Here is a 46488-nt window from a genome sequence, read left to right as displayed (position 1 = left end):
GAAGCGCTTGGATTGCTGCACCTCGCGCTCGTCCTTGCGGATGAAGCGGTTGGCGAACACATTCGCGAGCATGGCGCCTACGAGTCCATAGAAACCGATATCGTATTTGCCCGTCAGTTCAGGATCGAAAAGCTTGGCTGTTTTGTAAAAAGTGAAATAGATCACCAGACCCATCGTCACAGTCATCAATATCGAGTTCACCGCGCACAATGCCGATTGCAGAATGCGATTTTTGAACTGGAAAATCGCGTAGGCAGCCACACCGGCTGTGAGAATGGCCAGTGCAACAAGGTAGTATACCGGCTGAACATTAGATTGCACTTCGTTGATCTGGTGATGCAGCCTCAGGGCTGTCAGATCGGCACTTTGTCCTCCTGTTAATGCTACTTTCGACCAGATCGGGAAGGCTAGGAAAATGCCCATTCCGATGACGACCATAGCCAGGAAGATAGTTTGAATACGTTGTAACATGCTTTTTTAAGAATTATTCTTTTTCAAATGATGGGCAAATTTAGGTAAAGACGCCATTTGCCGGAAACCGCATCAGGAAATCACTTCACCATAAAGGTCAAATTCCTCGGCGGAAGTCACTTTCACCTGTGCAAAATCACCCAGACGAACATACTGGCTCGCTGGGACAAGCGCCTCATTATCAACTTCAGGCGAATCGTACTCGGTACGACCGATGAAATAGCCGCCTTCCTTCCGATCGAACAGCACTTTGAACGTCTTACCGATTTTTTCCTGATTAAGCTCCGCTGAAATGCCTTGCTGCAACTCCATAATGGCGTCGGCGCGCTCCTGTTTCACTTCCGGATCGATGTCGTCCTCCATCGTGAATGAATGCGTATTATCCTCGTGCGAGTACTGGAATGCGCCCAAACGGTCGAAACGCATTTTTTCGACGAACTCGTAAGTTTCATCGAACAGTTCTTCGGTTTCTCCCGGGTGACCGACGATCAGCGTCGTACGCAATGCGATATCAGGCACTTTGTCGCGGATCGAGTGGATCAATGTTTCCGTTTTTTCACGGGTAATGCCGCGGCGCATGAGTTTCAGCATTTCCGTCGAGCCCGATTGCAGCGGCATATCGAGGTATTTGGCGATGTTGCTGCGCTCGTTCATGACGTCCAGCACGTCCATTGGGAAACCCGCCGGATAAGCATATTGCAGACGGATCCAGTCGATGCCTTCCACATCGGAAAGGTTGCGAAGCAGGTCCGAAAGATTGCGTTTTTTGTAAATGTCCAGGCCATAGTAAGTCAGGTCCTGGGCAATGAGGATCAGCTCCTTGGTACCACGTTTCGCAAGCGATTTAGCTTCTTTTACCAGTTCGTCGATCGGCCTCGAAACGTGTCCCCCGCGCATGAGCGGGATTGCGCAGAACGAGCACGGGCGGTCGCAACCTTCGGCGATTTTCAGGTACGCGTAATGTGCAGGCGTGGTGAGCAGGCGCTCTCCTACAAGCTCGTGTTTGTAATCGGCTTTGAGGGTTTTGAGCAGGCGGGGCAACTCGTTGGTACCGAACCAGGCGTCCACTGTGGGTATTTCAACCGCCAGCTCATCCTTGTACCGATGCGACAGGCAGCCTGTAACATATACTTTATCTACCATACCAGCCGCTTTGGCATCGGCATAGCGCAAAATCGTGTTGATCGATTCCTCCTTCGCATTATCTATAAACCCGCAGGTATTGATCACGACAATCTGCGAATCATCCTTTTTCGACTCATGGTCCACCGCGAACCCGTTGCCTTTGAGCTGCGTGTACAGCACCTCCGAGTCGACCAGGTTTTTCGAACAACCCAGCGTCACGATATTGACTTTATTCTTAACTATTCCTTTGGTTTTCATTGAAATTGGCTGTCGGCTATCGGCTGTCAGCTATCGGCTTTAAATGTTTTGAAGCTGCGTTCACATCAAAGTGACTGATAATGAACGGCGAAATGGGGTGCAAAGTTCGTGAAAAAATGAATAGGAAATACTATCGGATGAAAGGAAAACGGCGATGTATGTATTCTGTCGGAAGGTTTTGAAAATATTGGTCTATCACCCAATACCCTTCCGTTTTGGGTGAAATAATGAACTCGTCACCCGTCCTGAGAAAATAATGCATGTAAGCGAGTGGAAATTTGATGCTATTGTTATGATAAATACGCACCTTTTCAATATCACCTTTCCCCAAACGGAGCACTTTATCTGTGAATGTGAGTTCCAACTCGTGATGCTCGGGAAATGTCTCTATAACAAGTCCTTCAACGTATTGCCAGTGATTGATATCGAGCGCCACAACCAAAAGGCCGAATCCCATGGCCACCAAACCAACCACCAGAAGCCAAAGCCTCACCAATAGCGGGTGGTCCTCGGTGTAAGAAATATGCATGAAAAGCGCCAATTTGAAGAAAAAGCTACCTACCAGAATGAAGTAATAAGTGAACAGACCTTCGAATTGCAAAAAATAGTTCCAGGGTGTAGTAATAAATGTCCGCGACACTTTCAGGGGTGAATTCCCTCCGATCGTGTCTTTCGTAAATCGCAGCATCCGCCAGATATACCATACAAATGGCGCGAAAACAATTAAAAAGACCAGCAGCGTATCCATAAAAAAGGTATCCTGGAATTAAACTCCAAGATACCTTCTTATATCAGACCTGAGCGGTTTAATCTACGAGCGGTTACCATCGCTGACCAGCGCCATTTATCCTATTTTCTTGAACAGCGAATCCACAAACTCTGCCCGGTCGAAGACCTGCAAATCGTCCATCTTCTCACCTACGCCGATGTATTTGACCGGAATTTTAAATTCATCCGAAATGCCGATCACGACGCCGCCTTTCGCGGTACCGTCGAGTTTGGTAATGGCTAGTGCGGTAATGTCCGTTACTTTGGTAAACTCGCGGGCCTGGATCACGGCATTTTGGCCGGTACTGCCGTCGAGGACGAGCAACACTTCGTGCGGTGCGTCAGGGATGATCTTCTGCATTACGCGCTTAATCTTCGAAAGCTCGTTCATCAGGTTCACTTTCGTATGCAGGCGGCCGGCGGTGTCGATGATGATCACGTCCGCTCCGGTTTCGGTACCTTTTTTCAATGCGTCGAACGCCACGGCCGACGGGTCGGTGTTCATCCCGTGGTCGATCACCGGCACATTTACGCGCTGGCCCCAGAGTTTCAGTTGATCTACGGCTGCGGCGCGGAAAGTATCCGCGGCGCCGAGTACCACTTTGTGGCCGCGTTGATGAAACTGGTGCGCCAGTTTGCCGATTGTCGTTGTTTTACCTACCCCGTTCACGCCTACAACCATAATCACATAAGGCTTGGGCAAATGCTCGGTTTCGAAGCTGTCGGTAATGTCGACCGATTTATTCTCGGTCAGCAATGCGGCAATTTCTTCGCGCAGGATGCTATCTAGCTCGGCTGTCGAGGCATATTTATCCCTGGCTACGCGTTCCTCGATGCGTTTGATCACCTTCACGGTCGTTTCAACGCCCACATCGGAGCTTACCAGTATGTCTTCCAGTTCATCGAGAACGTCCTCGTCGATGGTCGTTTTTCCCACGATGGCCCGTGAGAGCTTGCCAAAGAAGCTGTCCTTGCTTTTTTCGAGGCCCTTATCTAATGTTTCTTTTTTCTCCTTTGAAAAAAAGCCAAATAAACCCATAGTGCTGATTACATTGATGGCTCAAAAATAAAACAAAAAAGTCCCGGAAAGGGACTTTTTACAAATTCAACCCCTTCGACTTCGCTCAGGGTGACAAAAATATTGCGCTTGATGTCAGTCTGAGCGCAGTCGAAGACAGTCCGAGCGAACCGGGCGGTCGAAGACTAGTTTTTCAATGCGCCCTGTACACCGTCCAGGGGAACGATTTCTTCTTTGAAGGTATAAGCTCCTGTTTTAGGAGATTTTACGGCCTTGATCACTTTCGCGAATGCTTTACCGCCTTCTTTTTTCAGGGTAGCAACTACTTTCTTTGCCATGTCTGTATATCAGTTAGAAGTTATTTTGTTAATGATTAACTGTTCCGCGCTTACCCAGTTATTGTTCAGCTTCACGTGACAGTTAACGGGTAACAAGACGAACTTACTTAATTTCTTTGTGGACTGTGTAACGTCTCAGGAAAGAGTTGAATTTCTTCAATTCCATACGGCCTGGCGTATTCTTCCGATTTTTTGTGGTCACGTAACGTGACATGCCTGGAACACCGCTTTCTTTTTGTTCAGTGCATTCCAAAATGACCTGTACTCTATTACCTTTCTTAGCCATTGCTTTACATCGTTTTACAAATAGGAGTGCAAAAGTAAAGACATTTTGCATTAATCGCAACAATTACAGACAAATAAACAAGAAATTTTCCTGAATTTGCTAAAAGCCGCTTGCGGATAAGCGGTTGTCGGACAAGCGAATACAATTCGGCGTTTTCAAGAATTGTCCGAATTTATGTCCGGAGCATGACGGAAATCTAAGACAAACTTGCTTTCTTCGTGGTCGATTTGGTATCGCAACCTTAATCTGGCGAAAATTCTTAAAAATTAACACAATGACACTCAAAAAAAGCGCTTCTTTGGCCCTGATGGCCCTGGCAGTTTCTTTCTTCATCGGTTGTTCGTCTAAGGAAGACCGTGAAAAATATGATCAATGGTATGGCTCAGGAAGCAAATCGCGCGAAGAAGCGGCCCTGGTAAAACTGCAAAGCGACAGAAAGGCCGCAGCAGAGAAAGCAGAAGCCGAAGCAGCCGCAAAACCGGCAGAAACCGCGGCGAAACCGGCAGCCGGTGATTCCACAGCGGCAGCAGCTCCGGCAGCAGATGCCGCACCTAAACGCAAACCTGTTCCTGCCGAAGTTTCCGCATTGCTCAACAAACACACCTGCTTCGCTTGCCACCAGGCTTACGATAAGGTAATCGGCCCTGCATATTCGGAAGTGGCCAAGAAAAAATACACCGCCGACCAGATCGTAGAGCTGGTTCACAACCCCAAACCGGAACACTGGCCTGGCTACCCTCCGATGGCGCCGCTGGCACACGTTCCCAAAGCTGACATTATCGTTATCGCCAACTGGATCAACTCACTCTGATCCCTGGCAAAACCGGCTATATTCCATAAAATACGGGTCGTTCATGCTATGGACGGCCCGTATTTGTATCTTTGCGTAAGCATTAGTAATATAATATGAGTCAAACCGCAATTCACCCCGCTGACGTTACCGATGAACTTCTGGCCACTTACGAAACCGTAATCGGGCTCGAAGTACATTGCCAGCTTCTGACGGAATCCAAGCTGTTTACCCGCGATTTCAACATTTTCGGCACAGAACCCAACACCAATATCGGTCCACTGACGATCGCATTGCCTGGTACGCTGCCCAAAGTCAATAAAAAAGCCGTCGAATACGCCGTCCGCCTCGGCATTGCCTGCGGATGCTCGATCAGTAAAAGAACCATTTTCGACCGCAAAAATTACTTCTACCCCGATCTTCCGAAAGGTTACCAGATCTCGCAGGACAAAAAACCGATCTGCGAGCAAGGCGGTGTGCATATTTCCTTTAAGCACGACGGTAAATTCACCGAGAAAACGATCCGCTTCCACCATATCCATTTGGAGGAAGATGCAGGAAAATCGGTGCACGACGGTAGCCATGCCGAGACAATGCTCGATTACAACCGCGCCGGAACGCCGCTCGTGGAGATGGTATCGGAGCCGGATCTGCGCTCGGCCGAGGAAACAGGCGCATTTGTGACTGAGATCCGCCGCCTGGTACGCTACCTGGGCATCAGCGATGGCAACATGGAAGAAGGATCGCTGCGTGCGGATGTGAATGTGTCCCTGCGCAAGAAGGGTGCAGCGGAATATGGCACGAAAGTCGAGATCAAAAACATGAACTCGATCCGCAACATGATGCGGGCCATTGCCTATGAGGAACGTCGCCAGGCAGCCATGCTCGAAAACGGCGAGGTGATCCAGCAGGAAACACGGATGTTTGACGTGGAAACCGGGCAGACTTACGGAATGCGCGTAAAAGAAACAATGAACGATTACCGCTATTTCCCCGATCCCGACCTGAGCCCGGTGGTAATTTCGGACGAATGGCTGGAAAGCATTAAGTCTACCATGCCCGCATTGCCACACGAGCTACGTGAGAAATTTGTAAATCAATATGGCATCCCGGCCTACGATGCTGCGGTACTTACCGATACCCGTGAGTTAGCCGAGTACTTCGAGGCTGTTTGCTCCAAAACAACACATTTCAAAGCTGCATCGAACTGGCTGATGGGCCCTGTGAAATCGTACCTGAACGATCATCACGGCGACATTGCGCATTTCCCGATCAGCGCCGGAAATCTCGCAGATCTGATCGAGTTGAACGAATCGGGCGCTGTGAGCCACTCGGTAGCCGCGCAGAAGATTTTCCCGGTCATGCTGGAAGAACCCAATCGCGAGCCCTCGGAGATCGCGTCTTCAAATAACTGGCTGCAAAACAGCAATACAAACGAGCTTGAAACGTTGGTAGATGAGGTAATCGGCGCAATGCCTGACAAGGTTGCCGCTTATAGAAAAGGTAAAAAGGGATTGATGGGATTGTTCGTCGGCGAAGTAATGAAAAAATCGAACGGAGCTGCCGATCCCAAACTTGTGAACCAGCTGCTGGCGCAAAAGTTATAGATCACACATTCGATAATCAGTTAAAGAAGATTATGAAGGCATTTATCAAACAGAGTGCATTGGTTTTGGGCGGCGCGTTGCTGAGCTTCCAGGTCCTGGCGCAGATCGAACCAAAAGACTTTACCATCAATGGCAAGGTCAAAAACGGTTCTAAAGGCGAGAAAGTCATTCTGTCGCAATCCACCGCAGCCGGATCTTCTGTTAAACTCGATTCCGCATTGTTAGGTGCCGACGGCAGCTTTACGCTAAAAGGCGTGGATAAAGACCGCGGCAGCTTTTTTACCGTCAATATCGCTGACCGGCAGAAATTCCCCTTACTCGTGGAAGGCGGTGAAACCTTCAATATTATCGCCGACGGCACACAACGCGACGATAAAGGCAATGGCGGGAAGGTATCCATTACCGGCTCCAAGAATATGGAGTACTATGCCAAAGTCGATCAACTGATGCAGGCATTCTCTGCGAAAGTAACCGGCTGGAACGAAGCTTATGCCGCAGCGGAAGAAAAGAAAGACACTAAAAAAATCCAGGAAATACAACAGGCCTACCAGGCAGCAGAGAAGGAAAGGGTAACCACGCTGCGCCAGATGATCCCGGAAATGGGAACATCGCTGATCGCGCTTTTTTCGGCCAACAACTTCCTCACGCCTGAAAACGACCTCGATGTTCTGAAAAAGTTGGCCGATGATTATTCCAAAGTAGAACCCGTGCCTACACTGGCAAAAGGCTTTATTGGTTCTGTTAAAAGAATGGCTGGACTAGCTGTTGGAGAAATAGCTCCCGATTTCACCCTCAACAGCCCCGAGGGCAAACAGATCGCATTGTCGTCGTTGCGCGGCAAATATGTGTTGATCGACTTCTGGGCATCATGGTGCGGTCCCTGCCGGATGGAAAACCCGAACGTTGTGCGCATGTACGGCAAGTTCAAGGACAAAGGCTTCGATATTTTCGGTGTGTCGCTGGATGATAACGAAAAAGCCTGGAAAACGGCCATCGAACGCGATAAGCTGACCTGGCTGCACGGTTCTGAACTGAAGAAATGGAACTCCGGCGTGGCGCAGACTTATGGTGTGAACGCCATCCCGGCTACATTCCTGCTCGATAAAGAAGGAAAGATCATTGCAAAAAACCTCCGTGGTGCGGCGCTTGAAACCAAGCTGACCGAGCTGCTTGGAGCTCAGTAATACACTTTTTGGTTTATAAATAATAAAATCCGCAGAGTTGATCCTGCGGATTTTTTGCGTTTTTAGAAGCTCATAAGTTGAGAGTTCATGAGTTTAGAGCGTTTTTTACACTCATAAACTCTCAACTTATAGACTCACCTCGTAATGAAACAGCAGCGGGTCCGGGTACCTGAATTCGTATTGATAAGTTTTGGAAAATTTATCTCCTGAAATCACTTTAAATGGAGGCTGTACCTCCGGCTTCTTGAATGTAGGAGCTTCCCATCCGAATTGTGCGCAGGAATCGACGTACACCTCGCTGCGTGTCGGATGAAACGGGGCCGTGATATTGAACGTTTCGTTTTGAATGCCTTGCTCAATAATCGATTTGATAATGGCTGTGGCATCGTCGCGATGAATGTAATTTACGGGAATATCGCCGGTAGTCATTTCTTTTTGACCCTGCACATACTTTCCCGGAATGCGGTTGTAGCCAAGCAAGCCGCTTAGTCGCAAGATAGTAACCGTTTTTTCAGGCCTTAATGCGGCGATTGCATTCTCCGCGGCCACCATTTCCGGCTGGGCGGAATGCTCAGGCAATTGCACATCGGATTCTACTGCGGTTTGGCTAAGGTCGCGATAAACGCCGGTTGAGCTTACAAAAACCACGTCTTTTGCAGGCGACTGGCGGATTGCCTCGGCTACCATCCGCATTTGCGCGGAGTAGTTACCAGCCACATTCTGCGACATGCGCGGTGGAATCGAGATCACGATTAGGTCCGAGTCAAAAAACGACTCCGAAATGCTTACGTCCAAGCCCGCTTCCGGGTTCAATAGGAGAAGGTAACCGTCGATTCCGGCGGCGGCAAATTGGTCAAGTTTATGCTCCGATGTGGTACTGCCTTTTACCTGCGATGTAATACCGCTGCCCAGTAACCGTTTAGCTAATGGAAACCCGAGCCAGCCGCAGCCCAGGATGCTTATGCATTTTTTTCCTACTTTTGAAACTTGTTCCGACATATATTCTCTCCGCCAAATGGTTTATTTCAGGTCCTTATTATGCATTCTGTTCGTAGCTATCCTCCAATTTTCTTGTAAAACCGACCAGCGCAGGGAGGCCGATACCAGCAATATCCGGTTCGAACTGGTTTCCAAAAATCTCGACGAGGAGCTGTTCTCCTGCAAATCGGTGGAAGATGTACAAAAGTTCCTCGACAGCCATCCTCATCTTGCCAAAGGCTATTTTGTAGACGCGCCCACAGAGCCGGCTAAACTCGCCGCGCATTTGTTCACCATCCTGCAAAACCCCGATTTACGGGCATTTCGCGCACAGCTCGATTCAATCATCGGCGATCGCAAAACACGCATTCTGAACCCGCTTGCGGATGCATTCAAGCAAATTAAATACCATTATCCTCAATTCAGGATTCCCGAGGTCGATTTTATCGTTACCGGCTTCACCGGCAACGACCTGTATATTTCCGATTCGCTGATCGTGATCGGCCTTGATTATTTCGGCGGACCGGCCGCGCGTTACCGTCCCAACGTATATGACTACCAGCTCCGCCGTTACCAGCGCGAGTACATTGTCCCGTCGATCGTTTTTTTCGAATCCAATCAGTTCAATTTTATGAATGTCGGCGACCAGACGTTGCTATCCGACATGATTGGTTATGGTAAAGGTTATGAGTTTGTAAAGCAGATTATGCCACAAACCCCCGACAGCCTCATTATTGGTTATTCGGAGGAGGATTTGAGAAAAACCTACAACAGCCAGACGGACATTTGGGCGTACTTTATTTCCAGCAAACTGCTATACGAGAAAAGCGATCTGAAAAAGCGCAAGTTCATCGACGATCGCCCGTTTACCACCGAAATCGGTAACAAGGTGCCGGGTGCCATCGGCCGGTGGGTCGGCTGGCGGATCGTGAGCCGGTTTTTGACCGAAAATCCAGATACGAAGCTCACCGATTTGATGGCGATTGACAACGCCGGCCGAATTTTGCAGGAATCGGGATATAAGGGGCAAACAGACGAAGATGAGTAAGTTTTTTACTTACTTTTGCGTCAAACCATTGTTCAGATAGCATTTAATGCCTTTTACGCTCATCATTTTCCTCCTGCTCGTCCCCGGCTTTGTCGTGATCGGCGTCTATCTGGAACGGAAGGTTTCTGCCTTTATTCAGGACCGCCTGGGACCTATGGAAGTGGGGAAATGGGGGTTATTGCAGCTCTTCGCTGACTTGCTCAAACTGCTTCAAAAAGAGGATATTGTACCCAAAGCCGCCGACCGGAAGCTGTTTCTCATTGCCCCATTTGTCATATTCATATCTGTTTTTGCCGGATTTGCGGTGGTACCACTTGCACCGGAACTCGCGGGATCGGGCGCGGCCGTGGGGGTATTTTTCCTGCTCACGATTGTTTCTGTAGATGTAATCGGGCTGCTGATGGCTGGCTGGGGCTCCAACAACAAGTTTGCATTGTACGGTGCCATGCGTGCGGTAGCTCAAATCGTATCTTACGAAATTCCGCTCGGACTCTCTATCCTTTGCGTGATCATGCTTACCCAAACACTCGATTTACAGGTAATCAGCTATCAGCAAGGCATTTACACACCCGAAACGATTTACCTTTTCGGTATACGCGAACTCGGAATCGATGTAAGCGGTGTAGGCGGGTTTCTATCCTGGAACATCGTCCGCAACCCGTTCCTGCTGATCGCCTATGTGGTTTTTTTTATTGCCTCATTGGCCGAATGTAACCGCGCGCCGTTCGACTTGCCCGAAGGCGAATCGGAGCTTGTAGCAGGCTTTCACACCGAATATTCCGGAATGCGCTGGGCATTGTTTATGCTCTCCGAATATGGTATGATGCTGCTGGTGTCGCTGCTGGGGGCTATTCTTTTCCTGGGAAGCTGGAACACCCCGCTGCCGAATATCGGGCCCGTGAAGCTGGCCGACTGGACCAGCGGAGCGCCAGGGACGTTCTTTGGCTATGCTACCGGTATTTTCTGGCTGCTATCAAAAGCATTGTTCGGCATCCTCATTCAGATGTGGGCGCGCTGGACGCTCCCACGCCTGCGCGTGGACCAACTCATGTATCTAGGCTGGAAGGTACTCACGCCCGTGGGGCTGGTATTATTCTTTATCTCAGGGGTTTGGCGCCTGATCGGCGTCTGATCATTTGACGATCTCGGCGCCGTCCAGAATATAGTTCATCTGGTAAATATCATCGGCATTCAGTTTCAATGTGCCTGTGAAGGTAAGGCGCTCGTCGGTTTTGAACTTCTTTCCGTCCTTTTTCTTAAAATTCAAAGTCATTACCGTTTCCGGGCCGGCGCCGCCGCAGAAAAAGCACGCGCTGAATGGGAATGCAGATAATACGTACAAATTGGCCTCCAGATCAACCGGAAGGATGTAGCCTGTAATCGAAACCTGCTGGTTTTTCAGCTTCTGCACGCTCGGCCCGAATGTCGGATGCAGCATGTAAATCGACTCTTCGGCATACCATTTCTTTTTAAATGTTACATCCCGCAGGGTTTCCCACGTCAGTTTCACCGGTTCAACCACCGGTTTGAAGGCGAACAATGAGACAATGCAGAAAAACAATATGCTGATTTTGACAGATTTCATCAGTATTCCAATTTTGTATTACAATGACTTGTACCTGTTTACAAATTTACACACATTATTATTCCTCCGCCAATGTCCGCGAGATATTCAGCCGGTAAATGCCGAGCGACGGCAGTGCAGCCGCTATAACGCCTATCGCGAGCGCACCGAAAAACAGGTAAATTTCTTCCGGCAGCAATGCAAATTTGCCCAACGAGTAATGAAAATCCTGTTCAGCCGATTTGGAAAACATCCACAAACCAATACGGCTGGCAATGATGCCGACAAAAAATCCGATCACAGCCAGTGACAGTCCCTCAATCAACAACATTAAAAACAGCCTCGTGCGCGTTGCGCCCATGGAAAGCATGAGCGCCATTTCGTATTTCCTGTCTTTCAATGAATTATACAAAGAAATAAAAACACTGACGCCGGCTATGGAGATAATAATCCATGCCAGAGTGCGCAAAGTTTCAATACCAACACCCAAAAGCGAGAACAGCCGGTTAATCTCGATGCTGGGCAATGCGGCTTGCATGGACGTATTTTCATTGATCTGCCGGGGAATGGTCATCAACCCCATCGGATTACGAAACTGGATCAATGCGCTGGTTACGTCCTTCCCTTCCTCGTCCGGTTCGGGGTCCGCATGCGCCTGCCCGCCGGTGTGCTCAACTTCCGCGACCGTCGGTGTTTCTGCTCCTTCAGAATGCTCATGAATGTCCCATACACTCGAAAGGCGCGTGACGATTAGCTGATCTATCACTGTTCCGCTGGACTGGAATATACCTACTACCTTATATTTTTTGTCTTCATGCTTCTCCCCCTCCGAATCCAGGCCGTGCGATCCCGAAAACTGATCCCCGATTTTCAATTTTGAATCCCGCGCAACCTTGCTGCCGATCGTCACTTCCATGGATGCATTATATAAATGTCCTTCGGCGAGTTTTGCATTAAAGTGCTCAACATATTTCGGCGTCGTGCCTACAATGCGGAAACCCTGGTAATTGTCGCCCATCGAAAGCGGAATAACGGTTTTCACAAAAGGATTTTTACGCAATGCATTCACTTCGGCCAGCGGGATGTTGCCGGTAGGTGCGTCGATCTGGTAAATGCTCGAAAGGATCACCTGCAATGGGCTGCCTTTGGCGCCTACCACCATGTCGATGCCTTTCAGATTGCGCTTGAACTGCTCGTCGAGCTGTTTATTCAGGAGCAGAAGCAGAGAGATCATGCCAATGCCAAGGGTCAATAGCAATGCGCTCAAAAAGCTGTTGAGCTTTTTTTCCCTGAGATTGGCGATGCTGATCTTGAAGAGGTTCATTGGGATTGTTTACAGGAAAATCTGGTTAGAGAACTCGTCTTTAAGGCGTTGGTCGTGTGTAACCACCAACAAGCTGGCCCCAATTTGCGCGGACTGCTTTTTCAAAAGCTGGATCACCCGGTGACAGTTGTCGTCGTCAAGGTTGGATGTGGGCTCGTCGGCGAGGATGATATTGGGGTTATTCATCAACGACCGCGCAATGCTCACCCGCTGCTGCTCACCCTGGCTGAGCTGATTCGTTTTTTTGGACAAATGATCCGCAAAACCCAGCTGCTCGGCCAGATGCCGGGCCTTTTGCCGGTCTTCTCTCTGATTCGCCAGGTAATTGGACAGCAAAATGTTATCCAGCACCGAAAGCGAGCTCACGAAATGCGGCCGCTGATAGATAATACCGATGTTTTTAGCGCGGGTGACGGTGACTTCCTGAGGAGTCAGGTTTTTAACGGATTTACCCGCGATGACCACATCGCCCGATTCCGGCGTCAGCAGCAGCGCCAGCAAATGCAACAATGTAGTTTTTCCTTTCCCCGACTGACCAAGGATCAGGAGTGTTTCTTTGTCATTGCAATGAATATCGGGGAAGCTGAATTTTTTCTGAGCGGAATAAGAAAACCGTAGCTGGTTACTCGAAATCATTTTCTGTGGCGCTTTTTGAGTACACAATGATAAGGAAGATTTGCGGCGTTTCTAAAAAATCATATCCACACAAATAAAACATTGCTAAAATCGTTGAAATGGTGTTGCATCCTGAAGAAAACCAACAACTATTCTATTTTTGCAAAAAAATCGATTTGAAAATGCGTAGAAATTTCGACTTGAGAAGAGTATCCGGAGCGTTGGCTTTAACCCTGATCTTAGGGCTATTACTGTCTGGCAGAGACGTAAAAGCGCAGAACAGAGGGTTCTTCGTTCCCTATTCTACGGCAGGTTTTGGTATTGGCACTTCGAACTACTATGGCGATCTTGCGCCATATCGTCGCCCGCTGGCTTCTACCTTCAAAATGATCCGCTGGAGCGTCGGCGGAAACTACACACGCCACTTTACACCGCGGCTTGCGGCACGCGCAAGCTTCATTTACGCCAGAATAGCGGGTGACGATTACATCATGAACCGCGATTCTAAACACGTCACCAGCATTTTCTATGCACGGAACCTGCATTTCCGCAACGACCTGAAAGAATTTTCAATTCAGGGTATTTATAAGCTGACGCCGGATAACCGCAGCTACGATCGCCGCCCGCAACTGGGGTGGTACCTGTTCGCGGGTGTCGCGCTTACTGCGCACAATCCGAAGGCACTCGATTCACTCAATGGCGACTGGGTGAAATTGCAGCCGCTTGGAACCGAAGGCCAGGGTAATGAAGGATACGCCAAGCCTTATTCACTGGTTCAATTTGCGATTCCTCTCGGTATCGGCGTCCGCTATAAAATCAATTCCAAATTCGACATTTCGGCTGAGCTAGGTTACCGCAAAACGTTCACAGATTATCTGGACGATGCGCACGGCGCCTACGCCGACCCGGCGCTTTTCGCAGATAATCCGACAGCGGCATTAGTCGCAAACCGCACTACCGAGCAATTCGCCGCCCGCAAGGGGACAGACAGGACCAACGATATGAGAAAATTCATGGACGTCAATTATCCTGGTGTTTTAGGTAGTGGGGAAGATCCTTTTGCAAAATTACCCAGTACAGGATTCGGAGCTCCCGGTACAGAACGTGGGAATAGTCCAACTCAAAAGGATGCATATCTTTTTGGTATGATCACTGTCCATTACATGCTGCCTTCGCAGGTTAAATGTCCTCCACTGAGATAATAGCGTTACCCGTTGAAATACATTTTCAGACATTTGAATGAGCAGCCGCCCTTGCGGAGATACTTGCCGGCTATGATGCTGGCAGGTATTTGTTTTTTTCTGGCTGTCGCACAGGTACATGCACAACGGATCGAGCTCGGGGCAGGTATAGGAGGTTTCAACTACCGGGGAGATATCTCGCCTACTTTTAAGTTCCGCTTTTTCAAACCTGCCGGAAGCCTTTTCTTCCGCTTCAACCCGAACCAGGCGCTGTCGCTTCGCGCCGAAGTTGCCGGAGGACTCATTGGCGCCGATGACAAAAAAAGCGACGATCCGTTTCAACAGATCAGGAATATGTCCTTCCGCACCACGATAATCGAGGGCAGCGCCGTGGCAGAATACAACTTCCTTAATTTCCAGGATCGCCGGTTCGCCGTCAACTGGAGCCCGTACGTGTTCGGAGGGCTCGGTTTCAACAAGTTTAATCCCAATATCCAGACCGGCTCATACAAAACTTCCGGCCTGGTGCTGCCCTATGGTGTCGGAATCAAATACCAGATCCGTCGCCCGTGGAATATAGGACTGGAATACGGCACGCGGAAAACTTTCACGGATTACCTCGATAACCTCGGTGGCGTTCCTACCTCCACCGACAAATTCCAGCAGGGCGATCCTTCTGTAAAAGATACCTATTTTTATGTGCGCCTTTCTGTTAGCTATACCTTCTATAAAATCTTCTGTCCTTGATTTATGAAAAGAGTTCTACTGATTGTCTTTGCCTTGATCATCGTCGCATTCGCAGGCTTTTGGGGAGTCAGGAAATATACCAAGTCATTCAGCCCAGAGGCAGTGGCGGAAACCAGTCTGAATGGAATAAAGATCAAAGTTTCCTACGGACAACCCAGTAAAAAAGGTCGCCTGATTTTCGGCAGGGAGCAGGATAAAGCATTGCTGCCTTACGGCAAAGTATGGCGTACCGGTGCCAACGAAGCGACATTGATTGAACTCGAAAAAGATGTCTTAATGGGCGGAAAACCGATAAAGGCCGGCACTTATTCTCTTTTTTCAGTCCCCGGGCAAAGCACCTGGAAAATCATCCTGAACTCCGAAACCGGACAATGGGGAACCGATTACAACGATGGCAGGAATGTCATGAACGTGGAAGTCCCTATCCGGATTCGTCCATCGGTCCAAGAGGTATTCCAAATCTATTTTGAAGAAATCCCCAATGGTGCCAATATGGTCCTGAGCTGGGACCAGACGGAGGCACTTGTTCCCTTTACCCACCCTTAGTTCGATACGGCTTCGGCCAATTTTTTATGTTTGTTGATGCTATTGAAAAAATAGATCAGTTTACCCGTCCGGTTCACTTTATCATCCGTTATTACGCAGGGAGCGACATTGTTCCGGGTACTGCCACATTGTTTTTTGTAAATGAAGACGGTTTCGCGGTCACGTGCAGGCATGTAGCACGGCAAATTCTGCATGCCAACAGCATTTATGAAAACTACTTGAAATTCAAGGGCGAACTGCGGAAATTCGAGAAAGATCCCGGCCTCGGCACACAGCGCAGTTTGCTGGAAACGAAATACAAAATCGCGCCGGACAGCCCGATCCGCATACTTTTCAATTTTATCAATTGTGTATCGGCGTACAAAGGGCTCACCGTCCATCTGCACCCGACACAAGATCTGGCCATCATCCAATTCCGGAATTACGAATCGAAGCAATACCAGTCTCATGCCCAATTCCTGAAAGATTCCAGGATGGTGAAGCAGGGCCGCTATTTGTGCCGGCTGGGCTATCCGTTTCCCGAGTTCACCAATTACAGATACAATAAACACACGGGGGATATCGAATGGACAACTGAAGGAAAAATCAAGACTCCCAGTTTTCCAATCGACGGCATAATTACCCGCCATATCGGCGACAACAGTGAGGTTGTCGGCATAGAAATGAGCACACCGGGGCTTCGCGGCCAGAGTGGCGGACCGTTGTTTGACCAAAACGGCATTATTTATGGAATGCAGAGCTCCACACGCCACTTGCACCTCGGCTTCGACCAGGTCAACCGCGAGGTGACTATTGACGGGCACCGCAAGCGGGTATCCAATTACCCGTTCCTGAACGTCGGGCAATGCGTGCACGTGGACGTGATCAAACAGTTTTTAAAAGAAAAACACATCCGCTATTACGAAGCCGATCCAGCCTGACAGCTGCATCATTACAGGACAAGCATAAGCTCTTCCAGCCTTTTGATATTATAGGTAGGCGATTCATCGAATTCCAGACCCGCCGGATTGAGATACACCGTATCCATACCAACCTGTTTTGCCCCCAGAATATCCGCGATCCAGTTGTCGCCTACCATCAGGCTTTCGTTCGCCGTCGTTTGTGCGAGGTCCAATGCAAATTCGAAAATACGGCGATCGGGCTTTTTGGCGCTGGCTGTTTCGAAAGTGACTACGTGATTGAAAAAATGGCCGATTTCTGAACTGGCAATTTTTCTCGCCTGGATTTCATTGAATCCGTTTGTGATAATGTGCATTCCGTAGCCCGCCGCCGAAACGTAGTTCAACAAATCGAGCGCTCCTTCCAACAGATGCTTTTTGGTAGGCAGCGAACTAAGGTACAGCTCCCCGATTTCTGCATGCTCGGGCGGGCATTCCGCGCCGAGTTCCTCAAAAACCATTCTGAAACGATTCTCACGTATATAGCTATGGTGCAGCTGGCCCCGGTCAAATGCGTCCCACAATGCCGTATTAATTTTAAGAAAAGAGCATATAAATGCTTCCAGTGACGGGATCCCATAGCGGGTAAGCTGGTGATGATGAAAAATTTCTTCGAGGGATTCGGACGAATTTCTTTCAAAATCCCAAAGTGTGTGATCCAAATCGAAGAAGATATGCTTATATTTCATATCTGGTAAAAATTCAATTTTTATAAGAAAAGTGAAATTACGATGCCCGACCGAAAAATATAGGGTCCGGCATACGAAAATCGATCTAACTCGACACTAGCATCGTAAATTATTTATTAAATACTATTATTTATTCTAATATGTCTACGACCTGGTGACAACGAACGTGATGCATCTAAAACATGCACAACTTGTTAACATCTGTTAACGGGAAATAATTTTTCTGCAAAAAGCAACTCAAACATTTGCAAATTATTTTCCAAATCCATTTCTTTGATTCGTATAATTCGAAATGCCGAAAAGTCACATCTAATTTTTCACCAAACCAGAAAGGAGAAACAATATCGACGAACTGCTCTACGTTAACTAAATCGAATAGTAAAATGGAGAAAGTCCAAGTTAGCGACAGTGAGTTGGTAACATTGTATATCCGGGGCAATGAGAAGGCTTTCGAGAAGCTTGTTCAACGCCATAAGTCGAGAATATACACCACTATTTATCTGATTGTCAAGGATCAATATGTAGCCGAAGATTTATTACAGGATACATTTATTAAAGCTGTTGACACAATTAAAGGTGGGAGATATAACGACGAAGGTAAGTTCCTACCATGGATTATACGAATCGCACACAACCTCGCCATTGATTATTTCAGACGCGATAAACGCTACCCCAATGTAGTGTTCGAAGATGGGAGCAGTGTTTTCAACACGCTGGATTTTTCGGAAGATTCCGTTGAGTCGATCCAGATTCGTCAGGAAACACATGAGCAGCTGCGGGAGATGATCCAGCGGTTGCCCGACGTGCAGAAGCAAGTTCTGATCATGCGCCACTATGAGGACATGAGTTTTCAGGAAATTGCAGACGCCACGGGTGTGAGTATTAATACGGCATTGGGTAGAATGCGTTACGCGTTGATAAACCTGCGTAAGCAATTTAACCAACGTGCCCCACAGTATGACAAAAACCTTTACTTACGATGACGTTGTAAGGTATTTATATGCCGAAACAACTGAGAATGAAAATGAACAGATTGTTGAGGCGCTCGCTCTTGACGATAACTTGATGAACTTTTATCTTGATTCTCTGGAAATCCAGAATCAGATGAACAGGATCACTCGGACTCCTTCCGAGAACGTGATTTTAGAAGTTTTCAGATATTCGCGACAATTCTCTTCTAAAAGATCTGCTGCACTCCTGTACTAGGACGAGTCGGCAAATTTTTTGTTTCCAGCTACCGGTGCGGTAGCTGGAAATTGTCATTATTTTTAAGATTCAGAACGGAACCCCGTTAGTCGGCTCCTGTTCTCAGTAGATTTCTGTGTTGGAGTCTCTTCCTTCATAGGACCATGACCGTATTATGCAAAAAAAAGAACGTTATAAACACTTCCTGGATTATTTTACCCAGAACTTCCCGGAGCCCGAAACCGAACTGCATTATTCCAATCCGTATGAGCTGTTAGTGGCGGTGGTGCTGTCTGCGCAATGTACCGACAAACGTGTGAACATGGTCACACCGAAGCTTTTCGAACGTTTCCCTGATCCGGAGTCGCTGGCTGCTTCCGATTCGGAAGAAGTATTCACTTATATCAGGTCCATTTCTTACCCCAACAACAAAGCCAAACACCTGGTAGGCCTGGCAAGGATGCTGGTCGAGCAGTTTCACTCGGAGGTCCCTTCCGCTGTAGAGGAACTGCAAAAGCTGCCCGGTGTGGGCCGCAAAACGGCCAACGTGATTGCCTCGGTGATTTTCAGCATGCCGGCAATGGCGGTGGATACGCACGTTTTCAGGGTGTCGCGCCGGCTTGGGCTGGTACCGCTTACGGCAAAGACGCCACTGGCTGTCGAGAAGGAATTGGTGAGCCATATCCCTAAGCATTTGATTCACAAAGCGCATCACTGGTTGATTCTGCACGGGCGCTACGTGTGTACCGCGCGCAACCCGCAATGCTTTCAGTGCCCGCTATCGCCATTTTGCAAATACTTTGAGAAAAATGTCAAAATCGACGTTTTTCACTCATGATTACAACCAATTCCTACATACCAGGGTCTCCCTGAAAACTAAAACAATCCCATTAATTACTTAGAAAAGAAATGAAGCGTATTAATCTGGTGTGGTGTGTACTACTGACGATGGCGATCGGGGTCTCATCTTGTATGAAAGATGTATCGAGCAGGGACGAAGAGAAAATCGCCGAGAATGAGGCAGCTATTCAAGCCGCATTACAGGCCGACAGCCTGGGCTCAAAGGCGGTGAGGGACTCTACCGGACTTTATTATATTGTCAGAAAGTCTAATCCGGCTGGTCTGAAAGCGCAACCCGGCGATGCGGCAACGATCAAATACACCGGCTATTTGCTGAACGGAACGAAGGTGATTTCTTCTGTTGAAGATAACAAAACGGAATTTTCTTTCCCAGCTGGTGGAAATGTATACTGGGGCGGTATTGAAATCGGCATTTTCAAAATGAGGGTCGGCGAGAAAACTACGTTCTTTTTGCCCTATTACCTGGCTTCCGGCGCAGTTGACCGCGTTAATATTCCTGCATATTCCCCTATCCGACTGGAAGTTGAATTTATCAAAACCCGCACAGAACCTCAACAAATCGATGATTTCATTGCCAAAAAGGGTTACACAGTATCGGAAAGAAGTGCAGATAACCTGGTTATCGTAAGAGCCAATACCGTGACCGGCGATACGATCGGTGTAGGAAAATCCGTGAATGTCAAGTATGTAGGAAGACTTCTGGATGATACCAAGTTCGATGAACGCACGAGCAGCTTCATTACCGGTAGCCCCAACACCATCCCAGGATTTGACCGGGCTATCAGAAAGATGAGAAAGGGCGAAAAAGCAATTATTGTATTCCCTTCCTCACTTGCATATGGCAAAAATGGAAGCAACTCGATCCTTCCATATTCTCCGCTTCAGTTTGAGGTTGAGATTCAAAACTAAGTTTCGAAGCCATAGCAGGTGATCTTGGCTATAAGCTTCCTGTCGTCATCGCTAAGATTCGACCCGGACGGCAAGCAAAGCCCACGGTCAAACAACCTTTCCGAAACGCTACCTCCGAAACGGGGTAGCGTTTTGTATATTGCCTGACAATGCATCGGCTTCCACACCGACCGCGATTCGATGGCGTGTTCTGCAAGCACATTTTGAATGTAAAAAGGGCCTATCCCCCGGCCTTCAATGATCACTGTTGTCAACCAACGGTTTGATAGCATATCAGTAAAGCCATCCTGAAAGCTTATGCCAGACATTCCGCTCAGGGAAGTCTGGTAAAACTGAAAGTTGCCCCTCCGCCTTGCAACCCTTTCAGCTATAACTTCCAATTGCCCACGCCCAATCCCCGCGCATACATTGCTCATCCGATAGTTATAGCCAATTTCCGCATGCTCGTAATGCGTTACCGGCTCTCGTGCCTGCGTTGCCAGGAACCGGGCCTTTTCAATGTATTTGGCATTATCCGACAGCATTGCACCGCCGCCCGAAGTAGTAATGATTTTGTTTCCATTGAACGACAAAACCTCGATATCCCCAATAGTCCCCACCTTTCGGCCCTGATATTCAGAACCCAGTGCCTCCGCCGCATCCTCAATCAGCGGGATTTCATATTTTCTGCACAAATACAAAATCTCATCGAGCATCGCCGGCATACCGTACAAATGGACGACGATCACCGCCTTCGGTTTTTTGCCAATATTTAAATAGTGCACAATCGCATCTTCCAGCGCATTAGGGCACATATTCCAGGTAATCGGCTCGCTGTCGATGAAAACCGGCGTCGCGCCCACGTACATGATCGGATTTGCGGTGGCCACGAATGTCAATGACTGGCAGAGAACGATATCGCCCTTGCCAATGCCCAAAGTAAGCAATGCAAGGTGTATGGCTGCTGTACCCGACGACAGGGCCAGTGCATATCTACTGCCGGTGTATTGGCATAACTCCACTTCAAATGCATCGATATTCGGCCCGACAGGCGCGATCCAGTTACTTTCGAATGCCTCCTGAATGTATTTCAGCTCACGCCCGCTCATATGCGGCGGCGACAGGTGTATTTTGTAATGCATAGTATGTCTATATTAATGAATAATCTTCGCGGGGTTACCCGCCACCTTCGCATAATCGGGGACATCCCACAGCACCACGGAGCCCGCACCGACCACACATTCCTTGCCCACCTTCACGCCCGGCAATACCACACTCCCCGCACCTATCAGCGTGCATTCGCTTACTTGCACGCCTCCGCACAAGATAGCTCCCGGACCTACGTGTGCAAAGTTGCCAACAACGCATTCATGATCGACGATAGCGGCGGTATTGACAATCACGTGATCTCCTATACAAGAATCGACTTGTATAACCGCTCGATGCACTACCACGAGTCCTTCTCCCAGGCGTACCGAGCGATCGATTGTTGCTGTGGGGTGAATGGCTGTTCCAAAAGAATGCACGATCTTCCCGGCTATCTGCCGCCGTGTAAAGTTGTTACCGATGGCAATAATCAGCTGTTCATTCCGCATCAGCAATGGGCTGTAAGTTGCCGGAACGCACGGACCAGACCATTCCACATCTTGCCAATGGTCGTCGAACACGCCAATAACCCGTTCCCCGCGTGCCGAAAGTATACTTGCCACCACCTTCGCCTGCCCGCCTGCACCGTAGATCAGCATGTCGCATTACCTTTGAATGGTGTAGCGTCGCCCCCGGAATCGGAGACTTTTCGTGTGAGCAGCAGTCCTGCGAACGTTTCGAAGATAATTCTGATGTCCAGCGCCAGCGAAAGGTTATCCACATAATGCACATCAAATTCAAACTTCTCGTCCCAGGTCAGCCTGTTTTTACCGTTGATTTGCGCCAGGCCGGTCATACCAGGTTTCACTGTGTGCCGCAATCGCTGCTCTGCATTGTAAAGCGGCAAGTACTCCTGCAACAGAGGTCTTGGCCCCACAATGCTCATATCGCCCCAGAGTACGTTCCAGAACTGCGGTAACTCGTCGATCGACGCTTTTCGGAGCAATTTACCTAGCCCGGTAGCCGGTCTCCCATCGCCATGCATAGTCCTTAACTTCAGAATTGTGAATAACCGCGCATTCAGCCCCGGCCTGGCTTGCACAAAGAATGGGTTACCTCTAAAATGAACCCACAACACCGGCACCAACACAACAAAAAACGGCAACGAGGTAATCAACCCCATTGCCGCCAGTAAAATGTCTAAGACTCTTTTTCCTTTTGAACGATACATAAGATCATACGTTAAACAGCTCCGGATATTTATCTGGGGCCGCTTCGCGCATGATTTCGTAAACAGTTTCAAAAATGTCGTCCATATTAGGCTTCGAGAAATAATCGCCGTCCGAGCCATAAGGCGGGCGGTGGTCTTTCGCTGTGATGGTTACCGGTGCCGAATCGAGCCAGCGATAAGCGTGCTGCCTTTCCAAAACCTGCTGCATCATAAAGCCTGACGCACTCCCGGGCAAATCCTCGTCGGCGAAAATCACCCGGTTTGTTTTTTTAATGGACTCCACTATCCGGTTGTCGACATCGAATGGCAGCAAAGTCTGCACGTCAATGACTTCAACTTCAATTCCTGAACTCTGCAATTGAGAAGCGGCCTCCATTACTATACGACACATCGAGCCATAGGTAACAATAGTGAGGTCATTTCCTTCTCTTAAAATTTCAGGCTGGCCTAACGGAATATAATAGTCGCCCACATTATCAGGCAAAATTTCTTTCTGACGATAAGAATTCAGCGGTTCCACAATCAATGCAGGATCATCCCCTTTCATTAATGTATTGTAAAAACCTGCTGCCTGTGTAAAATTCCTCGGAACTATCACGTGCAAGCCACGCAAGCTGCTCAGCATCGTGCCCATTGGCGAACCAGAATGCCAGATGCCTTCCAGACGGTGTCCTCGTGTGCGGATAATCAGCGGGGCACGCTGACCGCCGGCTGTTCTGTATCGAAGTGAAGCAAGATCGTCCGTAAGCGTCGCCAACGCATAGTAGATATAATCAAAATACTGGATTTCAACGATCGGCCTCAGGCCGCGCATGGCCATGCCTATTCCCTGGCCAATGATTGTCGTCTCACGGATACCGGTGTCGGTAATGCGGACTTCGCCGTACTTTTCCTGCAAACCGGCAAACCCCTGATTGACGTCTCCGATAAAGCCAATGTCCTCGCCCAATGCCACCACACGCGGGTCTTTTTTGAACAGCGCGTCGAAATAGGTCCGTATCACCTCTCGCCCGTCGACTGTCGGGCTATTGTCCGAGAATGTAGGGCTCACCGGCTCAACGAGCATGGGCGAGTAGGGCGTTTCGCTGTATAAATGTGTATTGAAACGTTCTTTATTGGCTTTGAGATTATCCTTCAAAAACAGCTGCAATGCATATTTCTCCGGGTTCTCTTCCTTTCCAATAACCCTCAAAACCTTACGCACGGTCGCGATCATGTCCCTGCGCACGGGCAGGTAGGTCTTTTGCAATTCGAGAATGGCATTGTTTAATTCCGCCGCAAAGGAGCTTGCGGCCGCAACCGCCTGCAAAAGCTGAATGGTATCACTAAATTCCGCATCCAACTCTTTTCGATACGCCTGCCACGCCGCGTTGCGCTCGTGCAGAGCCTTTTCTTTAGCTTCCCGCTCAATCTCTTCCAGTTCGTCGTCTGTCGCGTAGCCGTTCTTCAATATCCAGTCGCGGAAACGCACATTGCAATCGTGCTCACGCTCCCAGGCGAGCCGTTGTTTTGATTTATACCGCTCATGCGAGCCGGAAGTGGAATGCCCTTGTGGCTGAGTGAGTTCGGTAACGTGTACCAGCACCGGCACGTGTTGCTCTCTGCTGATTTTCGATGCCTTCTGATAAGCCTCTACCAACGCAGGATAATCCCATCCATTCACCGTCAGTATTTCGATACCTTCGCCGTCCTCATTCCGCTGCAAGCCGGCCAATGCCTTTGATATACTACCCTTAGTAGTCTGATATTCTACCGGAACCGATATTCCATAACCATCGTCCCACACCGAAACAACGAGCGGAATCTGCAAAACACCGGCTGCGTTCATCGCCTCCCAAAACATTCCCTGGGAAGTAGAAGCATCACCGATCGTCGAGAAAACCACCTCATTTCCATTACGGGAAAACGTGGTCATATCGTGTAGCTCTGCATTCTCGCGGTATAATTTGGAAGCATATCCAAGGCCTACCGAGCGTGGGATCTGCCCGGCGGTGGAGGAAATATCGCAAACGGAATTGTGCAATTTGGTTTGATCGAGCCAGTCGCCATTCTCATCCACCCAGCGTGTTGAGAAGTGGCCGTTCATGGAGCGCCCGCCGGTATTCGGCTCGTGTTCTAGATCGGCATGGGCGTACATTTGGGCAAAAAATTGCTGCCAGGTAAGATTCCCGACAGCCGCTTCGATGGTCTGGTCCCGATAATATCCCGAGCGAAAATCTCCCGGCTGAAAAACTTTGGAAAGTGCAATTTGTGCCACTTCCTTCCCATCTCCAAAAATCCCGAATTTAGAACGGCCGCCCATTGTATCTTTCCTCCCCAGCAAACTTACCTGACGACTCTCGCACGCGAGGCGGTAATCGTCGATAATCTCTTCCTTTGTCAAAACACTGGAACCGGTCAAACTATCATTTTGAAGCATAAGCAAAAATCACGGGTTTTAATCCGTAAGTTAAATTACGTTTTTTTGAATGCAAGCCAAAATTAGGCAGGAAAATAATAACCGCGGCACGGGGACGCCTACTTTTGGGGCATTGTTAATATTGGTTAATGATTATTATATTTAGCTTTTTAAGCGTTAATCTTGTTTAACAGTAAGTTTTCCACCACTTAAAGTATAGTTACAACTATGAAAGTATTCTTTTCAGCGCTGGTTTTAATCCTCGGGCTGACCACCGTAAGTTTTGCACAGAAAGGTGTTTTGAAATTCAAAGAAGAGACACACAAATTCGGTAAAGTACCACAAGGCACTCCTGTTACGCACGAGTTTGTATTCACCAACACAGGTACCGATCCCGTGATCCTTTCCAACGTAACTGTTTCATGCGGATGTACTACACCCGTATGGTCGAAAGATCCTGTACTTCCCGGTAAAACCGGTTCGGTAAAAGCTACTTTTAACGCTGCCGCGGCAGGTCCTTTCAACAAGCCTGTAACCGTTTTCAGTAACACTGAAGGTGGTTCCATTACCCTTTACCTGAACGGGGAAGTGGTTCCGAAGGCAGCTAAGCCTGCGTCTAAATAAGTATTATCCGCAAGCATTGCAGTGGCCGTTCCAATGGGACGGCCATTTTTATTTCCACACCAATGACAGATTAATAAGCCGCTCGATCGTAGAACGACCGGCGGCGGGTCACTTTCAGATCTTGCAGAATAGCCGACTTCACTTTCAGGGTGAAGGTATAGTTGCTTGCACGGGCTGCGCTTCCTGCAAATGGCGTCCAGTTGAAGCTCATATCCCAGCAATGCAGATCACGCATAAGACCTATCTGCGTGATAGTTGGCTCGAACGCCACGAAGTCAAAACCGGTGCTAAGGGTTACTTTCAGGTTTTTGGATAAGCTCAGATCGCCCGTAGCCTGAATCGCCTGAATGATTGTCGCTTTCGACAAACCCGGTTTGGTAAGCCCGAAGTTATAGTTTAGGGAAACACTCCAAGGGATATTGAAATCTACATATAAATCGGGGTTTTGCGCAATAAACTCCTTTGCCTCCTCCTTGGCCGCAGCATTAGGATCGTTTGGATTGGCGGTGTTCTGCGGGTTTTTGGTGTTCGTGTTGGAAGAGCTGCTTTTAGGTGAGAAACTGGTTCCCAATGTAAACCCGAGGCTTTGCAAGTTCGCCAGGCCTTGACCGGAAGTAACTGCGTACTTATTAACCTTCGTCCCGATCTGATTACCCACAATATTAGGGTTCGCCACATAGGTGTACGGGTCCAGGTTCATATTGAAGTTCAAGTTCAGGTTCCGTCCGATCCGCGCGTTGGCATTGACGGTAATGTTCGACAAATTCAATGAATCGGCCAACAGGTTATAGCTACCTCCCAAACTCAGGTTATCCAGCAGCGAAACCTTCTCGAACTGCTGTGCTGCCGTATCACTCTTCGTTTTGAGCTTCATCTCAAACGAGTTATTCAAACTGAATGAAATGACGCTGGACGCACGCCCGTTACCTACACCTGAACCAACGCCGCGGAACTTGGACAAGGAAAGGTCCCGTACATTACCTTTCCTATCTTCTACCTGAATCCTTTCGTAGAACCCGAACGATTCCCCGGTAAAATCAGGTGTGTACGTAAATGATACCGACGGAATTACCGTATGGCGAATGGCTTCCAGGCGCTTCCCGCCAAAGAAGAACGTCCCGTAAAAACGCGTGTTCATTCCCGCTCCAAAGTTGTAGGAATACTCGGTACCGACCTTTCTCAATGTATCAATGCGGATCGAATCGCGGCCGGTTTTAGTGTACTTATACTGTTTAGTGAAAATTTCCCCCGATAGCGACATACTCGGCGTGATATTCACAAAACGCAATACCTTGAAGTTTGGCAGCGAGATCGGGAGACTGTACCGGCCTGTAAACTGGGCATCTTTGAGCATATCCGGCAAGTTGTCCAGGTTGAATGCGACAATTTTGGTTTTATTGAGACGGGTCGTGTCGATCTTCGCATCGGTTACTACAAAACCCAGGCTGCTGTAAGAGGTGTCGATGGCCGTCAGTGCATTGGCTAAGGCATAGTTTCCGTTAAAGTCCAGGCCTAAACGAAAACTTTCATACCAGCGTCCGCGCCCCCCTTTTAATGCGAATGGGGCGATCTGGTTCACCCCGAAACTGAAATCGGTAGAAACGTTGGTCTTGCCGCCTGTGCGTCGTCCGTTTTTCGTCGGATCGACCTGCCCAAAGTTCTGGTTCACACGTAACGAACCCGCCGCACGCATATACTGGCCAAAGGTGCGGTTGTATTGCACCGAGGAACTGGCCACGTTGGATGTATACTTATTTATATTGGCCTCTTGCTGCTGGTTATACGTATTACTGCTTACATTCACATTCGCAGAAAACTGTGAGTTCCCGCGAGGTTTTGGCGCATGTGACCATACAATACTGAAATCGTTTGTGACCCCGAGACCAAAAGACCTCTGGACCTCATCACTGGACTTGTTTCTGTTGTAACGCAGCGAAAGATTACCCGAATACTGGTAACGCTTGATATAGCTCGATGTAAGCCCGAGTCCCCAGCTGGTATTGGAGTAAATCTGGCCTGTAACAATCGCATTGACATATTCGCTGATCGCGAAGTAGTAACCGCCGTCGCGCAGGTAAAAACCGCGACCATTCGGTTCCTCCCCGTAGGTCGGAATGATTACCCCACTCGTTCCGTTCTCTTTCTTCTTCGGGAATGGAAAAAAGCCGAACGGCAAGCCTATCGGCAATGGTACATCGCTGATGACGAGGTTGAATGGCCCCGAAATGACCTGCTTCTTGTTCACCATCTTGATCTTGGGCGCATTGATGAAGTAGTGCGGGTGGGTGAGATTACAAGTAGTATAGATCGAATGCCTGATGTAAAAGTTGCCCTCCGTATCCTTTTTCACCTTCTCGCCCCGGATGTTTCCATCACCTTCCTGGGTTACAATTCCCTGGATCAGTGCCTTTTTGGATTTGAAATTGTAGCGTATCTCTTTGGTATTATACGTCTCCGGTCCATCCTGAAAGATCGGCTCGCCGGCCATTTTTTTTGCCGTAGAATCATAAGTCCCGATCGCGTAAACTTCGTTGGTAATCCAGTTAAGGCGGATGTAATTCGCTTTAAGATTAATGGTCCCGTAATTCACTTCCGCGTTTCCATACAAATGCACCTGCTTCAAAACAGCGTCCATGATCGTGGAATCTTCGGCTGTATATTCCACGGTGTTTTCGAGATCGTCGGGGTTTTTGAGGGTGTCCGCGGCCGTCGAATCGGTTGCTAACCCTTTGCCCGTCAAGGTACTATCGACCCCAACACCTCCTCTTGGGATGGACGCACCGGATTGACCGGCGCGGGACGTGTCCGCACCTGCTTGCTTTTGCACTGTAAGAAGGGAATCCGCTGATTGCTTTGCAGAAGCCGAACTTTTAAGCTTACCCTGATTTTTCCCGGAACCCTTGGAGCGTTGCTGCACACATGCCACAGTGCTGAACAGGAGAAACGCCGCAACTACCGACGATATAATAATCGCCTTTCTTTTCAGTTCTAACAATTAGCGTATTTTTGCATAACGAATTTCAAAATTAGCAGAGAAACCCCTTTCGCGTAAGGCCCCAACTAAAAAATAATGTTAAAACTTCTTAAATTAGTAATTGTAGCAAGTTTTCTGCTGGCGAGCGTCGCCTTTGTTTTTCAGCAAGAACCGGTTACTACGAAGTCGGGAAGCAAGGTTAATACAGTTGTAATCGACGCCGGGCACGGCGGCAAAGACCCCGGCACCAGGGGCAAATACACCAAGGAAAAAGATGTAGCATTGGCCGTAGCATTGGAGCTCGGCAAGAAGATCAAGGAAGAAACGCCGGACGTCAAAGTGCTCTACACACGCTCTACCGACGTATTCATCGAACTCGGCGAGCGTTCCGCATTCGCCAACCGCAACAATGCCGACCTTTTCATTTCCATCCATTGCAATGCCACACCCCGTTCCAGATCTGTGAGAGGTACTGAAACGTTCGTCATGGGTTTGCACAAAACCGAAGGTAACCTCGAAGTAGCGAAACGCGAGAACTCGGTAATCTTGCAGGAAACCAATTATAAGCAAAAATATAAAGGCTTCGACCCCGATTCGCCGCTCGCGCACATCATGCTCGCGAATTACCAGAGCGCATTCATTTCCAGCAGCTTGAAACTGGCTGATTTGATCGAAAAGAAATTCCAGTCGATCTCCGAGCGTGACAGCCGTGGGGTGAAACAGGCGGGTTTCCTCGTGCTTTGGCGTTGTGCCATGCCCAGCGTGCTGATCGAAACCGGCTTTCTCTCCTCCCCCGATGAAGAAGAATACCTGAGCTCAGAAGAAGGCCAGGAAGAAGTTGCCAAATGCATTCATTCGGCATTTATGGCGTACAAAAAAGATATGGACCGGTAGCTCAACGGTCACATATTGCTTTGATTTGTCAAAACAATTTTTGATACTTTGGTGTTAATACCGCTTAACCTGCCGCTGCTGTAAGCAGGACAAACCAATAGTCCATGAAAATATCAAGAGAAGCAAAAGTCGGAATTATGGCACTCTTCGCCATTATCATGCTGTATTTCGGCTTTCACATCCTCAAAGGCTCCGACGTTTTTTCCAGAACATATAAATACCACGTCGTTTACGACAATATCGATGGACTCACCGCATCCAATCCCGTTCTGCTCAATGGTTTGAATGTAGGTCGTGTGCAGGAGATCAAGTTGCTCCAAAACCGCGGGAACCAGCTGTTGGTGACGATCGACGTGCAAAAGGGCATTGTTGTACCCCAGGGAACCGGTGCGGTGCTGGCCGACGGGGGCCTTCTCGGCGGCAAGGTAATTCACCTCGCTATGGGTACCGGCGCCCCGATGAAAAACGGCGACACGCTTATTGCTAAAAAGGAATCGGGCATTTCCGCTGTTTTACAGGAAAAAGCATTGCCCCTCGTTTCCCACGCCGACTCACTCATCAAAAACCTCGATCTCGTTGTAGGCGGTTTCCAGGAAACAGGTTTGATCCTCAATCAGGTTTTGAAAAACTATAACCAGACAGGAACCAGCCTGCAAGGTCTTTTGGCCGAAAACCGGGCAAACCTGTTGGCTATGACCTCGAACCTGAACAAGCTCACGACATCGCTCGTCGAGACGGAAAAAGAATTGAAGCCATTGCTCGCCAAAACCGGCACGCTAGCCGATTCGCTGAATGCATTGCGATTGGGTGAAACCGTAACAAGTGCCCGTAAGACCATTGAAGAACTGCATACCCTGCTCGCGAGCGTTGAATCGGGCAAAGGAACGGCTGGTAAGCTCGTGAAGGATGAAACATTGTATAACAACCTGAATCGCACGATGATCAGCATGAACAAGCTGCTCACCAACTTCCGCGAGCATCCGAAACGGTATATCAATGTTTCGGTGTTTGGTAAAAAAGACAAAGGGCCGGCCGAATCGCCGCTGGACACTGCCACGACCATTAAATAGGGTTCCTCATTTTTAAATAAATATGAAAGTCGTTTGCTTACCGGTGAACGACTTTTTACATTTGAAATAAGCCCATTTCCATTACTCACACCATTCTTCATCATCATGACCAGCCAGGAAAGCCTACCACACCTCATCGAAATCCTGAACCAGAAATACGAGCAGGTAAAGCTCGGCGGAGGTAAGAAGAAAATTGAAGCACAGCATCAGAAAGGTAAACTAACGGCCAGGGAAAGGATCGACTACCTGATCGACGAAGGCTCTGATTTCCTCGAAATAGGCGCATTCGTCGGCGATGGCATGTATGAGGAAGAAGGTGGCTGCCCGGCGGGCGGCGTGGTGGTGGGCATTGGCTATGTTTCGGGCAGGCAATGTATGGTCGTTGCCAACGACGCCACGGTAAAAGCCGGTGCGTGGTTTCCGATCGCTGCGAAAAAGAACCTGCGTGCGCAGGAAATCGCGATGGAGAACCGACTGCCGGTCATTTACCTCGTCGATAGCGCGGGCGTGTACCTGCCCATGCAAGCGGAGGTGTTCGCGGACAAGGAGCATTTCGGCCGCATTTTCAGGAACAATGCGCAAATGTCGGCCATGGGCATTGTGCAGATTTCGGCCATCATGGGTGCCTGTGTCGCAGGCGGGGCTTATTTGCCGATCATGTCCGACGAAGCATTCATTGTGGAAGGCACCGGTTCAGTGTTTTTAGCGGGGCCTTACTTGGTCAAATCATCCATTGGCGAAGATATAGATGCGGAATCGCTGGGCGGTGCCGCCATGCATTGCGAAATCTCCGGCGTGACCGACAACAAGTTTCCCGACGATAAATCCTGCCTGGACGCTATCAAAAGGCATATTGATAAAATAGGTAAGCCCCAATCCGCCGGTTTCGACCGCAAAAGCCCGGAATTACCAACGCGCCAGCCTCAGGAAATATACAATCTTCTCCCCACCGACCGCCTGAAACCCTATGATGTACTACCCATTCTGGAATGCATTGTGGATAATTCCGAGCTCGATGAGTATAAACCCGATTACGGCAAAACCCTCATATGCGCCTACGCGCGCGTGGACGGGTGGGCAGTGGGTATCGTCGCCAACCAGCGCAAAATGGTGCGCTCCGGCAAGGGCGAAATGCAAATGGGCGGGGTGATCTACGCCGAAGCAGCTGACAAAGCAGCGCGTTTTATCATGAATTGCAACCAGAAAAAGATCCCGCTTGTTTTCTTCCACGATGTCACCGGTTTTATGGTCGGCAGCCGGGCGGAGCAAGGGGGGATTATTAAAGATGGCGCTAAAATGGTGAATGCGGTCGCGAACTCGGTGGTACCGAAGTTTACATTCATTATCGGGAACTCCTATGGTGCCGGTAACTATGCCATGTGCGGCAAAGCCTACGATCCTCGGCTGATATTTGCCTGGCCGACGGCCCAAATGGCCGTTATGAGCGGCGCTACCGCGGCACGGACTTTGCTGCAAGTACAAACAGCCACCTTGAAAGCCAAAGGCGAAACCATCACACCCGAGGCGGAGAAGGAATTGTTAAATCAGATTACCGACCGTTACAACCAGGAACTATCCCCGTACTACGCCGCCGCGCGCCTTTGGGTCGACGGCATTATCGATCCGGTCGAGACGCGGCGCATTATCTCGGCGGGCATTACCGCCGCCGACCAGGCACCCATTGAGAGGCCATTCAATGTAGGCGTCATACAGGTTTAATTTTGCATACTATCCAAACCAATCATTATGTCTGAAAAAATAGCGTTTCTCGGGCTCGGGAACCTCGGTACTCCTATCGCTGAAAGCCTGCTTGCAGCAGGTTATGAACTGGTCGTCTGGAACAGAACGGCCTCCAAAGCAGAACCGCTGACCAAACTTGGCGCGACAGTAGTTGAGGAAGCAATCGACGCCATTACACCCGGAGGGTTGGTATTTTCGGTATTAGCCGACGATGCGGCTGTGGAGGAACTGTTTTCCATGGAACTCGTCGAAAAGCTCGGAAAAGACGGTGTACACATCTCGATGAGCACTATTTCACCAGAAACCTCGCGCCAACTCGCGCAGGTACACGAGTGGTACGGCGCGCATTACGTGGGCGCGCCTATATTTGCCCGTCCGGAAGCCGTGCGTGCGAAGGTGGGGAACATCTGTCTTTCGGGTAATGCGGCCGCCAAGGAGCGCATTAAGCCGATTGTGCAGAGCTTTGTAAAAGGTGTTTTCGACTTTGGTGATGATCCCGGAGCGGCGAATGTGATCAAACTAGCGGGCAACTTCATGATCGCATGCAGCCTAGAAATGATGGGCGAAGCATTCACGATGGCCGAAAAGAATGGCATTTCAAGACAAGCCATTTACGAAATGCTGACGTCGACGCTATTCGCAGCGCCTATTTTCCAGAATTACGGCAAGCTCGTCGCGAGTAATACTTATGAGCCGGTCGCATTCCGCTTTCCACTCGGTTTGAAGGACATTAACCTGACGCTGCAAACGGCCTCGGACGTAAATGCACCGATGCCTTTCGCAGACATTATCAAAAACCGCTTCATTTCCGGCCTTGCCAAAGGCCGTGAAAACCTCGACTGGGGTGCATTGGCACTGGGCGCGTCCGACGACGCCGGACTTACAAAGCAGGGAGATTAATTTTACGCCAACGAAACGGCTCAGAATCATCCATATCGGACAATTTTGAGCCGTTTCGTTAGTGATATGATCGTGCCAACCTCCGGGTTGGCACCACCTATGTCGCCGATCTCTGATCGGCCATGCCATATCGTTATCGCCCTACCTGCTCGCTGTAACGCCGCGGGTCGTAACCTTTAGCAAACAGCGGATATTGGTCAAAAATGCGCCTTACAACGCTTCGGTAATGGTTATTGGAACCTTCCGTCCCTTTGAATATGCCCGAAGCATAACCCCTCCACACCACCTGGTCGCTCTCCGCATCAATGAGTGAAACGATCAATGTACCTTTGTCCAGTGCGTATTTGATCGGTTCGTAGCGGAATCCCTCGTTCTCCGTATCCACCCAGTTCTTAATCACCGGCTGCATATAGCCCTGGTAACGCAGGTTATCGTAGAAAATACCATAATTCACCAGCAGCGTGGGCTTTTCGGCAGTGAGCTTGTAGCCCCTTACCTGCATCTGACGACGGATCGCCTCATAAATTTCGGTGCAAAGATTATTGGTATCCCTCTCACATTCCAGAAACGTATAAGAAGAGTAATCTTTAAAATTGGTTTCGTAGCTGTAATCATGCTCCACAAACACTTTCCGGCCACTGGAACACCCTGCAATCACGACTACGAGCAGTAAAGCGGCATAAATAGAAATAGACCTCAGCATAAGCATTTAAATTTGTCAGGTTGTGAATTAAGATATATCAAGAATGTATTTTGAATACTCCTCTCACTTTACCAATAGCTTATGCCGAACCTGTAAATCTATCCCAAATAATAAGCTATTGATCTGCGCATTTCTGTTGCCGTTACTACGATGTCAAAGGCACATTGCCCGGCCCCTTTCAGCAATGAAAACCTGATTTCCTTTCCTCTATTCTTCTTATCCTGGCGCGTAAGCGTGATAATTTCTTCAATATCCTCCGGCGAAATCTTCACCTTGCCGTACGTCGCGAACAGGAACTCTTCAATGTCCGTCAGCGTCTGCTGGTCGATCATTTTCCGTTCGAACGACAGGTACGCTTCCATGATCATCCCCACCGCAATCGCTTCCCCGTGGAAAAGCCGCTCTTTCGGGCCTTTATTCAAAAAGCATGTCTCCACCGCGTGGCCGAGCGTATGCCCGAAATTCAGGATCTTCCGCAAACCTTTCTCCGTCGGATCCTGGTCCACTACCTGCTGCTTAATCTTCACCGAATGGGCGATCAGGTCCGGCCAGTTCTGCGCTTCAAAATCCTTCGCCCGGATTTCCTCCCATTTCGTACCATCGGCGATCAGGCAATGCTTGATAATCTCTGCAAATCCCGACCGTATCTCGCGTTCCGGCAAGGTCTTTAAAAATACCGGATCAATGAGCACGCTTTTCGGGATATTGAAAACACCCAAATGGTTTTTAAAACCCCGGAAGTCAATTCCTAATTTCCCTCCGACACTCGCATCCACCTGCGAAAGCAAGGTCGTCGGAACCTGGATAAAATCTATTCCACGCTTGTACACCGCGGCACAAAAACCACCCATGTCGCCGATCACCCCGCCGCCTACATTGATCACCAATGCGTGGCGGTCGAGCTCTTCCTTGGTCATGGCCTCCCAGATTTTCTCGCAAGTCGCCAGTGTCTTGTGCGCCTCGCCGCTGGGAACGGTAACAACACTATGTTTCGGCAAAAACGCCTTCAAAATCGGATAACAATGCCTTTTGGTGTTGTTATCGGCTATTACTACAATTTTTGAATACTGTTTGGAACTCAAAAAATCCGGTAAGCTCTCGCCTATCGGTGCAATTACTACTGACTGGTTCATTCTAAACTATCATTGAGACGGGCTCATCACAGATACGATGAGTGCAACCAAATGGATGCGTTGATTTCCAGGTTTTTAAAATAAAATTTTGGAAAACCATTTTAAAGATAGCAATTATTATGCTTATCAAATAATCATTTAGTTTTTGTATCCCGAGAAATTTTTCCACAGGTCGCATTCCCGGTTCAAATGCCTGTGCCACGGCTCGTTTGCTTTTTATTTCGTAAAATTGCCGCTTCGTTAAGATTATCCACCTTTATCTTCATATACCTCGACAAATGAGTGCTCCGCTGATCTCTGGAATTCAACAGGTAGGAATTGGTTGCCAGAACGTGCCCGAAACCTGGAAATGGTACCGGCAGGTACTCGGTTTCGATGTGCCCATATTCGATGAAAAAGCCGATGCCCCGCTCATGACGCCCTACACTGGCGGAAAAGTGCAATCGCGGCAGGCGGCGCTGGTGATCAATATGGCCGGCGGAGGCGGACTGGAAATATGGTCGTTCACCAGCCGCGTTTCACAACCTGCGAATTTCAAGGTAGAACTTGGCGACCTGGGCATCAATGCGATCCGTTTCAAAGCACCCGACGTGAAAAAGGCGCACGAATGGGTGAAAAGCCATTCGAAAGAAGCCACAGGCCCGCTCACAAAGCTGCCCGAAGGAGAAGGTTTCTGGGGCACCGACCCTTATGGTAACCTGTTCCAGATCACCAGCGACGCTACCTGGTTTCAGGCCAAAGGCAAAAACGTGGGCGGCGTAGCGGGTGTCGTGGTCGGTGTTTCCGACATAGATAAGGCAGCTGTTTTCTACCAAAACCTGCTTCAACCCCTAAATGTAGTTTACGACAAAACGGGCATTTTCGAAGACCTGCCGACGTCCATTCCCGGCCAGCGCTTCCGCAGAATGCTCCTCCGCAAGAGCTTCACGCCCGACGGCGCGTTCAGCCGCCTGCTCGGTGACGTGCAGGTCGAGCTCGTGCAAGCGCTCGACCGCACGCCTAAAAAGATATTCGAAAACCGCTACTGGGGCGATTGCGGTTACATTCACCTGTGTTTCGACACGCTGGATATGGATGCTTTGAAAACCAAACTGCAAGCGCAGGGCTACCCATTCACCGTTGACAGCGAAAGCTCATTCGGCATGGAAAACGCGGCGGGTCGGTTCGCCTACCTGGAAGACCCGGACGGCACGCTGATCGAACTCGTGGAAACGCACAAGGTACCTATTCTGAAAAAACTGGGCTGGTTTTTAGATTTGCAAAAAAGAGGGTTGAGAAAGCCACTGCCGAACTGGATGTTGAAGGCGATGGGGCTGAATAAAGTGAAAGACAAATAGTACTAATTTTCTCTTCTTTTAGTACAATTATTAGAAATTAACCATGTAAATTTGCAAATCAAGTGCTAATTTACATGGTTAATGATCAACAGAGCCATTGAAGCCACCGTACTTCGGTCGCTGAATTTCTTCCCGGTTGTTGGCATACTAGGCCCTCGGCAGGTCGGCAAAACGACTTTGGCCCGAAAACTTATTCATGAACTGAGCAAACCCGCCGTCTATTACGACCTCGAATTGGTCGAAGACTTCGAAACAATCTCCCAAAACACAACCTGGGTCCTTGAAAACAATATCGATAAAACCATTGTAATTGACGAGGTTCAACGCCTATTGCCTTTGTTTCCGCAGTTGCGTGCGCTCGTCGATCGCAAACGTGAAGCCGGGCGCTTCATATTACTCGGTTCTGCATCTCCCGATTTCCTGCAAAAAAGCTCCGAGTCGCTCGCTGGCCGCATTGCATATCACGAGCTTTCACCAATCTTAAAGTCAGAGGCCGAATCTGCATTTATACCACAACCTACCCACTGGCACCGCGGCGGCTTTCCGGATGCTCTACTCGCTCCTGATAACGGCTATTGGTACCAATGGCAGCAGAATTTTATCAAAACATACGTTGAGCAGGACCTGTCCGCCATGGGAATCTCCACTACGATTCCGTTGCTTAACAACTTTCTGCGCATGATATCGCACATTCATGGCTCGCTGCTCAACTATTCAACGTTAAGCAACTCGCTTGGAATGGCTACTAACACCGTTCGCCGTTACGTCGAAATATTGGAGCAGGCCTACCTTATCCGGAGACTGGAACCGTGGTTCGTCAATATGAGCAAACGGATCGTAAAAAGTCCCAAAATTTATATCAGGGACTCCGGGAACCTGCATTTCCTCTCCAATATTCGTCATTATGAAGATCTGATCATGCACCCGATTGCAGGTGCGTCGTGGGAAGGATATGTGATAGAACAAATTATTCCGTTGCTTGACCCTGGCATACGACCGTACTTCTACCGGACTTCCAATGGTGCGGAAATGGATTTGATATTAGTCGACGGCATTACACCAGTGGTTTCTATTGAAATAAAACTCTCGCTTGCCCCAGCTTTAAAAAGAGGTTCGACAGAATCTGCAAATGACCTGCAAACTGAACACAATTTCGTCGTGACCCCCAATGGAGGAAATATTGCCGTACGTCCGAAATGGATGCATTGTAATATTAATGAGCTTATTCAGCACTTAAAAACACTCAATATGATCGCCCAATATTAAAATGTTACCATTTACTCCCCACCCAGGCCAGCAATGGCAATCCCACAAACACGCCCAATCCCACCTGCCAGCCTGCGAATGCACCCCCAATGATCGAAAGCAGCCCAACGATCACCGGATACAAATACAGCAGCATACCAAAAAGTACGGAATCATAAAAAACCGACCGCGCGGTGAGTTTGGCGGCTTTGCCTTCGAAGAAAGAATATAATGGCGAGTGAATGGTACGACCGATCCAGCCAATCACACTCAACAGCGCATTACTTTTAGCCTTCGGTGCTGCACATTGATCGAAGAATGCGCTGAGTTGTCGTTGCTGCTCGGCTTTGGGCAGATCAGCGGGGACGGTTAGGATTTCAGCATTCATCTTCCGATCGAGGATTTCATTGAATTCCCGGAGCCACTTTTCGTACTCCTGCGGACTGGTTTGAATGTCGTCTGCGGCAATGGCCTCGCCGAAATTCAATGAGACACGCTTGCCCGGCCCACGGAAGTTTTCGTAGTTCAGGCCGGTCGGGATCACCTTCATGCTTTGCAGCGCGTCGTCGCCGTACCAGATTTTATAGGCCATCCGTGCGGTACCTTTGCCGAGGGGACGAAGGCGCCATTCATTTACACAAATACCCTCTGAAAATACAACTACGGCGTCGCCCTTTTTCAGCGCATCGTGACTTTCCTGCGCAGTAATATCATGATTTTTAACATATTGGCGACCTTCCGATCCGCGAAAAACAGGGATCAGGTTAATCTGCCGCAGCCAGAATGCAGCCGCTTTTTTGCGAAACACGTCGCCGCGGGTGAGCGTATGAATGGGCTGTTCGAGCACGGAACCGATCACTACGGCGTCGAAAAAAGAATCGGGATGGTTGGAGGCCAGCAGCAACGGTGCCCCTTTGGGTAATTTATCGAAATTGACTACACAAAGCTTTCTCAGATAAATAGGCAAAGCCAGGCGGACCAGAAAACGCGAGAAATAGTAAAACAATGTTCAAAAAGTAAGTTTTTGCAAAATTATGGGATTATTTTTTTATTCAATCCCAACAGCCAGGGTATTCTGCTCCCACGAGTTTGCTACCTTTGGTGCCATTTGTAAAGCCTAATGCGAGATTGGAATGCGTTTAAAAGATTATCCCGAAATTATCCGGAAAGCCTGGGCAGGGTTCGATAGTTCGATCGGGGTCAAATTTGTAGAAGATATTAGTGCCAAAGTTTCGACCAACCACGTGTTCCGCGTTACGCTCGACAACGACGATAAAGTGGTTGCCAAGCTTTCCTATTTTGGTAAATACGAACATTTCAAGGAGGACCACCGGATTATCCAGGCCCTTTCCAATAACCTGCTTTATCCTTTTGAGAATGTGCTTGCAAAGTCGCTGGTGAAGAATAACCAGGTTTATACCTATCGTTACCAGGAAGACTTCGTGGACACCTGGGTGGTTTTTTACAACCCCATCCGCGCCATGAACCGGTTGCCCCGGCGACTGGACGAGGAGCATATCCGCAAGCTGGGTGCCGAAGCCGCCAAATTCCATCAGGCGTGTTTCCGGGCAAGCCGGTCTATTCCGAAATCGTCTAAAAACCTCCGTACCGACATTCACCATTTGCTTGAAATCCTGGAAACCGATACCGGCCAGTACGAGCACCGGGGCTACATCCATATTCTCAAAAGGCAATGCGATGTTTTCATGAAGAATATCCAGCGCCTGAATGTCAGCTCGTTCGACCTCATGCCCGTTTTCGTGGACTGGAACATCGGAAATTTCTCGGTGACCGACGATATGAAGCTATTTTCACGCTGGGATTATGACTGGTTTCGCGTGTCGTCGCGGGTAATGGATTTCTATTTTTTCAGCAGAGTGTGTTCCAATGTCGGCGACCGTACGGTATTCAGCTACCTCATCGGGCCGCTGATGGAAGAGCGGTTTATCATGTTTTTACAGGAATATCACAAGGTTTACCCGCTGACCGAGAACGAGGTGCGCTTCATGAAGGAAGCCTACCGCTTTTTTATATTGAACTATGTAATCAAATATGGTAAATACTTTTTCCACCGCTCGTACTGCACCAAGTTGCAGCGCGAGGCCTATGAGCTGTATTTCCCATCGATCGACGGATTCGATCCCGACAAGATCCTCCGTGCCCTGAAAATCTAGCAACCTCCTTTTACTCCCCATTCACTCCCAAGACACAACTGCATGGTACTCGATAATTTTAAATCCGTCATCTCCAAATACGACGTTATTTTCTTTGACGCATTTGGCGTGCTCAAAACGTACAACGGGTTGATCCCCGGCATTGAAAACACGTTTGCCTACCTGCGTGAGCGCGGCAAGGACTTTTACGTGGTTACCAATGATGCCTCGCGCAGTCCGGAGCAGCTCGCGCAAAGCTATGTAAACCTGGGCATCAACGATGTAACGCCCGACCGCATTATTTCATCGGGCATGCTCGCCCGCGAGTACCTGGATTTGAAAGTGAGAAAGGGGACTGTTGCTTATCTCGGAACTGAGAACTCGGCGCATTATATTGAAACTTCGGATTTAAAGACACTCTCCATCCGCCAGCTGGATTTGAACAATGTGGGCGATATCAATGCATTGGTGTTTCTGGATGATGAAGGCTTCGACTGGAATACCGATCTGACTAAAACACTCAATCTGCTGCGCAAACGGAATATTCCGGTGATCGTGGCCAATACTGACAAGACTTACCCCGCATCCAAGAGTCGTGTATCGTTCGCGATCGGCGCGTTGGCAAAGATGATCGAAAACACCATCGGGCGGGAGTTTATCCGCTTCGGTAAACCAGACCCGCAGATGTTCATATTTGCCTATCAACACATTAAAAACTACCCTAATGTGAGTAAAAAAGACATTCTGATGGTAGGCGACACTTTGAATACCGATATTCTCGGCGGAAACAAATTCGGTCTGGACACTGCCCTCGTGCTCACAGGTAATACGCAGGCGGAAGACGCTGAAGTACGTATCCGCGCGACCGGTATTATCCCGACTTACATTTGCGTGTCGGCGGTGGTTGAATAATTGATTGCCGTCACTTGCACTTACTCCTTCCCGCGCCGGAATATGGTGCGGATTTTTGTTATTTCTGGTAAAACGACGATGGTTATGGCAATCCAGGCAATTGAAATCACCGAAACAGAAATTCCTCTCGAGGAAACTATGTCGTTGAACCATTCACGCCTGATTTACCGTCTGAGTATCCTGCTCTCGCAATATGATGCGAGGTTTGACATTATGCCTGAGCTGGAACTGGAGCTTTCGGCGGGACGCAGCAAGCCCGATCTGTCGATTTTCCAAAACCTCTCTTTCAACTGGAAAGAGGACGTTATCCGTTACACCGAGGCTCCCATTACCGCGATTGAGATCCTTTCCCCTACACAGGCATACGACGCACTGACGAGCAAGATCTGGAAAATTTACTTTCCGTCGCATGTACGGTCTGCGTGGATAGTAATGCCTTCCATTCAAACTGTTCAGCTATTTCTTCCTGACCAGGCTGTGCAGAATTTTACCGAATGCATGTTTACTGATCCCATTACGGACATTAAGATAGATTTGCGGATATTGTTCAAGTAAATGGCACGTACAAAAGACCGCTTATTTCCTCTTTAACTGCACATAATACTCTCTAAACCGTTGATCTTCCTGTGCGGCTTCGACGCCCTTGCCTAATTTGCGTAAAAGTACGGCACGGTTCTGGTGGCATTGTCCGGCCAGCCAGGAGTCGGGAAAGGAGCGAGCGGAGCGGGTGAAAAGTTCGTACGATTCGCGCAGCAATGCAGTATCGCGTTTTGTCATAAATACTTTTCCCTCGTCGAAGTCCTGGCGCCAACGTTTTGCAATGGGGGTCATACGTTCGGCCTCCTGAAAAACTTTGAATGCGGGTATTACCGGCACTTTCGAGTTTTTAGCGACAATGGGCGCGACAGGCTTCGCAAAAAACGCGATAATAGCCTCGGAATAGGCAATGGCCTCATTCTGGTTATGTTCTGGTTGTTTCAATCGCTGCTCTTCGGAAGGATTTGTAAAAAACGACGCCTCCGCAAGAAGCGCAGGTATTCCGTAAGTATTCCGGAGTACGGAAGCCCCGGCATCAGCGAATATAGTGTAGTCGGAAACGAGCGAAACAGGGGTCTGGGGCTTATGCAGGTATTTCAACAACGCCTCAGCCAGTTCTTTGCCAAAATCCACACTGGCTACATTCTCGGACATATTTCCATGGAAATAAATGATCGGGAAGTTGACCGACGAATCGGCGGTCGCATTGTGATGGATCGAGACGAAAAGATCGGCTTTGCGGTCTTTGGCAAGTTTCGCCCGGTCAGCAAGCGGCACTTCTACATCCGCAATTCTTGTCATCACCACTTTCGACCCCTTCTTTTCGAGCATTTTTTGCAGAAGCAGCCCTACCCGCAGGTTTACCCACTCCTCGCGCTCGCCACCCGGGCCCACACGATAACTGTCAGTTGCCGCGGTACCCCCGTGCCCGGGGTCTATGCAAATGGTTTTTCCTTTCAAAGGCTTTCGTTTCGATTGCCCTACGGTAAACGATATGATACCTATGAAAAATAACAGGGTTAGAAAGATGCGATTCATGGGTCTAGTTTAATGGAATCATAAATTAGGAATGATCAGGCGGTTGCGCAAGCCTTCCATGCGGTTTCCCTGCTTTCGCCTTTTTCCTGCTATTTTTACCAAAAATTTTTCTATTTACTCAAAGCACACACTCATGCTTGCCAAAACCTATGGAAGCGCCGTTTTCGGCGTCGATGCGACGATCATCACCATTGAAGTAAATGTCGGCCAGGGGCTGGGATTCTATATGGTCGGCCTGGCCGACAGCGCCGTGAAAGAAAGCCAGCAACGGGTAGAAGCCTCTCTGAAACACTTCGGCTATAAAATGCCACGGCAGAAACTCGTTGTTAATCTAGCACCCGCCGATATCCGCAAAGAAGGCTCCGCCTACGATCTGCCCATTGCCATTTGTACCTTGCAATGCTCCGACCAGCTCGTTTGCATCCGCAATCCCGAAGACTACATTATCCTTGGCGAGCTCTCGCTGGACGGTATTTTACGCCCTATCAAAGGCGTGCTTCCAATCGCTATCGAAGCACGTAAACATGGTTTCAAAGGCATTGTTTTACCCGCCGAAAACGCGTCCGAGGCCGCTATCGTAAACAACCTCGACGTGATCGCCGTCGAAACACTGGCTGACGCCGTCGGCTTTTTCAAGGGTACAAAAGACATCGAGCCTCTCCTGGTCGATACCCGCGACCTCTTTTTCACGTCCCAAAACGACTACGAAGCTGATTTCGAGCATGTTCAAGGCCAGGAAAATATCAAACGCGCATTGGAAATCACCGCTGCGGGTGGGCATAACGCCATTATGATCGGTCCGCCCGGAGCCGGTAAAACCATGCTGGCCAAGCGCATTCCGAGCATATTGCCACCGCTGAGCCTTCCTGAAGCATTGGAAACGACCAAAATACATTCCGTAGCAGGGAGGCTGGGCAAGCAGGCTACGCTGGTATCGCGGCGTCCGTTCCGCTCGCCCCACCATTCCATCAGCGATGTCGCATTGGTAGGCGGCGGAAGCTATCCGCAGCCCGGTGAAATATCTCTGGCTCACAATGGCGTGCTGTTCCTGGACGAGCTGCCGGAATTTAAACGCTCAGTACTCGAAGTCATGCGGCAACCCCTGGAAGAAAGAAAAGTGAGTATTTCGAGGGCCAAAATGGCTGTGGAATATCCTGCCAACTTCATGCTCATCGCCAGCATGAACCCTTGCCCCTGCGGCTACTATAACCATCCTGAGAAAGACTGCGTTTGCGGGCCGGGTGTCGTTCAGAAATACCTCAACAAGATCAGCGGTCCGCTCCTCGATCGCATTGATCTGCATGTTGAGGTAACTCCCGTCTCCTTTGAGCAGATATCCTCCACCCGCAAATCCGAAAGCAGCAGGCAAATCCGCGAGCGCGTGATCCGCGCACGTGAGCGCCAGACCGAGCGCTTCAAAAACCGCAGGGAAATCTATTCAAACGCGATGATGACCCCCGAAATGGTCAAGCAGATCTGCATTATCGAGGACGCCGGCAAAATGCTTCTGCAAAAAGCAATGGAACGCATCGGCCTTTCCGCCCGTGCCTACGACCGCATCCTCAAAGTATCCCGCACCATCGCCGACCTCGCAGACAGCGATGACATCAAGGTCGAGCATTTGGCGGAAGCGATTCATTATCGGAGTTTGGACAGGGAGAATTGGGCTGGATGACAGTGCCAATAGTCTATTTTTTCACCTTAAACTTCGTTAAATTTGGAAACACTACAATTGACAGGAGAAATGAGTAATCGTATCGTTTCGGAAATCATGAATGTGCCGGATGCATATCTGGTGCTGGATGCAGTGCAAAAAGCGCTCGATGAAGAGCGGAAGCGTCGGTTGAAATTTTATAATGATATCACGGAGCAGGAGAAAACTGAGTTTATTAATGGTAAGATTGTGGTTCACTCTCCTGTGAAGATGAAACACAATAAAGCTTCGCTACGTTTGGCCCAACTTATGAACATTTATGTTTGCAAACATGATATGGGTTTTGTCGGAATAGAAAAGATTATGATCACGCTGACTAGAAACGATTATGAACCTGACATTTGCTTTTTCCGCAAAGAGAAGGCCATGACGTTCACCACCGATCAAATTCTTTTCCCCACTGCCGATCTGGTTGTGGAAGTGCTCTCAACTTCGACCGAAGCTCGCGACCGTGGCGTAAAGTTCGATGACTATCAGGCGCATGGTGTTGAGGAATACTGGATCGTAGATCCCGAAAACGAAACACTTGAACAATATCACCTCATCGACGAAAAGTATGAGTTGATTCTCAAAGCTCCCAGCAATGACGTTAAAAGCTTTGTAATCGAAGGCTTCCAAATCCCCATCCGCGCCATCTTCGACGACGCTGAGAATCTGAAAGCCATTCAAAATTTATAGTACCCTACTCAAAGTTCCTCTACACTTACCCCCCCCAGCTCCTGGAAGAGCGTCTGCCAGTAATGCGTCACGTGCGGGTTGTTCTCTTTGCTTGAAGCCGTCGGTTCGAATGGAGAAACGATCGTAACCTGTGGTGAGCCAATCGCGTAGCGTTCCAGCTTCTTGGTATCTTCTTTGGCATCCTCTTCCGCTTCGGCGTCGCTTTTAGGCGGATTGGTATGAAAATCGCGGCGATCGGCGCCTTTCACGCTCTCTACCATATCACTGAAATAATATACTTTCACTTCCGAGCCACTTTCGCCGGCTTTGGCAATTACCGGCAAGCTGGCCCAAATGTCGGTCGACAGGTTCGAGGACCCGGTATTCTGCTGGTTGAGCTTCGCAAGCAACTGACGCAGATAAATGCTCTTTTCCTTTTGTAATGTCAGCTGGAATGCGGTTTCGATGCCTTCCCGGTCGGTCGCATTGGCGCCTTCTAGGTTATCGCGTTCACTGCGAACGGTCAGGGACAACGCACGGGCCTTGGATGTGTTTTCGTGGATGAAGTATACTTCCAGTTTATCGCCCTTGTTCTTCATATTCTGCTCGATAATGTCGGTCAGAGCCTGGCGGTATTTGTCATTCACGTAGCGTTTATCGACATGCACGCTTTGGGTTTTATCCAGAAACACCAGCGTATACACCGGCGGATCGGGAACGGCCTCTTTAGTGGCCTCTTTTTCTCCTCCGCATGAAAATAAAGTCAAGAACATGGCTGCGAGCAAAAGGCGGCTTGCCAATGCCCCGGGTTTGCTGAAAAAGGGGTGATGAGTCTGATGATTCATAAATGGATTTTATTTGGCTAAACTAATTGGTTCTTCAAACATTACACAACGCGAAACGGTGTGTATACGCATTTATTTTAATACAAAAAGAAAACCCTTCAAAACACGTGCCTTGAAGGGTTTTCAAAATATCAAATCGGAATATTACTGCTGCTGCTCCGCCTGTTGCTGGATCATCGTTACCAGTTCTTCGGAAATACCGGTTGAAGAGTAACCGCCATCGTGGTAGAGGTTCTGCATCGTCACAAAGCGGGTCAGATCAGAGAACAAGGTGATCGCATAGTTGGCGCAATCATCTGCCGAAGCATTGCCCAGTGGGCTCATTTTTTCCGCGAAATCATAGAATGCGTCGAATCCTTCGATACCTGAGCCGGCCTTGGTTTTGGTAGGCGACTGTGAAATTGTATTCACACGCACATTCTTGGCCTTTCCATAACGGTAACCGTAGCTACGCGCGATACTTTCGAGCATGGCCTTGGCTTCGGCCATGTCACTATAGAATGAATAGGTACGTTGCGCCGCAATGTAGGATAATGCCACAACCGATCCCCAATCGTTGATCGCGTCGAGCTTTTCAGCCACCTGCAAAAATTTGTGCAGCGACAGCGCCGAAATATCCACGCCTTTCTGGAACCATTCGTAGTTCAGGTCGCCATAGGAACGACCTTTGCGTACGTTCAGCGACATTCCGATCGAGTGCAATACGAAATCGATCTTGCCACCGAGGATCTCGGTCGATTTGGTAAAAAGGTTTTCAATATCTTCCAGGGAAGTTGCATCAGCAGGGATAATCTCGGCGTCGCATTGCTTCGCCAAATCGTTGATCGCCCCCATACGCATGGCAATAGGCGCATTGGTGAGCACAAACGTGGCACCTTCTTCCTTCGC

The 46488-nt window shown here is 49.0% G+C and carries 46 protein-coding genes (1 of these 46 running past the window's edge); 24 read left to right on the top strand and 22 right to left on the bottom strand.

All coding sequences use genetic code 11. The features are described from left to right. The 6 genes from AC2YIT_RS28595 to rpmG all read right to left on the bottom strand — a co-directional run. Positions 1 to 471: DUF4293 domain-containing protein (locus tag AC2YIT_RS28595; protein WP_487281436.1), on the bottom strand; the 471-nt coding region annotated here is incomplete at its 3' end. 72 nt (positions 472 to 543) lie between these two features. Continuing rightward, complete coding sequence (rimO, locus tag AC2YIT_RS28590; protein ID WP_487281435.1) at positions 544 to 1854, bottom strand: 30S ribosomal protein S12 methylthiotransferase RimO; 1311 nt, start codon at positions 1852 to 1854, stop codon at positions 544 to 546. 130 nt (positions 1855 to 1984) lie between these two features. Further along, positions 1985 to 2602, bottom strand: a complete 618-nt coding sequence (locus AC2YIT_RS28585) for a PH domain-containing protein (protein WP_487281434.1) — start codon at positions 2600 to 2602, stop codon at positions 1985 to 1987. 96 nt (positions 2603 to 2698) lie between these two features. After that, positions 2699 to 3661: a signal recognition particle-docking protein FtsY gene (ftsY, locus tag AC2YIT_RS28580; protein ID WP_291201125.1), complete on the bottom strand. Its 963-nt coding sequence runs from the start codon at positions 3659 to 3661 to the stop codon at positions 2699 to 2701. Between the two features lie 164 nt (positions 3662 to 3825). After that, on the bottom strand, positions 3826 to 3978 hold the full coding sequence (locus tag AC2YIT_RS28575; protein ID WP_015813059.1) for a DUF4295 domain-containing protein: 153 nt from the start codon (positions 3976 to 3978) through the stop codon (positions 3826 to 3828). Positions 3979 to 4081: 103 nt separating this feature from the next. Continuing rightward, entirely contained in the window at positions 4082 to 4264 is a 183-nt protein-coding gene (gene rpmG / locus AC2YIT_RS28570) for a 50S ribosomal protein L33 (protein ID WP_019944752.1), read from the bottom strand. A 274-nt stretch (positions 4265 to 4538) separates the two neighbouring features. On the opposite strand from rpmG, the gene AC2YIT_RS28565 reads away from it, so the two are divergent. The 3 genes from AC2YIT_RS28565 to AC2YIT_RS28555 all read left to right on the top strand — a co-directional run bounded on the left by AC2YIT_RS28565 (position 4539) and on the right by AC2YIT_RS28555 (position 7845). Further along, complete coding sequence (locus AC2YIT_RS28565) at positions 4539 to 5075, top strand: c-type cytochrome (RefSeq protein WP_430851788.1); 537 nt, start codon at positions 4539 to 4541, stop codon at positions 5073 to 5075. 95 nt (positions 5076 to 5170) lie between these two features. After that, the gene (gene gatB, locus AC2YIT_RS28560; RefSeq protein ID WP_487281433.1) at positions 5171 to 6661 is read left to right on the top strand and encodes an Asp-tRNA(Asn)/Glu-tRNA(Gln) amidotransferase subunit GatB; all 1491 of its coding nucleotides are present in this window, start codon (positions 5171 to 5173) and stop codon (positions 6659 to 6661) included. A 32-nt stretch (positions 6662 to 6693) separates the two neighbouring features. Then, entirely contained in the window at positions 6694 to 7845 is a 1152-nt protein-coding gene (locus AC2YIT_RS28555) for a redoxin domain-containing protein (protein WP_430851784.1), read from the top strand. A 126-nt stretch (positions 7846 to 7971) separates the two neighbouring features. On the opposite strand, the gene AC2YIT_RS28550 is transcribed toward AC2YIT_RS28555, so the two are convergent. Beyond that, complete coding sequence (locus tag AC2YIT_RS28550) at positions 7972 to 8844, bottom strand: NAD(P)-binding domain-containing protein (protein ID WP_487281432.1); 873 nt, start codon at positions 8842 to 8844, stop codon at positions 7972 to 7974. A gap of 16 nt (positions 8845 to 8860) precedes the next feature. Between AC2YIT_RS28550 and AC2YIT_RS28545 the strand changes: the two genes are divergently transcribed. Together AC2YIT_RS28545 and AC2YIT_RS28540 are read left to right on the top strand one after the other, a co-directional pair. After that, the gene (locus tag AC2YIT_RS28545; protein WP_487281431.1) at positions 8861 to 9871 is read left to right on the top strand and encodes a gliding motility protein GldB-related protein; all 1011 of its coding nucleotides are present in this window, start codon (positions 8861 to 8863) and stop codon (positions 9869 to 9871) included. Between the two features lie 46 nt (positions 9872 to 9917). Then, positions 9918 to 11003: a complex I subunit 1/NuoH family protein gene (locus tag AC2YIT_RS28540; RefSeq protein WP_487281430.1), complete on the top strand. Its 1086-nt coding sequence runs from the start codon at positions 9918 to 9920 to the stop codon at positions 11001 to 11003. Here AC2YIT_RS28540 and AC2YIT_RS28535 read toward each other — a convergent pair whose 3' ends face one another. Genes AC2YIT_RS28535 through AC2YIT_RS28525 form a run of 3 tightly spaced genes read right to left on the bottom strand, consistent with a single transcriptional unit; the run spans position 11004 to position 13395 of the window. Beyond that, on the bottom strand, positions 11004 to 11456 hold the full coding sequence (locus AC2YIT_RS28535; RefSeq protein WP_487281429.1) for a DUF3299 domain-containing protein: 453 nt from the start codon (positions 11454 to 11456) through the stop codon (positions 11004 to 11006). Between the two features lie 58 nt (positions 11457 to 11514). Further along, positions 11515 to 12759, bottom strand: coding sequence for an ABC transporter permease (locus AC2YIT_RS28530; protein WP_487281428.1), 1245 nt, complete (start codon positions 12757 to 12759; stop codon positions 11515 to 11517). 9 nt (positions 12760 to 12768) lie between these two features. Next, on the bottom strand, positions 12769 to 13395 hold the full coding sequence (locus tag AC2YIT_RS28525) for an ABC transporter ATP-binding protein (RefSeq protein WP_430851774.1): 627 nt from the start codon (positions 13393 to 13395) through the stop codon (positions 12769 to 12771). Positions 13396 to 13556: 161 nt separating this feature from the next. Between AC2YIT_RS28525 and AC2YIT_RS28520 the strand changes: the two genes are divergently transcribed. From AC2YIT_RS28520 to AC2YIT_RS28505, 4 genes are read left to right on the top strand one after another with little or no spacing between them, the layout of a single operon-like run. Further along, complete coding sequence (locus tag AC2YIT_RS28520; protein ID WP_430851772.1) at positions 13557 to 14576, top strand: DUF6089 family protein; 1020 nt, start codon at positions 13557 to 13559, stop codon at positions 14574 to 14576. A 12-nt stretch (positions 14577 to 14588) separates the two neighbouring features. After that, on the top strand, positions 14589 to 15302 hold the full coding sequence (porG, locus tag AC2YIT_RS28515) for a type IX secretion system protein PorG (RefSeq protein WP_487281427.1): 714 nt from the start codon (positions 14589 to 14591) through the stop codon (positions 15300 to 15302). Positions 15303 to 15305: 3 nt separating this feature from the next. Continuing rightward, positions 15306 to 15848: a DUF2911 domain-containing protein gene (locus AC2YIT_RS28510; protein WP_487281426.1), complete on the top strand. Its 543-nt coding sequence runs from the start codon at positions 15306 to 15308 to the stop codon at positions 15846 to 15848. A 26-nt stretch (positions 15849 to 15874) separates the two neighbouring features. After that, positions 15875 to 16768, top strand: a complete 894-nt coding sequence (locus tag AC2YIT_RS28505) for a trypsin-like peptidase domain-containing protein (protein ID WP_487281425.1) — start codon at positions 15875 to 15877, stop codon at positions 16766 to 16768. A gap of 11 nt (positions 16769 to 16779) precedes the next feature. On the opposite strand, the gene AC2YIT_RS28500 is transcribed toward AC2YIT_RS28505, so the two are convergent. Further along, positions 16780 to 17475: a YjjG family noncanonical pyrimidine nucleotidase gene (locus AC2YIT_RS28500; protein ID WP_430851764.1), complete on the bottom strand. Its 696-nt coding sequence runs from the start codon at positions 17473 to 17475 to the stop codon at positions 16780 to 16782. Positions 17476 to 17858: 383 nt separating this feature from the next. Between AC2YIT_RS28500 and AC2YIT_RS28495 the strand changes: the two genes are divergently transcribed. From AC2YIT_RS28495 to AC2YIT_RS28485, 3 genes are all read left to right on the top strand, one after another. Beyond that, a complete protein-coding gene (locus AC2YIT_RS28495) occupies positions 17859 to 18458 on the top strand; it encodes an RNA polymerase sigma factor (RefSeq protein WP_015813074.1) in 600 nt (199 codons plus the stop codon). Between the two features lie 377 nt (positions 18459 to 18835). Beyond that, complete coding sequence (gene nth, locus AC2YIT_RS28490; RefSeq protein WP_487281424.1) at positions 18836 to 19498, top strand: endonuclease III; 663 nt, start codon at positions 18836 to 18838, stop codon at positions 19496 to 19498. Between the two features lie 71 nt (positions 19499 to 19569). Next, positions 19570 to 20430, top strand: coding sequence for an FKBP-type peptidyl-prolyl cis-trans isomerase (locus AC2YIT_RS28485; protein ID WP_430851760.1), 861 nt, complete (start codon positions 19570 to 19572; stop codon positions 20428 to 20430). Here the strand turns inward: AC2YIT_RS28485 and AC2YIT_RS28480 are convergent. From AC2YIT_RS28480 to AC2YIT_RS28465, 4 genes are read right to left on the bottom strand one after another with little or no spacing between them, the layout of a single operon-like run. Further along, the gene (locus AC2YIT_RS28480) at positions 20427 to 21551 is read right to left on the bottom strand and encodes a DegT/DnrJ/EryC1/StrS family aminotransferase (protein WP_487281423.1); all 1125 of its coding nucleotides are present in this window, start codon (positions 21549 to 21551) and stop codon (positions 20427 to 20429) included. The two genes, AC2YIT_RS28485 and AC2YIT_RS28480, sit on opposite strands and share 4 nt — an antisense overlap. 12 nt (positions 21552 to 21563) lie before the next feature. Then, entirely contained in the window at positions 21564 to 22154 is a 591-nt protein-coding gene (locus tag AC2YIT_RS28475; RefSeq protein WP_487281422.1) for an acetyltransferase, read from the bottom strand. Next, complete coding sequence (locus AC2YIT_RS28470) at positions 22148 to 22726, bottom strand: sugar transferase (RefSeq protein WP_487281421.1); 579 nt, start codon at positions 22724 to 22726, stop codon at positions 22148 to 22150. Before AC2YIT_RS28470 ends, AC2YIT_RS28475 begins: the two co-directional genes overlap by 7 nt. A 4-nt stretch (positions 22727 to 22730) precedes the next feature. Further along, positions 22731 to 25145, bottom strand: a complete 2415-nt coding sequence (locus AC2YIT_RS28465; RefSeq protein WP_487281420.1) for an alpha-ketoacid dehydrogenase subunit alpha/beta — start codon at positions 25143 to 25145, stop codon at positions 22731 to 22733. Positions 25146 to 25352: 207 nt separating this feature from the next. Between AC2YIT_RS28465 and AC2YIT_RS28460 the strand changes: the two genes are divergently transcribed. After that, on the top strand, positions 25353 to 25748 hold the full coding sequence (locus AC2YIT_RS28460) for a DUF1573 domain-containing protein (protein WP_430851750.1): 396 nt from the start codon (positions 25353 to 25355) through the stop codon (positions 25746 to 25748). 70 nt (positions 25749 to 25818) lie between these two features. On the opposite strand, the gene AC2YIT_RS28455 is transcribed toward AC2YIT_RS28460, so the two are convergent. Continuing rightward, on the bottom strand, positions 25819 to 28743 hold the full coding sequence (locus tag AC2YIT_RS28455) for a putative LPS assembly protein LptD (protein ID WP_487281419.1): 2925 nt from the start codon (positions 28741 to 28743) through the stop codon (positions 25819 to 25821). Positions 28744 to 28818: 75 nt separating this feature from the next. Between AC2YIT_RS28455 and AC2YIT_RS28450 the strand changes: the two genes are divergently transcribed. The 4 genes from AC2YIT_RS28450 to AC2YIT_RS28435 all read left to right on the top strand — a co-directional run bounded on the left by AC2YIT_RS28450 (position 28819) and on the right by AC2YIT_RS28435 (position 33326). Next, complete coding sequence (locus AC2YIT_RS28450; protein ID WP_430851746.1) at positions 28819 to 29616, top strand: N-acetylmuramoyl-L-alanine amidase family protein; 798 nt, start codon at positions 28819 to 28821, stop codon at positions 29614 to 29616. A 104-nt stretch (positions 29617 to 29720) separates the two neighbouring features. Beyond that, complete coding sequence (locus tag AC2YIT_RS28445; protein WP_430851744.1) at positions 29721 to 30686, top strand: MlaD family protein; 966 nt, start codon at positions 29721 to 29723, stop codon at positions 30684 to 30686. A 105-nt stretch (positions 30687 to 30791) separates the two neighbouring features. After that, on the top strand, positions 30792 to 32405 hold the full coding sequence (locus AC2YIT_RS28440; RefSeq protein ID WP_487281418.1) for an acyl-CoA carboxylase subunit beta: 1614 nt from the start codon (positions 30792 to 30794) through the stop codon (positions 32403 to 32405). Between the two features lie 27 nt (positions 32406 to 32432). Next, positions 32433 to 33326 (top strand): NAD(P)-dependent oxidoreductase, encoded by an 894-nt coding sequence (locus AC2YIT_RS28435; protein WP_430851740.1) that lies wholly within the window; start codon positions 32433 to 32435, stop codon positions 33324 to 33326. Between the two features lie 133 nt (positions 33327 to 33459). Here the strand turns inward: AC2YIT_RS28435 and AC2YIT_RS28430 are convergent, their stop codons facing one another. Continuing rightward, entirely contained in the window at positions 33460 to 34035 is a 576-nt protein-coding gene (locus tag AC2YIT_RS28430; protein WP_106595747.1) for a DUF4136 domain-containing protein, read from the bottom strand. A 92-nt stretch (positions 34036 to 34127) separates the two neighbouring features. After that, on the bottom strand, positions 34128 to 35162 hold the full coding sequence (aroB, locus tag AC2YIT_RS28425; protein WP_487281417.1) for a 3-dehydroquinate synthase: 1035 nt from the start codon (positions 35160 to 35162) through the stop codon (positions 34128 to 34130). Between the two features lie 278 nt (positions 35163 to 35440). On the opposite strand from aroB, the gene AC2YIT_RS28420 reads away from it, so the two are divergent. Further along, the gene (locus AC2YIT_RS28420) at positions 35441 to 36499 is read left to right on the top strand and encodes a VOC family protein (protein ID WP_430851736.1); all 1059 of its coding nucleotides are present in this window, start codon (positions 35441 to 35443) and stop codon (positions 36497 to 36499) included. 81 nt (positions 36500 to 36580) lie between these two features. Beyond that, positions 36581 to 37765: an ATP-binding protein gene (locus AC2YIT_RS28415; protein ID WP_430851734.1), complete on the top strand. Its 1185-nt coding sequence runs from the start codon at positions 36581 to 36583 to the stop codon at positions 37763 to 37765. 4 nt (positions 37766 to 37769) lie between these two features. Here the strand turns inward: AC2YIT_RS28415 and AC2YIT_RS28410 are convergent, their stop codons facing one another. Further along, entirely contained in the window at positions 37770 to 38750 is a 981-nt protein-coding gene (locus AC2YIT_RS28410) for a 1-acyl-sn-glycerol-3-phosphate acyltransferase (RefSeq protein WP_430851732.1), read from the bottom strand. 127 nt (positions 38751 to 38877) lie between these two features. Between AC2YIT_RS28410 and AC2YIT_RS28405 the strand changes: the two genes are divergently transcribed. The 3 genes from AC2YIT_RS28405 to AC2YIT_RS28395 all read left to right on the top strand — a co-directional run bounded on the left by AC2YIT_RS28405 (position 38878) and on the right by AC2YIT_RS28395 (position 41364). Beyond that, a complete protein-coding gene (locus tag AC2YIT_RS28405) occupies positions 38878 to 39918 on the top strand; it encodes an aminoglycoside phosphotransferase/kinase family protein (protein ID WP_430851730.1) in 1041 nt (346 codons plus the stop codon). Between the two features lie 42 nt (positions 39919 to 39960). Next, the gene (locus AC2YIT_RS28400; protein WP_223400860.1) at positions 39961 to 40809 is read left to right on the top strand and encodes a TIGR01459 family HAD-type hydrolase; all 849 of its coding nucleotides are present in this window, start codon (positions 39961 to 39963) and stop codon (positions 40807 to 40809) included. An 84-nt stretch (positions 40810 to 40893) separates the two neighbouring features. Next, the gene (locus tag AC2YIT_RS28395) at positions 40894 to 41364 is read left to right on the top strand and encodes a Uma2 family endonuclease (protein WP_487281416.1); all 471 of its coding nucleotides are present in this window, start codon (positions 40894 to 40896) and stop codon (positions 41362 to 41364) included. A gap of 21 nt (positions 41365 to 41385) precedes the next feature. On the opposite strand, the gene AC2YIT_RS28390 is transcribed toward AC2YIT_RS28395, so the two are convergent. Further along, on the bottom strand, positions 41386 to 42384 hold the full coding sequence (locus tag AC2YIT_RS28390; protein ID WP_487281415.1) for an N-acetylmuramoyl-L-alanine amidase family protein: 999 nt from the start codon (positions 42382 to 42384) through the stop codon (positions 41386 to 41388). A 133-nt stretch (positions 42385 to 42517) separates the two neighbouring features. On the opposite strand from AC2YIT_RS28390, the gene AC2YIT_RS28385 reads away from it, so the two are divergent. After that, positions 42518 to 44059 carry a YifB family Mg chelatase-like AAA ATPase gene (locus AC2YIT_RS28385; RefSeq protein ID WP_487281414.1) on the top strand — a complete coding sequence of 514 codons (1542 nt, stop codon included), beginning with the start codon at positions 42518 to 42520 and terminating at the stop codon, positions 44057 to 44059. Positions 44060 to 44101: 42 nt separating this feature from the next. After that, positions 44102 to 44776, top strand: a complete 675-nt coding sequence (locus AC2YIT_RS28380) for a Uma2 family endonuclease (protein WP_487281413.1) — start codon at positions 44102 to 44104, stop codon at positions 44774 to 44776. Positions 44777 to 44784: 8 nt separating this feature from the next. On the opposite strand, the gene AC2YIT_RS28375 is transcribed toward AC2YIT_RS28380, so the two are convergent. Continuing rightward, positions 44785 to 45600: a hypothetical protein gene (locus AC2YIT_RS28375; RefSeq protein WP_430850287.1), complete on the bottom strand. Its 816-nt coding sequence runs from the start codon at positions 45598 to 45600 to the stop codon at positions 44785 to 44787. A gap of 144 nt (positions 45601 to 45744) precedes the next feature. Continuing rightward, a protein-coding gene (locus tag AC2YIT_RS28370) for an enoyl-ACP reductase FabI (protein ID WP_430850289.1) crosses the window boundary here: on the bottom strand, positions 45745 to 46488 show its 3' portion. It continues 87 nt past the right edge of the window; only the last 744 of its 831 coding nucleotides appear in the window; its start codon lies off the right edge, out of view; the stop codon is at positions 45745 to 45747.

Source organism: Dyadobacter sp. SRI_021 (assembly GCF_057586235.1).
The sequence above is the reverse complement of the archived record's forward strand: the minus strand, read 5'-3'. Positions and strand labels throughout refer to the sequence as shown.

Excerpts from the sequence above, each read along its gene's own strand:
- rpmG (WP_019944752.1), bottom strand. The coding sequence starts at position 4,264 with ATGGCTAAGAAAGGTAATAGAGTACAGGTCATTTTGGAATGCACTGAA.
- AC2YIT_RS28400 (WP_223400860.1), top strand. The coding sequence starts at position 39,961 with ATGGTACTCGATAATTTTAAATCCGTCATCTCCAAATACGACGTTATT.
- aroB (WP_487281417.1), bottom strand. The coding sequence starts at position 35,162 with ATGAACCAGTCAGTAGTAATTGCACCGATAGGCGAGAGCTTACCGGAT.
- AC2YIT_RS28540 (WP_487281430.1), top strand. The coding sequence starts at position 9,918 with ATGCCTTTTACGCTCATCATTTTCCTCCTGCTCGTCCCCGGCTTTGTC.
- AC2YIT_RS28525 (WP_430851774.1), bottom strand. The coding sequence starts at position 13,395 with ATGATTTCGAGTAACCAGCTACGGTTTTCTTATTCCGCTCAGAAAAAA.
- AC2YIT_RS28520 (WP_430851772.1), top strand. The coding sequence starts at position 13,557 with ATGCGTAGAAATTTCGACTTGAGAAGAGTATCCGGAGCGTTGGCTTTA.
- AC2YIT_RS28505 (WP_487281425.1), top strand. The coding sequence starts at position 15,875 with ATGTTTGTTGATGCTATTGAAAAAATAGATCAGTTTACCCGTCCGGTT.
- gatB (WP_487281433.1), top strand. The coding sequence starts at position 5,171 with ATGAGTCAAACCGCAATTCACCCCGCTGACGTTACCGATGAACTTCTG.
- AC2YIT_RS28500 (WP_430851764.1), bottom strand. The coding sequence starts at position 17,475 with ATGAAATATAAGCATATCTTCTTCGATTTGGATCACACACTTTGGGAT.
- AC2YIT_RS28460 (WP_430851750.1), top strand. The coding sequence starts at position 25,353 with ATGAAAGTATTCTTTTCAGCGCTGGTTTTAATCCTCGGGCTGACCACC.
- nth (WP_487281424.1), top strand. The coding sequence starts at position 18,836 with ATGCAAAAAAAAGAACGTTATAAACACTTCCTGGATTATTTTACCCAG.
- AC2YIT_RS28545 (WP_487281431.1), top strand. The coding sequence starts at position 8,861 with ATGGTTTATTTCAGGTCCTTATTATGCATTCTGTTCGTAGCTATCCTC.
- AC2YIT_RS28510 (WP_487281426.1), top strand. The coding sequence starts at position 15,306 with ATGAAAAGAGTTCTACTGATTGTCTTTGCCTTGATCATCGTCGCATTC.
- AC2YIT_RS28375 (WP_430850287.1), bottom strand. The coding sequence starts at position 45,600 with ATGAATCATCAGACTCATCACCCCTTTTTCAGCAAACCCGGGGCATTG.
- AC2YIT_RS28495 (WP_015813074.1), top strand. The coding sequence starts at position 17,859 with ATGGAGAAAGTCCAAGTTAGCGACAGTGAGTTGGTAACATTGTATATC.
- AC2YIT_RS28430 (WP_106595747.1), bottom strand. The coding sequence starts at position 34,035 with ATGCTTATGCTGAGGTCTATTTCTATTTATGCCGCTTTACTGCTCGTA.
- AC2YIT_RS28555 (WP_430851784.1), top strand. The coding sequence starts at position 6,694 with ATGAAGGCATTTATCAAACAGAGTGCATTGGTTTTGGGCGGCGCGTTG.
- AC2YIT_RS28385 (WP_487281414.1), top strand. The coding sequence starts at position 42,518 with ATGCTTGCCAAAACCTATGGAAGCGCCGTTTTCGGCGTCGATGCGACG.
- AC2YIT_RS28445 (WP_430851744.1), top strand. The coding sequence starts at position 29,721 with ATGAAAATATCAAGAGAAGCAAAAGTCGGAATTATGGCACTCTTCGCC.
- rimO (WP_487281435.1), bottom strand. The coding sequence starts at position 1,854 with ATGAAAACCAAAGGAATAGTTAAGAATAAAGTCAATATCGTGACGCTG.
- AC2YIT_RS28530 (WP_487281428.1), bottom strand. The coding sequence starts at position 12,759 with ATGAACCTCTTCAAGATCAGCATCGCCAATCTCAGGGAAAAAAAGCTC.
- AC2YIT_RS28535 (WP_487281429.1), bottom strand. The coding sequence starts at position 11,456 with ATGAAATCTGTCAAAATCAGCATATTGTTTTTCTGCATTGTCTCATTG.
- AC2YIT_RS28585 (WP_487281434.1), bottom strand. The coding sequence starts at position 2,602 with ATGGATACGCTGCTGGTCTTTTTAATTGTTTTCGCGCCATTTGTATGG.
- AC2YIT_RS28420 (WP_430851736.1), top strand. The coding sequence starts at position 35,441 with ATGAGTGCTCCGCTGATCTCTGGAATTCAACAGGTAGGAATTGGTTGC.
- AC2YIT_RS28440 (WP_487281418.1), top strand. The coding sequence starts at position 30,792 with ATGACCAGCCAGGAAAGCCTACCACACCTCATCGAAATCCTGAACCAG.
- AC2YIT_RS28550 (WP_487281432.1), bottom strand. The coding sequence starts at position 8,844 with ATGTCGGAACAAGTTTCAAAAGTAGGAAAAAAATGCATAAGCATCCTG.
- AC2YIT_RS28395 (WP_487281416.1), top strand. The coding sequence starts at position 40,894 with ATGGCAATCCAGGCAATTGAAATCACCGAAACAGAAATTCCTCTCGAG.
- AC2YIT_RS28435 (WP_430851740.1), top strand. The coding sequence starts at position 32,433 with ATGTCTGAAAAAATAGCGTTTCTCGGGCTCGGGAACCTCGGTACTCCT.
- AC2YIT_RS28485 (WP_430851760.1), top strand. The coding sequence starts at position 19,570 with ATGAAGCGTATTAATCTGGTGTGGTGTGTACTACTGACGATGGCGATC.
- AC2YIT_RS28405 (WP_430851730.1), top strand. The coding sequence starts at position 38,878 with ATGCGTTTAAAAGATTATCCCGAAATTATCCGGAAAGCCTGGGCAGGG.
- AC2YIT_RS28465 (WP_487281420.1), bottom strand. The coding sequence starts at position 25,145 with ATGCTTCAAAATGATAGTTTGACCGGTTCCAGTGTTTTGACAAAGGAA.
- AC2YIT_RS28575 (WP_015813059.1), bottom strand. The coding sequence starts at position 3,978 with ATGGCAAAGAAAGTAGTTGCTACCCTGAAAAAAGAAGGCGGTAAAGCA.
- AC2YIT_RS28415 (WP_430851734.1), top strand. The coding sequence starts at position 36,581 with ATGATCAACAGAGCCATTGAAGCCACCGTACTTCGGTCGCTGAATTTC.
- AC2YIT_RS28565 (WP_430851788.1), top strand. The coding sequence starts at position 4,539 with ATGACACTCAAAAAAAGCGCTTCTTTGGCCCTGATGGCCCTGGCAGTT.
- AC2YIT_RS28480 (WP_487281423.1), bottom strand. The coding sequence starts at position 21,551 with ATGCATTACAAAATACACCTGTCGCCGCCGCATATGAGCGGGCGTGAG.
- AC2YIT_RS28470 (WP_487281421.1), bottom strand. The coding sequence starts at position 22,726 with ATGTATCGTTCAAAAGGAAAAAGAGTCTTAGACATTTTACTGGCGGCA.
- AC2YIT_RS28450 (WP_430851746.1), top strand. The coding sequence starts at position 28,819 with ATGTTAAAACTTCTTAAATTAGTAATTGTAGCAAGTTTTCTGCTGGCG.
- AC2YIT_RS28475 (WP_487281422.1), bottom strand. The coding sequence starts at position 22,154 with ATGCTGATCTACGGTGCAGGCGGGCAGGCGAAGGTGGTGGCAAGTATA.
- ftsY (WP_291201125.1), bottom strand. The coding sequence starts at position 3,661 with ATGGGTTTATTTGGCTTTTTTTCAAAGGAGAAAAAAGAAACATTAGAT.
- AC2YIT_RS28390 (WP_487281415.1), bottom strand. The coding sequence starts at position 42,384 with ATGAATCGCATCTTTCTAACCCTGTTATTTTTCATAGGTATCATATCG.